50 protein-coding genes, 2 tRNA genes and 4 pseudogenes (2 of these 56 running past the window's edge) are annotated in these 57671 nt (G+C 40.9%); 28 read left to right on the top strand and 28 right to left on the bottom strand.

Annotation, left to right across the window (positions count from 1 at the left end):
- The 4 genes from B0X70_RS03020 to B0X70_RS03005 form a co-directional block, all read left to right on the top strand.
- Positions 1 to 21, top strand: the 3' end of a protein-coding gene (locus B0X70_RS03020; RefSeq protein ID WP_040150430.1) for an FAD-dependent oxidoreductase. Its footprint begins 1641 nt before the window's first position; only the last 21 of its 1662 coding nucleotides appear in the window; its start codon lies beyond the left edge, outside the window; it ends in the stop codon at positions 19 to 21.
- A gap of 57 nt (positions 22 to 78) precedes the next feature.
- Positions 79 to 1758 (top strand): FAD-dependent oxidoreductase, encoded by a 1680-nt coding sequence (locus B0X70_RS03015; RefSeq protein WP_217470852.1) that lies wholly within the window; start codon positions 79 to 81, stop codon positions 1756 to 1758.
- Between the two features lie 98 nt (positions 1759 to 1856).
- Complete coding sequence (locus B0X70_RS03010) at positions 1857 to 2327, top strand: cupin domain-containing protein (protein WP_246593421.1); 471 nt, start codon at positions 1857 to 1859, stop codon at positions 2325 to 2327.
- Between the two features lie 64 nt (positions 2328 to 2391).
- Positions 2392 to 3138, top strand: coding sequence for an SDR family oxidoreductase (locus B0X70_RS03005; protein ID WP_036811751.1), 747 nt, complete (start codon positions 2392 to 2394; stop codon positions 3136 to 3138).
- A gap of 145 nt (positions 3139 to 3283) precedes the next feature.
- On the opposite strand, the gene B0X70_RS03000 is transcribed toward B0X70_RS03005, so the two are convergent.
- The 6 genes from B0X70_RS03000 to B0X70_RS02975 form a co-directional block, all read right to left on the bottom strand.
- Complete coding sequence (locus tag B0X70_RS03000) at positions 3284 to 4057, bottom strand: TatD family hydrolase (RefSeq protein ID WP_217470851.1); 774 nt, start codon at positions 4055 to 4057, stop codon at positions 3284 to 3286.
- Positions 4058 to 4061: 4 nt separating this feature from the next.
- Entirely contained in the window at positions 4062 to 5123 is a 1062-nt protein-coding gene (locus tag B0X70_RS02995; RefSeq protein ID WP_217470850.1) for a patatin-like phospholipase family protein, read from the bottom strand.
- Positions 5124 to 5334: 211 nt separating this feature from the next.
- A complete protein-coding gene (locus B0X70_RS02990; protein ID WP_036811743.1) occupies positions 5335 to 5712 on the bottom strand; it encodes a BON domain-containing protein in 378 nt (125 codons plus the stop codon).
- 315 nt (positions 5713 to 6027) lie between these two features.
- The gene (gene prfC, locus B0X70_RS02985; protein WP_217470849.1) at positions 6028 to 7617 is read right to left on the bottom strand and encodes a peptide chain release factor 3; all 1590 of its coding nucleotides are present in this window, start codon (positions 7615 to 7617) and stop codon (positions 6028 to 6030) included.
- Positions 7618 to 7773: 156 nt separating this feature from the next.
- Positions 7774 to 8220, bottom strand: coding sequence for a ribosomal protein S18-alanine N-acetyltransferase (gene rimI / locus B0X70_RS02980; RefSeq protein ID WP_217470848.1), 447 nt, complete (start codon positions 8218 to 8220; stop codon positions 7774 to 7776).
- Positions 8189 to 8602 carry a DNA polymerase III subunit psi gene (locus tag B0X70_RS02975; RefSeq protein WP_105397577.1) on the bottom strand — a complete coding sequence of 138 codons (414 nt, stop codon included), beginning with the start codon at positions 8600 to 8602 and terminating at the stop codon, positions 8189 to 8191. The genes rimI and B0X70_RS02975 overlap by 32 nt, the downstream gene beginning before the upstream one ends.
- A gap of 128 nt (positions 8603 to 8730) precedes the next feature.
- On the opposite strand from B0X70_RS02975, the gene rsmC reads away from it, so the two are divergent.
- The 3 genes from rsmC to B0X70_RS02960 all read left to right on the top strand — a co-directional run bounded on the left by rsmC (position 8731) and on the right by B0X70_RS02960 (position 10148).
- Positions 8731 to 9747: a 16S rRNA (guanine(1207)-N(2))-methyltransferase RsmC gene (gene rsmC, locus B0X70_RS02970; RefSeq protein ID WP_036811732.1), complete on the top strand. Its 1017-nt coding sequence runs from the start codon at positions 8731 to 8733 to the stop codon at positions 9745 to 9747.
- A gap of 175 nt (positions 9748 to 9922) precedes the next feature.
- A tRNA-Leu gene (locus tag B0X70_RS02965) sits at positions 9923 to 10008 on the top strand.
- Positions 10009 to 10061: 53 nt separating this feature from the next.
- A tRNA-Leu gene (locus tag B0X70_RS02960) sits at positions 10062 to 10148 on the top strand.
- Positions 10149 to 10210: 62 nt separating this feature from the next.
- Here the strand turns inward: B0X70_RS02960 and B0X70_RS02955 are convergent.
- From B0X70_RS02955 to B0X70_RS02925, 7 genes are all read right to left on the bottom strand, one after another.
- Positions 10211 to 10477: a DUF1435 family protein gene (locus B0X70_RS02955; RefSeq protein WP_036811729.1), complete on the bottom strand. Its 267-nt coding sequence runs from the start codon at positions 10475 to 10477 to the stop codon at positions 10211 to 10213.
- 380 nt (positions 10478 to 10857) lie between these two features.
- Entirely contained in the window at positions 10858 to 11085 is a 228-nt protein-coding gene (locus B0X70_RS02950; RefSeq protein ID WP_036811723.1) for a phage major capsid protein, read from the bottom strand.
- A 124-nt stretch (positions 11086 to 11209) separates the two neighbouring features.
- The gene (locus B0X70_RS02945) at positions 11210 to 11605 is read right to left on the bottom strand and encodes a DUF1240 domain-containing protein (protein WP_036811720.1); all 396 of its coding nucleotides are present in this window, start codon (positions 11603 to 11605) and stop codon (positions 11210 to 11212) included.
- On the bottom strand, positions 11602 to 12567 hold the full coding sequence (locus tag B0X70_RS02940) for a hypothetical protein (RefSeq protein WP_110087555.1): 966 nt from the start codon (positions 12565 to 12567) through the stop codon (positions 11602 to 11604). Before B0X70_RS02940 ends, B0X70_RS02945 begins: the two co-directional genes overlap by 4 nt.
- A 1210-nt stretch (positions 12568 to 13777) precedes the next feature.
- Positions 13778 to 15220 carry an alkaline phosphatase gene (gene phoA, locus B0X70_RS02935; protein WP_036811719.1) on the bottom strand — a complete coding sequence of 481 codons (1443 nt, stop codon included), beginning with the start codon at positions 15218 to 15220 and terminating at the stop codon, positions 13778 to 13780.
- A gap of 103 nt (positions 15221 to 15323) precedes the next feature.
- The gene (locus B0X70_RS02930; protein ID WP_246593420.1) at positions 15324 to 16862 is read right to left on the bottom strand and encodes an esterase family protein; all 1539 of its coding nucleotides are present in this window, start codon (positions 16860 to 16862) and stop codon (positions 15324 to 15326) included.
- Positions 16863 to 17218: 356 nt separating this feature from the next.
- Positions 17219 to 18664, bottom strand: a complete 1446-nt coding sequence (locus B0X70_RS02925) for a 4-hydroxyphenylacetate 3-hydroxylase family protein (protein WP_036811714.1) — start codon at positions 18662 to 18664, stop codon at positions 17219 to 17221.
- A 1140-nt stretch (positions 18665 to 19804) separates the two neighbouring features.
- On the opposite strand from B0X70_RS02925, the gene B0X70_RS02920 reads away from it, so the two are divergent.
- Complete coding sequence (locus tag B0X70_RS02920) at positions 19805 to 21253, top strand: M20 family metallopeptidase (RefSeq protein ID WP_036811711.1); 1449 nt, start codon at positions 19805 to 19807, stop codon at positions 21251 to 21253.
- A 228-nt stretch (positions 21254 to 21481) separates the two neighbouring features.
- Here the strand turns inward: B0X70_RS02920 and B0X70_RS02915 are convergent, their stop codons facing one another.
- Both B0X70_RS02915 and B0X70_RS02910 read right to left on the bottom strand, forming a co-directional pair.
- Positions 21482 to 22078: a DUF3156 family protein gene (locus tag B0X70_RS02915; protein ID WP_036811708.1), complete on the bottom strand. Its 597-nt coding sequence runs from the start codon at positions 22076 to 22078 to the stop codon at positions 21482 to 21484.
- Positions 22053 to 23546 (bottom strand): APC family permease, encoded by a 1494-nt coding sequence (locus B0X70_RS02910; protein WP_036811706.1) that lies wholly within the window; start codon positions 23544 to 23546, stop codon positions 22053 to 22055. Before B0X70_RS02910 ends, B0X70_RS02915 begins: the two co-directional genes overlap by 26 nt.
- 443 nt (positions 23547 to 23989) lie before the next feature.
- Here B0X70_RS02910 and B0X70_RS02905 point away from each other — a divergent pair, with 443 nt between their 5' ends.
- Both B0X70_RS02905 and B0X70_RS02900 read left to right on the top strand, forming a co-directional pair.
- Entirely contained in the window at positions 23990 to 24655 is a 666-nt protein-coding gene (locus B0X70_RS02905) for a response regulator transcription factor (protein WP_036811705.1), read from the top strand.
- A gap of 376 nt (positions 24656 to 25031) precedes the next feature.
- Positions 25032 to 26129 carry a Fic family protein gene (locus B0X70_RS02900; RefSeq protein WP_036811704.1) on the top strand — a complete coding sequence of 366 codons (1098 nt, stop codon included), beginning with the start codon at positions 25032 to 25034 and terminating at the stop codon, positions 26127 to 26129.
- A gap of 137 nt (positions 26130 to 26266) precedes the next feature.
- On the opposite strand, the pseudogene B0X70_RS02895 reads toward B0X70_RS02900, so the two are convergent.
- Positions 26267 to 26854: pseudogene (locus tag B0X70_RS02895) on the bottom strand (aldehyde dehydrogenase family protein); the annotation flags it as partial.
- Here B0X70_RS02895 and B0X70_RS02890 point away from each other — a divergent pair.
- Positions 26846 to 26974, top strand: a pseudogene (locus B0X70_RS02890) (transposase domain-containing protein); the annotation flags it as partial. The pseudogenes B0X70_RS02895 and B0X70_RS02890 overlap by 9 nt on opposite strands.
- A 410-nt stretch (positions 26975 to 27384) precedes the next feature.
- A pseudogene (locus B0X70_RS02885) lies at positions 27385 to 28005 on the top strand (GDP-mannose 4,6-dehydratase); the annotation flags it as partial.
- Positions 28006 to 28358: 353 nt separating this feature from the next.
- Here B0X70_RS02885 and B0X70_RS02880 read toward each other — a convergent pair.
- On the bottom strand, positions 28359 to 28976 hold the full coding sequence (locus B0X70_RS02880) for an IS66 family transposase (protein WP_217470846.1): 618 nt from the start codon (positions 28974 to 28976) through the stop codon (positions 28359 to 28361).
- 207 nt (positions 28977 to 29183) lie between these two features.
- On the opposite strand from B0X70_RS02880, the gene B0X70_RS02875 reads away from it, so the two are divergent.
- The 3 genes from B0X70_RS02875 (at position 29184) to B0X70_RS02865 (ending at position 36849) form a co-directional block, all read left to right on the top strand.
- Positions 29184 to 30881: a ShlB/FhaC/HecB family hemolysin secretion/activation protein gene (locus B0X70_RS02875; protein WP_217470845.1), complete on the top strand. Its 1698-nt coding sequence runs from the start codon at positions 29184 to 29186 to the stop codon at positions 30879 to 30881.
- A 64-nt stretch (positions 30882 to 30945) separates the two neighbouring features.
- Positions 30946 to 36270, top strand: a complete 5325-nt coding sequence (locus tag B0X70_RS02870; RefSeq protein ID WP_217470844.1) for a two-partner secretion domain-containing protein — start codon at positions 30946 to 30948, stop codon at positions 36268 to 36270.
- 111 nt (positions 36271 to 36381) lie between these two features.
- On the top strand, positions 36382 to 36849 hold the full coding sequence (locus B0X70_RS02865; protein ID WP_105394600.1) for an SMI1/KNR4 family protein: 468 nt from the start codon (positions 36382 to 36384) through the stop codon (positions 36847 to 36849).
- A gap of 36 nt (positions 36850 to 36885) precedes the next feature.
- On the opposite strand, the pseudogene B0X70_RS25875 reads toward B0X70_RS02865, so the two are convergent.
- From B0X70_RS25875 to B0X70_RS02835, 6 genes and pseudogenes are all read right to left on the bottom strand, one after another.
- Positions 36886 to 36984: pseudogene (locus tag B0X70_RS25875) on the bottom strand (IS1595 family transposase); the annotation flags it as partial.
- A gap of 486 nt (positions 36985 to 37470) precedes the next feature.
- On the bottom strand, positions 37471 to 38010 hold the full coding sequence (locus B0X70_RS02855) for a hypothetical protein (protein WP_217470843.1): 540 nt from the start codon (positions 38008 to 38010) through the stop codon (positions 37471 to 37473).
- A 163-nt stretch (positions 38011 to 38173) separates the two neighbouring features.
- Entirely contained in the window at positions 38174 to 39667 is a 1494-nt protein-coding gene (locus tag B0X70_RS02850) for an aldehyde dehydrogenase family protein (protein ID WP_217470842.1), read from the bottom strand.
- 27 nt (positions 39668 to 39694) lie between these two features.
- Entirely contained in the window at positions 39695 to 40063 is a 369-nt protein-coding gene (locus tag B0X70_RS02845; protein WP_105397566.1) for a cupin domain-containing protein, read from the bottom strand.
- A gap of 63 nt (positions 40064 to 40126) precedes the next feature.
- A complete protein-coding gene (locus B0X70_RS02840; RefSeq protein ID WP_040148924.1) occupies positions 40127 to 41431 on the bottom strand; it encodes an NAD(P)/FAD-dependent oxidoreductase in 1305 nt (434 codons plus the stop codon).
- A 108-nt stretch (positions 41432 to 41539) separates the two neighbouring features.
- On the bottom strand, positions 41540 to 42295 hold the full coding sequence (locus B0X70_RS02835; RefSeq protein WP_036811698.1) for a response regulator transcription factor: 756 nt from the start codon (positions 42293 to 42295) through the stop codon (positions 41540 to 41542).
- Positions 42296 to 42560: 265 nt separating this feature from the next.
- Between B0X70_RS02835 and uriH the strand changes: the two genes are divergently transcribed.
- The gene (gene uriH, locus B0X70_RS02830) at positions 42561 to 43532 is read left to right on the top strand and encodes a uridine-preferring nucleoside hydrolase UriH (RefSeq protein ID WP_036811695.1); all 972 of its coding nucleotides are present in this window, start codon (positions 42561 to 42563) and stop codon (positions 43530 to 43532) included.
- Positions 43533 to 43692: 160 nt separating this feature from the next.
- Here uriH and B0X70_RS02825 read toward each other — a convergent pair whose 3' ends face one another.
- Positions 43693 to 44682 carry a glycosyltransferase gene (locus B0X70_RS02825; RefSeq protein ID WP_217470841.1) on the bottom strand — a complete coding sequence of 330 codons (990 nt, stop codon included), beginning with the start codon at positions 44680 to 44682 and terminating at the stop codon, positions 43693 to 43695.
- Positions 44683 to 45264: 582 nt separating this feature from the next.
- Between B0X70_RS02825 and B0X70_RS02820 the strand changes: the two genes are divergently transcribed.
- Genes B0X70_RS02820 through B0X70_RS02810 form a run of 3 tightly spaced genes read left to right on the top strand, consistent with a single transcriptional unit; the run spans position 45265 to position 47723 of the window.
- A complete protein-coding gene (locus tag B0X70_RS02820) occupies positions 45265 to 45531 on the top strand; it encodes a pepsin/retropepsin-like aspartic protease family protein (RefSeq protein ID WP_246593419.1) in 267 nt (88 codons plus the stop codon).
- A 45-nt stretch (positions 45532 to 45576) separates the two neighbouring features.
- On the top strand, positions 45577 to 46707 hold the full coding sequence (locus B0X70_RS02815) for an ISAs1 family transposase (RefSeq protein WP_046397199.1): 1131 nt from the start codon (positions 45577 to 45579) through the stop codon (positions 46705 to 46707).
- A 2-nt stretch (positions 46708 to 46709) separates the two neighbouring features.
- Complete coding sequence (locus tag B0X70_RS02810; protein WP_336246319.1) at positions 46710 to 47723, top strand: aspartyl protease family protein; 1014 nt, start codon at positions 46710 to 46712, stop codon at positions 47721 to 47723.
- Positions 47724 to 47767: 44 nt separating this feature from the next.
- Here the strand turns inward: B0X70_RS02810 and B0X70_RS02805 are convergent, their stop codons facing one another.
- On the bottom strand, positions 47768 to 48025 hold the full coding sequence (locus B0X70_RS02805; RefSeq protein WP_071647114.1) for a helix-turn-helix domain-containing protein: 258 nt from the start codon (positions 48023 to 48025) through the stop codon (positions 47768 to 47770).
- Between the two features lie 148 nt (positions 48026 to 48173).
- Between B0X70_RS02805 and xreR2 the strand changes: the two genes are divergently transcribed.
- The 3 genes from xreR2 to B0X70_RS02790 all read left to right on the top strand — a co-directional run bounded on the left by xreR2 (position 48174) and on the right by B0X70_RS02790 (position 49049).
- Entirely contained in the window at positions 48174 to 48383 is a 210-nt protein-coding gene (gene xreR2 / locus B0X70_RS02800; protein WP_036811682.1) for a cell morphology transcriptional regulator XreR2, read from the top strand.
- A gap of 222 nt (positions 48384 to 48605) precedes the next feature.
- Positions 48606 to 48824, top strand: coding sequence for a type II toxin-antitoxin system antitoxin CcdA (ccdA, locus tag B0X70_RS02795; protein WP_110085895.1), 219 nt, complete (start codon positions 48606 to 48608; stop codon positions 48822 to 48824).
- Positions 48825 to 49049 carry a CcdB family protein gene (locus B0X70_RS02790; RefSeq protein WP_217470840.1) on the top strand — a complete coding sequence of 75 codons (225 nt, stop codon included), beginning with the start codon at positions 48825 to 48827 and terminating at the stop codon, positions 49047 to 49049. It begins immediately after the preceding gene.
- On the opposite strand, the gene B0X70_RS02785 is transcribed toward B0X70_RS02790, so the two are convergent.
- Positions 48995 to 49984: a GlxA family transcriptional regulator gene (locus B0X70_RS02785; protein ID WP_105397560.1), complete on the bottom strand. Its 990-nt coding sequence runs from the start codon at positions 49982 to 49984 to the stop codon at positions 48995 to 48997. The two genes, B0X70_RS02790 and B0X70_RS02785, sit on opposite strands and share 55 nt — an antisense overlap.
- Before the next feature lie 115 nt (positions 49985 to 50099).
- On the opposite strand from B0X70_RS02785, the gene B0X70_RS02780 reads away from it, so the two are divergent.
- Positions 50100 to 50741, top strand: coding sequence for an HD domain-containing protein (locus tag B0X70_RS02780; RefSeq protein WP_036811676.1), 642 nt, complete (start codon positions 50100 to 50102; stop codon positions 50739 to 50741).
- An 87-nt stretch (positions 50742 to 50828) separates the two neighbouring features.
- On the opposite strand, the gene xreR1 is transcribed toward B0X70_RS02780, so the two are convergent.
- Together xreR1 and B0X70_RS02770 are read right to left on the bottom strand one after the other, a co-directional pair.
- On the bottom strand, positions 50829 to 51065 hold the full coding sequence (xreR1, locus tag B0X70_RS02775) for a cell morphology transcriptional regulator XreR1 (RefSeq protein WP_071647112.1): 237 nt from the start codon (positions 51063 to 51065) through the stop codon (positions 50829 to 50831).
- A 346-nt stretch (positions 51066 to 51411) separates the two neighbouring features.
- On the bottom strand, positions 51412 to 52074 hold the full coding sequence (locus tag B0X70_RS02770) for a GntR family transcriptional regulator (RefSeq protein ID WP_217470839.1): 663 nt from the start codon (positions 52072 to 52074) through the stop codon (positions 51412 to 51414).
- A gap of 436 nt (positions 52075 to 52510) precedes the next feature.
- On the opposite strand from B0X70_RS02770, the gene B0X70_RS02765 reads away from it, so the two are divergent.
- From B0X70_RS02765 to B0X70_RS02745, 5 genes are all read left to right on the top strand, one after another.
- The gene (locus B0X70_RS02765) at positions 52511 to 53239 is read left to right on the top strand and encodes a DUF969 domain-containing protein (RefSeq protein WP_036811671.1); all 729 of its coding nucleotides are present in this window, start codon (positions 52511 to 52513) and stop codon (positions 53237 to 53239) included.
- Positions 53239 to 54255, top strand: a complete 1017-nt coding sequence (locus B0X70_RS02760; protein ID WP_040148919.1) for a DUF979 domain-containing protein — start codon at positions 53239 to 53241, stop codon at positions 54253 to 54255. The genes B0X70_RS02765 and B0X70_RS02760 overlap by 1 nt, the downstream gene beginning before the upstream one ends.
- A 63-nt stretch (positions 54256 to 54318) precedes the next feature.
- Positions 54319 to 55077, top strand: coding sequence for a LamB/YcsF family protein (locus B0X70_RS02755; protein WP_217470838.1), 759 nt, complete (start codon positions 54319 to 54321; stop codon positions 55075 to 55077).
- A 17-nt stretch (positions 55078 to 55094) separates the two neighbouring features.
- Positions 55095 to 56702 carry a 5-oxoprolinase subunit B/C family protein gene (locus tag B0X70_RS02750; protein ID WP_217470837.1) on the top strand — a complete coding sequence of 536 codons (1608 nt, stop codon included), beginning with the start codon at positions 55095 to 55097 and terminating at the stop codon, positions 56700 to 56702.
- A 14-nt stretch (positions 56703 to 56716) separates the two neighbouring features.
- A protein-coding gene (locus B0X70_RS02745; RefSeq protein ID WP_418889062.1) for an acetyl/propionyl/methylcrotonyl-CoA carboxylase subunit alpha crosses the window boundary here: on the top strand, positions 56717 to 57671 show its 5' portion. Its footprint extends 818 nt past the window's final position; the window shows 955 of its 1773 coding nt (coding positions 1-955); it begins with the start codon at positions 56717 to 56719; its stop codon lies off the right edge, out of view.

The raw sequence follows: 57671 nt of genomic DNA, 5'->3' as shown, positions 1-57671 counted from the left end.
GATAAGATTATAGGTAAGTAAGAGATGATTTTCCGGGGATATGGGTATTAACATGAATTAAATACGGAACACAATATTATGATTGAGACAGATGTTCTTATCGTAGGTAGCGGTCCTTCTGGCTCCGCAGCAGCTTTATTTTTGAGTACTTATGGGATTAATACAATGGTCATCACTAAACATCGGTGGTTGGCTAATACACCTCGTGCGCATATAACAAATCAGAGAACAATAGAAATATTATCGGAGTTTGGCGTTGGTGATGAATTAATGGCGAGTTCGGTACTAAATGAGGTGATGGGCAATAGTATATTCTGCGAGACGTTAGCAGGAAACGAAATTGCCAGAATAAAATCATGGGGAGCGCATCCAGAACGTTTGAGTGACTATAAAATAGCAAGCCCATTTAGTATCTGTGATATACCGCAAACTTACCTTGAGCCGATATTGATTGGCCGTGCTATTAAAAATGGAGCACACGTTAAATTTTCATCAGAATATATACAAGCCACACAAGATAAACAGGGGATTACGGTAACGGCTTTTGATCGTTTAGAAAAGCGGGAGTATCAAATACGGGCTAAATATCTTATTGGAGCTGACGGCGCCAGAAGTAAAGTTTGTTCTGATGCACAATTACCGATGAAAGGCGAATTGAACCTCGCTGGCTGTATAAATATTTTCTTTGACGCTGATCTATCTGCTTTAGTTTCTCATCGGCCCGGAGCATTATTTCTCATTTTCAATAACGAGGCTATTTCTGGTGGCATTGGCTTGGGTGCGTTAAGGATGGTGCGTCCGTGGAAAGAGTGGTTAGGGGTATGGAATTACGACATCGCTAAACCACCGCCCATAATTACAAAGAACGATGCGGTCAATATTCTTAAAAAACTTATCGGTAATTATGATGTGGATATAGATATTAAGTCAATATCGACCTGGACGGTAAATAGTATGTATGCGGAGGAATATGCTAATCAGCGAATATTTTGTGTTGGCGATGCTGTTCACCGGCATCCACCGAATAATGGATTAGGATCGAATACCTCTATTCAAGATTCTTATAATTTATGTTGGAAACTTGCCTATGTTCTCAAACACTATGCAGGACAGGAATTGTTAGAAACTTATAGTCAAGAGAGAGTTCCAGTAGGAAAAGCGGTCGTTGCCCGAGCAATGCAGAGTATAAGTGAAAGCCAAGAACTGAGTCTTTCATTGGGGTTGGATAAACCTACCATTTCTACCGCAGAATTTCTTTCCACTGATGATGATATTGGTATAGCGAGAAGGAATAGATTTTATAAAGCATTAAGGTTAAAGAACTATGAGCTTAATGGACACGGAGCTGAGCTAAACCATTGCTATAGATCGGCAGCTATTTTGAGAGAAAAAGTTTCTAACGAAGAAGAAAAAAGTGACGATCTATTTTTCATGTATCACTCTACATTTACACCTGGGGCACGAATTCCACATGTTTGGTTAAGCCAAAAGGGAAAAATTATATCCTCAATTAATTTGGTTGGTCATGGGAAATTTTCATTGTTCACCGGAATAGCGGGGAAGAAATGGATTTCAGCAGTAGAAAAATATAACCAAGAGCATGCTTGCCAAATAAATGCATATATTATTGGCCCTGGCGAGGAAATTGACGATATTTATGGTGATTTTTATGGTCGCTGTCATTTTGATGAAAACTCCTGTGTTCTTGTCAGACCTGATGGACATATCGCATGGTATTGCCGGGATAATAGAGCATGATAAACGCTTGGCGGAAAATATGACTAAGTTACTTTTAAAATAAAGTGATTTTAACGTTATTTCAAAATAGTAAAAAAAATAAAATTTTGGGATAAGAGATGATATCAGAGGTAATTATGGTGAAAAAGAGTTATTTCTCCTCTGGAGACTTTAATAAAGTTCCCGGTGAATTAGTTGAAGATAAACCAACGCAATTAATTCATGAAAATGTATTGAATTCCGACGTTAGACAAGATTTGAATTTCTCAAATGAAAGACGTCATAAAGTGGCGATGGTTAATTTGCCCAGTAAAGTTTTGAGTATGACATTAGGAGGATTACAACCTGGAGAATCCACACGTAAACACCGACATAGCTATGAAACGATAATCTATATCGTGAATGGCGAGGGATATTCATTAATTGGCGAACAACGTATTTCATGGAAAGCCGGTGACGCAATATATGTGCCTGTGTGGGCATGGCATCAACATACAAATAGCAGTGTCACTGACGAGGCTCTCTATATTGCATGTGAAAATGCCCCCATGTTGCAAAACTTGGGTCTTGCAGTTCGTGAAGAACTTTGAATTTAGCCGGATATACATTAAGAGCCTATTACAGTAGGCGTTTTCTAAGAGGAATAAAACAATCATGTTTAGATTATCAGGGAAATATACATTAATTACCGGAGGAACAACCGGTATTGGTTTCGAAACGGCAAAAAAATTTCATGCTGAAGGAGCTTACGTTGCAATTACTGGAAACAATCCAGAGACATTAGATTTTGCCCAGAGATTCTTTGGTAAGGATGTTTGGGTTATACCCAGTGACGCCGGGTCTTTGGCATCACAAGTAATCTTAAGGGATACAATTAGAGAGCGTTGGCCGCAGATTGATGCTCTGTTCCTGAATGCCGGAATTGTGACGAGTCATAAATTAGAAGAAGAAAGTGAAGAGGGTTTTGATCGCCTGATGTCGATTAATTTAAAAGGGCCGTTTTTCCTCTTACAATCTATGCTCCCTCTTCTTGCCAGACCATCTTCTGTCATTTTGTCCGGTTCAGTCAGTGGTCATATTGGTAAAAGTGGCACAAGTGCAACTTATTCAGCAAGTAAGGGGGCTTTATTAGCTATGGGACGTGCCTTGGCTGCGGAATTTGTCGATCGTCAGATTCGGGTTAATAGTATTAGCCCCGGACCAATCATGACTCCGGCATTCGACAAACTAGGGATAAACAATACTCAACGTGTATATCAGGAAGTGAGCGCTATGATTCCAACTGGACATCTAGGAACCCCGGCTGATGTCGCAGATGTAGCCGTATTCCTCGCTTCAGATGAATCTAAGTTTTTGTTGGGAACTGACATTATCATCGATGGAGGTATGGTTAATATTTAGGTAAAAGCAGATTTTACGAATAACTGTATCGTTGATTTGTGCAATACCAAGATAAAATTTCTTAAGATGACTTAGAAAATGAACGGCGCCTCAAATGTTGGGAACTAAATCTCACGGTTGGGGCACCGTTTTTTTAATCTCTCAATCATATAACAAATCCAAATAATTCAACACTGTTATGATAAAGTTGGTTAGCAATTTCATCAGGAGATTCGCGACGAAGCTCACATAACGAAGCAAAAACTCCGGCAACTCTTTCCGGTCGGTTAGGCTCTCCCTGAAAGCCGAAAAGTGGCATATCCGGGGCATCGGTTTCCAACACAAGAGACGTTAACGGGAGTTCAGCCATCACACGACGTGTTTTCTGCGCTCTTTCATAAGTAATGGTTCCCCCTACCCCAATGTAATATCCCAAACGGATAAAAGTTTCTGCCTGCGATAAGCTACCAGCAAATCCATGTACTACACCGGTACGGGGAAGGTTGATTCTTCTTAGGATCGCTGCCATTTGATCATGGCTTTTTCGGGAATGAAGGATAACCGGTAGTTCATAATGTTTTGCTAACCGCAATTGATCGCATAACAACGCTTTCTGCTTTTCAAATTGGGATTCAGCCATATAGAGATCGAGCCCAATCTCCCCAACCGCCACCAACTTTTCGTGTTTCTGTTTCAGAAAGTGTTCCAGATCCGCAAGATGCGCTTCCTGATGTTGATCGATATAAAGAGGATGCAAACCCAATGCGGCATAAATCGCTGGATAAGAATGAGCCAGTTCAGATACCCGTTGCAAATTTGCCCTACTAATAGCAGGGACAACAATTTTATCCACACCAACCTGTGCCGCCAGTTGCAGGCTTCGCTGCTCATCACCACAAAATGGAGGGAAGTCAAAATGGCAGTGGGTATCAATAAACATCAAACTATCCGTTATCAATCTGTTCTGACAATACAGCTAAGTCAGTCGGCAACGCCAACGGGCTATTTTCTTCGTTCTGGCACAAAATATTATCGCTTAAGCGGTCGTTGTTATCCTTAGCAAGGCTAAACTTATTACCAATAAATAAGTGACCAACTGTCTCCAGGAAATAGCGCCCACAACGACGTCCAAGGTGATAATCCCTATTCAGCGCCGACAAACGGCTACCTAATGCGCTGGTCGTTAAGGATGCTGGCGGATAGATCTCAAAAATCTGTACATCATCAGGTGGATTTTCAATAAATTTCTGGGTGCGGTGGTAGCTTGTCGCATGTTGTTGTAGCATCCGTACCATCTTTTGCAGACCACTGTCTCCCAACCAACGTTCCATTCGTTGCACCCAATCAGGCGTGTAATAGAGCTGTGAAGGGACTGTGCGGATCACCACTATGGTATCAGCACCTCGCCGATACGCCTCTTCTACCGGAATCGCGTCACTGATGCCGCCATCATAATAAACAACACCATTGATCGTCACACCATTGCGATAAAACCCAGGAATGGCGCTTGATGCCTTAATCACTTCCAGCCAGTTGTGCTCATCAGGCTGGAAATAGGTAGGTTCAAAATTATCCGCACGACATGCACACGTATAAAATTCACATCCGGCCTCCAATCTGCGCAAAGCTGTCGGGATATCCAATGGCAGGTCCTGAAAAGCGGTCTGCACAAACCAATCTAAATCAACTAAATGACCACCACGTACAAAACGCAAAGGGTTAAAGAAGGCTGGATTAGTTGTATAACGACTGATGGCTCGCCGGGCATATCCACGCTGTCCGCAAATATAAGCTGAAAGGTTCTGAGCGCCTGCCGAAGTGCCAAGCAGGAGATCAAACGGGTTAAACTCAACGCGCATAAATTCATCCAGCACACCCGCAGTAAAAATGCCGCGTTGCCCTCCACCTTCACAAACCAGTGCAACCTTTCCAGTTTTAATATGCGACTTATATTTATAGGATAATAGATCGATATTCCCCAAAGTTATCGGTATACGTTTCCCCACACAGCCCCCAAGAAAATAAATGACGGATAGAGAGCATAACTTGGGAAGTTATTATCCGTCATTATATTATGGTGCTACATAGTCAATATTTTGATAAAAGTCCCCTGGTGAGGGCGCATATCCGGTTACTACAAATCCAGTTACTACAAATCTGGTTACTACAAAGCAAAATCATTTGAATGGAAAACAACCACTCAATTAATAAAATATATTATTTTTTTATGGTCAAACCGTTTTGAATAGATTTGACCCCTTCCACTTGAGAGATAATCTCTATAATTTTTCTAGATTGTTCCTCACTGTTCACGAAACCAGAAATATAAACGACCCTCTTCTCTGTTTTGATAGAGATATCACTACTGTTGATACCTTTTGCCGCCAACAGCTCACTTTTAATCTTTGCTGTGGTAGCACTATCACCCATATAACCATCAATGCTTTTCATTGAGCTATCGATTTTCTGACCAGCACTGTCGAGTGCTTGTGTCGCTTTATTTTTAAAAGACTCTTCCGCCAATACACTACTGCTAATCAAGGTGGTCCCCAAGGCAATAGCCATCAACAAGTGAGCCAATTTAACATTCTTCATCCTATACCTTCCTTAATTGCCGGTTAGATTTCTGAATCTATAAAGCCATTCAAACCGTCTTTACACTAATGCTTCTTTACACAAAGAATCGCAATCCACATTAGAATTAAAAACAGGTTATCGCTCCCAATAGCTGAAAGGCTAAATCGGGAAATAAGCACATCAACACAGTAAAGACTGAGGAAATAGTAACAGGAAAATAAAGCAAAGCGCTATAAAATAAGACCGATCTTACCCGACTAAATTATAAATTATTCTTGTGTTACATATATTTTTGTAAAGAAAAAGGCTAACTTATTGTTAGTCTTAAAAATATTAATGTTCCCGCGTCTTACGGAAATTGACGTCAGGATAACGTTCACCCGTCAGATTTAGGTTAACCATCGTTGGGGCAATATAGGTCAGGTTGTCACCACCATCGAGCGCCAGATTTTGCTCATTCTTACGCTTAAACTCTTCCAGCTTCTTAGCGTCATGACACTCAACCCAACGCGCCGTTGAGACGTTTACCGGTTCATATAAAGCTTCAACGTTGTATTCGCTTTTTAAACGGGCAACAACGACATCAAACTGGAGAATACCAACGGCTCCCACAATCAAATCGTTATTTGTCAGTGGACGGAATACCTGTACAGCGCCTTCCTCGGATAATTGAACCAATCCTTTCAAGAGCTGTTTCTGTTTCAGAGGATCACGCAAGCGAATACGACGGAACAATTCTGGAGCAAAGTTAGGAATACCGGTAAATTTCAGATCTTCCCCTTGTGTAAAGGTATCACCAATCTGAATAGTCCCGTGGTTATGTAAACCGATAATATCTCCCGGGTAGGCATGATCCACATGAGAACGATCACCCGCCATAAATGTCAGCGCATCAGAAATCACCACATCTTTCTTAATTCTTACCTGATGCAGTTTCATGCCTTTTTCATATTTACCCGACACGACACGCAAGAAAGCCACGCGGTCACGGTGTTTAGGGTCCATATTGGCCTGGATCTTAAAGATAAACCCGGTAAATTTATCTTCCTGAGCGGAGACTGCGCGGACATCTGTCTGACGCGGCATCGGCGCAGGCGCCCATTTCACCAAACCATCCAGCATGTGATTAACACCGAAGTTACCTAGCGCAGTACCAAAAAATACCGGTGTCAGTTCACCTTGCAAAAATGCCTCATGATCAAACTCATGGGAAGCCCCCTGCACCAGTTCCAGTTCCTGACGCAATTGTTCAGCCAGATCTTCACCAATAGCGGCATCCAGTTCAGGATTATTCAGCCCCTTAATTGCGCGGACTTCCTGAATCGTGTGCCCCTTTCCGGTCTGATACAGGTAAGTTTCATCAAGATAGAGGTGATAAACCCCTTTAAAAGACTTACCGCATCCAATCGGCCAGGTAATCGGAGAACAAGCGATATTCAACTCATTTTCCACTTCATCCATCAGTTCCATTGGATCACGGATATCGCGGTCAAGCTTGTTCATGAATGTTAGAATCGGGGTATCGCGCAGACGGGTCACTTCCATCAATTTACGTGTCCGATCTTCAACCCCTTTAGCGGCATCAATGACCATCAAGCAACAGTCAACCGCCGTCAATGTGCGATAAGTATCTTCGGAGAAATCTTCATGCCCTGGCGTATCCAACAGGTTAACCAGACAATCTTGATAAGGAAACTGCATCACAGAAGTGGTAATGGAAATACCACGCTGTTTCTCCATTTCCATCCAGTCAGATTTCGCATGCTGGTTTGAGCCACGACCTTTCACTGTACCGGCTTTCTGAATCGCCTGTCCAAACAGCAACACTTTTTCAGTAATCGTCGTTTTCCCTGCGTCAGGGTGAGAAATGATAGCAAAAGTTCGCCGTTTAGCGACTTCCTGCTGAAAAGGGGAATTTGACATCAATAACAATCTTCTGCTTTATATACGGGCTTGTATTCAACATCAGACGCTTCCCCGCAAGGAAAACAGTTGCCAAACCCGTGGGTGAATGAAAAATTGGCGCTCATTTTCGCTGAAATTGGTGTTATAAACAATCAATCAATTTTATAGCACTTATCAGGCAAACAGCGGCAACGCCATGATGATGGCATCTTCTTTACCTGTCGCGGTAGGATAGTAACGCTTACGCACAGAGACTTGGTTAAACCCTGATTGTTCATACAATCCAATAGCGGAATGATTCGATTGCCTGACTTCAAGCCATAAGGTATTCACCCCTTTACCCGGCAGAATTGATATTAAATACGCTAATAATCCTTTACCATAACCCTGACCTTGGTAGTCAGGATGAATAGCGATATTAAACAGGGTTGCTTCATCCAATATCACTTGGGTTATCGCAAAGCCAATAAGTTGTTCATTAATCGCTATTTTATAATTCAAATACCGCTCACCCTGATTACTGAAAAATGTTTTCTCACTCCACGGGAACGCGTGACTGGCTTTCTCAACCAGAAAAGCGGACGGGAGATCAGCGGGAGTTAATAGAGAAATGTTGTTCATGTTGAGAAATCTGTTGCCAGAGAGAACGTTTTGCCTGTCCATCACAATATAAATCATTTAATGCCGGGCTTCTCAAAGAAATTCCCGGCCATGATAGTGTAATATCCACACCTAACAACCAATATGGGCACTTAACCTGTTCCGCTAACATTGCAACATTATTTGCTGTAATGCAGTAAACAGAAGATTTATCCAACCCCATAGCGGTGAAAATATCTATTAATAATGAATTAGTTAAATCAATGTGGTCATTGGTAATAATCAGCAGACGGGTGGTATCAGGTAAGTGAACAGCTAATTCACCTTGTAAAACCGTCGGGTTACGTAAGGTCCATTGGGTAATTCCCAGTTGAGCTAATAACCTATCGCGCCGGGTTACCATATCTATCCACCTGCTGTAAAAAATAATCGGCAACATGTTATCAGAGGCCACGATCTGCGCCAATATTGGGTATTAGATTTATTATTTCCTGATATTTGGACACAGAACATAAAGGAGCTTATAGACAAATGTCTGCGTTAACCCCCGCCAGTGAAGTTATTTTGCGTCACAGTGAGCAACTTAGCTCTCATCACCTGCTCTTCGCCGGTGATATTCAGGACACACTGGCAACCCAAATTGATGCTGCCAGTGTGCGAGTGCACACTAACCAATATCATCACTGGCAATCACTGATCCGCACTCTAGGTGATCATGCCTGGTTTGGACTGGTAGCCGAAAAAGCATTTACCCAGGGTTGTGACACCCTGATCTACTACTGGCCTAAAAGTAAGCAGGAAGCTCGCTTTCAATTACGCAGCCTGTTCTCTATTTTGCCAAAAGGTATCAATATTTTTATTGTCGGAGAGAACCGTAGCGGAGTACGTAGTGTAGACAAACTGATGGAAGGCATGGCAACGTTTCGAAAAATCGACAGCGCCCGTCGTTGCAGCCTGTTCTACGGCCAGTTAGAACATGAAGTACAGTTCGAACAGGATAACTGGTGGAACAGTTATCAGGTGGAAAATGTCATAGTGAATACGTTGCCGGGTGTATTTAGCCAGGATGAGCTGGATGTCGGCAGCCGCTTATTGCTTTCTACCTTTGACAAACCTCTCTCTGGCAATTTACTGGATATCGCCTGTGGTGCGGGTGTTCTGGCAGCCGTATTGGGTAAGAAAAATCCTGAGTTAGCACTTACTCTCAGTGATGTTAATGCAGCAGCCATTGCCTCCAGTAAAGCGACCTTAAAAGCTAATAAACTGGAAGGCCACGTTGTTGTCAGTAACGTTTATTCCAATATTGAAGGTAAATTCGACTGGATTATCTCTAATCCTCCTTTCCATGATGGATTAAAAACCAGTTTACTGGCAGCCGATGATCTGATCCGCCAAGCTCCCAACCACCTCAAACCCGGAGGAAAATTGCGGATTGTCGCCAATGCCTTCCTGCCTTATCCCGATTTACTGGATAAAACTTTTGGCAGTCATGAAGTCATTGCCCAGACCGGGAAATTCAAGGTTTATCAGGCAACAAAAAAATTCTAATTGACTTAACCTGTCCTTGATTTAAGGGCAGGTTATTTTTGATAACAACATAATAGAAGGGTGACGATTTTTACGGCAACCATGCAACGCTTATAAATAATGATTGACGCCGACTACAAAACCTCTAAAATGCGCCTCCATGCTATCAATCAACAGATTGATAGTGTCTGAATTTGCGAGGGTGGCGGAATTGGTAGACGCGCTAGCTTCAGGTGTTAGTGTCCTTACGGACGTGGGGGTTCAAGTCCCCCCTTCGCACCAAATCAGACAACCGCTGATTAAATTTGGCATAAAAAAATAAAATGACAGTACCTGCGAGGGTGGCGGAATTGGTAGACGCGCTAGCTTCAGGTGTTAGTGTCCTTACGGACGTGAGGGTTCAAGTCCCTCCTTTCGCACCAATCTGTTCATTTTCTTTATTTCTATAATCGCGCTTCTCATCCATTCTTTCTTCAATAAAACGTCAAAAACAGCCAAATCGGTGCATTCCAGCCAATAAAGCACACAACACAGCAAACCCTGATGGTATCAACAAAAAATGGCGTGACTTCTGGTTTAACAACATAAATAGCGTCAGCAACATCGCTAATACCATTCCAATTTTGAACTGCTCAATTCCAGGATTGACGATGACGAATAGCATGCCAGCCAGGCTAGATAAACCGATTCCCCACAAGCTGGTGATACCCTGCCAGAAAAGCGATCTCTCTCTGTCTTTAATTCTGATCATAACTTGCACCCAGTCAAATGATAATGATTACCAATATCATATACAAAAAAGTGTGAAGTACAAGCCAGTTGCAGTTGCTAATCTGGCAGATCAAATCAATATCCTATGACACCAGTTCAAACTATTCCGATTCAACATACTACAGAGTTGAAAAATCGTGGTTCGAAAATATTACAAAGCACTAACTCAAGCACTTAATAGGAGAGCGTAAAAAAGTGTGGGGCATTTATGTAGCAAAGCAGCTAAAGAAGCCACTTTAACGTATAAGTATTCATGGGCCGATAATGGGTAATAGTCCGGTTGAGTTGCCCACTTTACCGCTAAATAACTCAAGTGCCCCAGACTTTTTATGCTCTCCTAGTTCGTCATTGCTGAGTTTTTTACTGGTCGGCTGGGTTTTTACCCGCCTGACTGCGTTCTTCATCAAATAAGGCTTCATAGCGGGCAATTTCTGTATTGAGCGTATCGGATTGGCTGCGCAATTCGTCGAACTGTTTGGCTTCCTCGGCAGTCAGTGAGCGCTTTTCGTCTTCGACTTTGGTAAGCAACGAGCGCATTTGTTGGGTTAAATCGGTTTTATGTTGGTGTAATTCGAGTAGTTTTTTCATGGTGTTTTTGGAATAGTTATTTTCTTTAAAACACTATTTAACACCGTGAAAAATAATAAAAAAGCCTCTGTGATTTAGAGGCTAAACAAGGGGAAACATGAAGACAAAATATTTACAAAATTTTTCATTTACAAAGTAATAAATTTTTTACGTAGGTTGTTGGTGACATCCACGATATTTTATCACATGTCAAATAACCATCATTTTTTAACTTATAATCAACATAAAAAGAGATAGGTAAGCTAATGACAAATGATGCAATCATCAATCTACTCAGGTACTTAACAAGTATCTTGTTGTATTTAGGTAATCTATCAAATATAAAGAAAAAAATAGAACCTGATAAAGAGTAAAATATTATAGGGAAAGATAGAATACTTATAATAACTGCGCTGGAGAATGTTATTTCATCTTTCATTAATACTAATGAAACAGCAGATTTAATAATGAAGCACATCAGAAATGTAAGGAATAATAACAATATTACTCCACCCAAGGCTTTTAAATATTTGCTATTCACCTAATTCTTCCCATCGTATTAAAAAAATATTGTAAGTCTGCTTCCGGTGTTCTTGGCTTTCTCTTCATTTCTTCTTTCAAAAGTGCTATTAATTTTTCGCTTATTCCATATTGCTTATCAACAAGATCTAAACCGATAGCCGCTAGAATTCCAACAGCTAAAACTATTCCCGCAACAACAATAATACTTCCACCTACCAAAGCAGTGGCAGTTAAAAGTGATCCTACAATCCAAGAGGAAGCAGCAATAATAGCAGTTTTAGCCATATCCATTGTTATGTTGCCGATAAAATCGGCTAAAGTATATTCATCCTTAAAAATACTTTCTATCAATCTATAGCCAATCGAAAAGACAATACAGAATCTAACACCTTTGATAATACTAGCATTAAGACCCTGCTGTCCTATCCCCATGGCTAACATTTGAGGGTGGCTAGCACCGTATCGTGTTCCCCTGACAAGACGCCTAAGACCAGCATGACCTGACAGATGAATATATTTTTTCCCATTTTCTCCCACATAGGTTTTTGCAGTAATACTTAACCTCTTAAATTCCCGGCAAACATCAGAAAACCCATGTGAATCATAAATATTTCCCGCATAGGTGGAAATAGGATCTGTGACAGAAAATACATACGCCATAGGATTTTTTTTCTTGTTATCTACTTCCGTGCCTCTTGCAAATTCGTCTCCGTAACTTAGATTTTCTGCTTCCGTACCTCTTGCAAATGCTTCTCCATGACTTGGGGTTTGTGGATGGGAGGGACTGATATCCTCAATAATGCTTTTGGCTTGCGCTAATGTAAGAACAAAGTGATATTGGGTATTATCATTCAATACTTTTTCTAACCCAATGGCATCAAAAAATTCATGCTGGGGTTTTAGCTGATTAATCCCTACATTGCCCCTTAAAAAATCGCCCATATAACCATCCCAAGTGGGATTATATTTCTTATGTGTCATTCCTCAATTCTCCGTAGCACTCAATATCAAATTAATAATTGATTGACTTGTGTCAAGATTTCCGACGTAGCATCAATTAAGCAGGATATAACAACAATGCTTACCCATTCCAGCATGGAAAAGATCCACCTTTAAATTTGTGATGAATCTCTATTCTTAAGCAAAATCAGACAATTACTTAATTTTAATTTCAGTCTTACCATAATAAAAAAATTATGCACTAAATTTATTATCCCAGACTCATCCGGCTTTTATTTGCCTGCCAGAAATACCCCCTAAAAATCTTTTTCGCCTCCTTCGCTGTGCACCCTCTGCATAATTCACTGAACGCCTTGCTACATCTGGGTTTGCCGCAATTAATATGATATTCATTGACTGTAGGAGAGCATAAAAAAGTCTGGGGCACTTGAGTTATTTAGCGGTAAAGTGGGCAACTCAACCGAACTATTACCCATTATCGGCCCATGAATACTTATACGTTAAAGTGGCTTCTTTAGCTGCTTTGCTACATAAATGCCCCACACTTTTTTACGCTCTCCCTATTATCTTTTGGATTGAAGATAAACTGGAAAAAATTACAAAAAACAATAATTATTGTAATGTTAGGATATTTAATTTCCGTTAGTATCTTAGGTTTCACATTAACATTTATTTATTCATATTTCCCTTGGATTAATGTTTTGCTAAAAATTTTATCTGCAATTTACATTGCCTTTTTATCAATAAAAATTTGGAAATCCTCATTAACCACTGATTGCTCAGATGAAATAACTCTCAAAGACATATTTATAACAACATTACTTAGCCCAAAAGCATTCGTACTGGCTTCTTATATTATTCCCTCTTATGCTTTCGAATTACCAACTATATACTTACCCTCAATGGTAATTTTACTTTTAACTCTATATCCAGTTTCCTGCTTATGGGCACTATTAGGCAAGGCTTTACATTTTGCACACATGCAAAGTAGCTATATACAACCTAATTATTTCTTTAAAATTGCATCGCTGATTTTAATGGCTTTTTCCATATCACTACTTTATTCATCAAATCTAGACTATATCTCTAAATAACGTTGTTGAGTTCGCAGTCGTATTTTTCCACTGGTAGAATGAGAGAAAAATATATATTAAAAAGAAAAAAATCAAGGCCGGATAATATCCGGCCTAACTCTTTATTCCTCAACTACTCAAAACATCATCTGACCGAATTACTTTAACTGCATCGCATCACGTATCGTGAAGAATAGATCTGTCTGGTCAGTCAGACCCACAACATTGGTTGCCTGAGGGCCATAAGCGGCCACTCGGAGTTGAGTGCCAGTATGTTCCTGTTCCTTACCCTCGGAAGTACCGTAATTTACCGCCATCACCCCACCATCTTTAGTGATTAGTGCCTGAGTCAACCCCGGAGATTTTATATGCGCTTCAATAATCTGGCTGGAGTGAGCATGATCAGCGGTGACAATCACTAATGTATCACCGTGTTTACGCGCATATTTCAAGCCAACTTGTACCGCTTCATCCAATGCGACAGTTTCACCAATCTGCCCACAAGGATTAGCTTTGTGATCCTGCTTATCAATAGAAGCGCTCTCCACTTGTAAGAAGAAACCTTTCTTATTCTCTTTTAACAGATCAATGGCTTTCTCCGTCATCTGTGCCAACGTCGGCGCATCAGGATTCCGTTTCGAGTTGACTTTACACGTCACTGGGGGATTATCAATATTACCGTGATAAACGGCTTTAGGTCCTTCCCAAGAAATGTCCATATTGTCTTCATGGAACAAGCCCAACAGCGGTTTTTTCTGATTCGCTCTAGCAACGGACGCCAATGACTTAGCATCCCTAACCAACTGATAACCCTGTTCCTGTGCCTGCTGTTCCAGCGTTTTATCCTTGCCAGCGCCGGCAACCGATTTCTGGGCGAAAAATTTGGCGCCTCCACCTAATGTGACATCAGCACGAGCCACTAATAATTGCTCTGTAATGGAACCCCGCCCGCCATTTTCTAGCGCATTCGTTGGGCATTTTTCTATTGTCTCCTGCGGGCCATAGCAATCACGGTGAGTGACATGCGCATAAAGCGCTGCCGGCGTTGCATCCTGTATCCTAGCCGTCGTTACGTTACCCGTTGCTTTACCATTCGCTTTTGCCAGCTCAAGCAGAGTTTGATGATCTTTACCAAATACATCGATACCCAACGCGCCATTATAGGTTTTTACACCAGAAGCCCAAGCTGTAGCAGAAGCGGCTGAATCAGTCGCATAGTTGGGTTTACGACTCTTTTTATCCAGAGAATAGTGAGTGTATTGGCCGGTAAATGGCAAAGCATCAATCCCTTTGAAAAATCCACCCGCGCCTTCGGCATAGTTACGGGCAATAGTGATCTCAGAATCCCCCATACCATCACCAATAAACAGAATAACGTTCTTAGCTTTATGGTTATTTATCGCTGCTTTTAATGCCTCAGTCTGGTTTTGAGTCATACGGCGAGCACCACCAAATTCCGTAATATTACCTTTTACTGCCCGACCTTCCGCCATAATTTGATCGACATTCTGATCACCAGCCGCCAACACCGGTAAGCTGACACCTGAAATTAAAGCTGAGACCATAACCGCAACCAAACTTTTCGTATACTTGTTCGACATTAAGGTTTCCTTATTAAAACGTAATCGGAATAAAAATCATCGTTATCTGATAAAGGGATACTAAATAAGCTATGTGACAATTATGTGAAGAAAATAAATTAATTCACCATTTCGCTACCAACGACCGGGTTCCGTGGTACAAGGTTTCACACCACGAAATATAGTTATGACCACTAGAAACTTCACTGGATTCAACTGGATAACCTTTCTGTAATAACGTCTCTTTCAGGCGACGGTTATTATATAAAATGCCCTCCAATTCCCCCACACGGGTTTCAAACAATCCCGCTTGTAAATAGAAACGCAGTGGTTTTCTCTCCGCTTTGGCAAATTCACGGATCAACCATTCAGGCTTTTCTCCCTGCGGCGCCCACCAATATGACCCAGACATACTGAGAACATTGCCAAACAACTCAGGATGATTAAACGCTACCCATGAAGATGCCAATCCACCATAGCTGGAACCTGAAATAATGGTACGTTCTGCCGGAGCTTTAATACCCTGACCGGCCAGCCACGGCATCAATTCACTCGCCATAAATTCAGCAAAATTAGGATTGGGCGGCAGTTCCTGACCCCGACGTACACTATCTAGGCTATCAATAAACACCACATACATAGGTGGGATCTTGCCCTGTTCAATCAGGGAATCGAAAAATCTATCAATATAGTACTGCTTACGGTAAATCTTCCCATCAAACAGCACCAACATAGCAGGCTGTTTCATCGGAGTAACCGGTTGATAAATCGCAATTTCTCGACTATTACCCAGAATCTTACTCGCAAGCTGATGAAGTTTAGTCGCTCCCTGAAAAGGCGATTGTTTGAATTGTGCGATATCACATAAGGTTGGCCTTAATGCCAGCAATGAATCATGATTAAACACATCTTCTGATAAAGTCGGCACCACATTTTTATTTAATGGATCGGCCTGCGCCGTTACCAAAATCGACCTACGCTGTTCGTCAGCCGTGCCTTCAACCCGCGGCAAATCCGGCGCCAATTTATATTGCATCAAGGTATCTGACGGAACGATATAGCTACGAAACCAAACATCAGTACCCGCCAAATGTGACATTGGATCATGATCACCACTCGGCGCACCAAAAATAAAGACATTCGCTTTTGCTCCACGCCACAGGAAAGTGACTCGCTTATGCTTATCATCATAATCTTCAATCAACGGCGCACCCTTGCGGGTTATTTCCCGCCAGAAGGCATGGGTGCCTTTTCCTTGTGCGATATCAGCCTGGAGTTGTTTCAGACGCTGGCTCTCTGGTAGCTGTCCATAATCATTATCCTTGGGAATATAAGGTGGAAATGACAACGTAAGCTGCCACGGCTCTCCCGCCTTACCCTTAGCTGCCAACCGATATTTTCCTGCCTGAGGAACAGTAAAGCCAATTGACTGACGAGCATCCACCGGACTATCAGTGAAAAGCGTGCGAATATGTTGTTGATTACCCTTCTGCACCACCAATTTTTGCATACCCAATGCCGATCCCTTTACATAATGTTCAGCCTGAATTTTAAATTCAATACACGATCTCCCCTGAGAATTAAAACTCCCGGTTATTGCTTGCTGATCTTGCTGAAATTTTATTTGGTGACACTGAGAAGCAAAGACATTAAAAGAAGCCATAAGAGCACATATCATTATGTTTATTTTCATTTTTTTCTCTTTTTAGATGGTTGATTACTGATATTCAATTTTTTTGACACGGCAAATCATGCACTAAGTTCTTATTTAAGAATAAGAACAATTACTATTATTAATAGCATAAATTGTGTGTTAACTTTCATTAAAATAATTCTTTAACAAGACGAAATAATTTATGGATGGATACATAAATAATTCAATATCTTGATATGATATTAGTCGAACCATCCTATCTTTCAAAAGATTAAGTAACAAATAATACGGGATATAATCTATCCCGCATCGTCAAATTTGATAAAAATAAAACGAGTTAGCTGCATCTGAATTAAATACAGAATTTAACTCACATCCATAGAATCTAAAATCCCTTGGCTCATACTTTTAGCAAAATCCCAATCATATTTTTCATAAACACGAGACAGAGCAATAAAAGGCGCGCCTGAATAGAACATTTCATATTGAGTATGACGTGATGCAAATTCAGAACCGATCGCATCCCACACTAACTTCAATAATTTCACTCGTTCAATGGGGGCCAGTAAAGTTGAATATTGTGTTTTTTCTATTAAATCACGAATTTCTGGATTTGCTAAATCAATATAATTTGACGGTAACATAATCACACCACCACCTGAGAGTTTTCTGATGCTTTCTATCACCTTTGGATAAGTTGACTGCAATAAAACCTGGCAAGCATACAGTTGTGATCGATTGGGAATATAATATTCATTATGCCGATCAGGATTGTGGATCAAACCACGAAACAGCCCTTCAATATTAGTAGCATAACAAGCAAGCTCGGCTAACGATTCACGAACAGCCGGAAATTCATTAACGCCGGTAGCTTCGGTAAGTTGATGAGCCAAACCCGTTAAGAAATGTAATTTAACGGCATACCGAGCCATACCCTGAACATCCATTAAAACGTCAGCGCCAGTTGCCAGAAATTGCTGGCGACACATCTCCGTATTTTTATAAACAAATACTCTTTCCCACGGAACAAAAACATCGTCGAAATAAATTACCGCATCATTTTCGTCAAATTGATGTGCTAAAGGGGAGTCAAATTTATTACTGCCTATTTCATAGGATTTTCTGGAAAGAATTTTTATTCCTTTAGTATTCAATGGTAATGCAAAAGACACCGCATATTTATCATCAACGCCCTCTTTGAGTGGATTAAACACGCCAACAACCACTTCCTCTGCAAGGACGGCCGCTGTTCCTAACATCTTTGCCCCGCGAACAATGATTCCTTGCGGTTTTTCTTCCAATACTCCAAGAGTATGAAATTCGTTTTTTATATGCTCACTAGGCGTTTTGGAACGATCACCTTGTGGATTGATTAATGTGAAAGCTAAATAAATATCTTTATCACGGGCATATGAATAGTAATTTTTCAATGCCTCAGCCCTATCCTTGGAATATTCCTCAAATACTTCCAGATGAGTCATTATTCCGGTAAAAGCGGCAGAAACATGATCTGGACTTCTACCTAGCCAACCACAACTCTGCATTGCCCAAGCATACGCAGCCTCACCTCTGGCAATTAATTTCTCTCGGGTAGTAGGAAGTTCCCAACATAAACCAACACGCTTACCACCAGGAGTTTCGAACGTCATCCGATCAGCGTGTGCTGCCTGATAATCATAAAGTGAAGCTACAGTTCTAATTGCATTCCGAAAAGCAGGGTGATCCACGTGATTAGTAATCTTTTCTCCATTCAGAAAAATGGTTCTTCCATCACGCAAGCCTTCAATATATTCCTCACCGGTCTTAGACATTAGCAACTTCCTCCGAAATAGAATTAATTTTAGGTAAATCGATCTTCAAAGGCATAGCAATTCCCTACCCTATTGTCGGGCATTGCCATTTAAATTTTTCTATCTAATTATTTTCTACGTATCCAGTATAGATTGAATCACAATGATTCGATAAAATATTTCAGTAAATTTTCTTGAGTATCTGTGATCTCTCTCTTAATTTGATACATAAATACGATTTATCTTCCTACTCTATTTATCTTAACCATCAACTCATTTAAGGACCGGTTGCCAGTTCAGGTATCATAATCCCACGCTGCACTGCGCTGAGGTACCCCCACAAATTTAGCGCTAATAAATCAAAACCCTATTTCGATAGATTTTGGCATGGTGGTTTAATACGCAGCTACTTCGTGGGCTTTCCTTGCCTGTTCGCTGTGCTTTGATGTGAGTAAGTTTAATAAATATATTTACCAAGCAATCACTAAACCAATGTTTAGTAAAGTTTAATATCTCATTGCTTTTTCGATTAATTTATTTTCAAAAAAATTTTCGGGGTGAGATTTTGGCTAGTTTGATGGGGAGCCCTCGATAGAGGGCTAAGGTTGGTTATATTGAATGCTTTGCAAACTCGATTATTGATTTCTCATCATCATGGCTTAGATGAAATATCCCACTGAAATCCAAGGTTTTTCTTATCTCATCAATAGCTTTTTGCTCTGCCAGTCCCGGCTTTCTTCTGTGATCAATGGTGAACAAAACCGTCTTCATATTTAGTATGTTTTCAGTTGAAGCAGCTTATTGAAGGAGCGGCAAAAATGCAGGGGTTGAATACGAAATACAGTTAATGGGAGCCGCTCAAAGTAACCAACCTATCCCTGTGTAGGTCGATTTCATTTATCAACAGGCTCAACAATATATCCCAAAACTTTCATCTGTTGCCAAAAGACGCCAGCAAGCGGCTAGCTCGGAGGACGCAACCTACTTTATGGAGCGCGTCAAATCGAATGGTGGTCAAGCCACCTACCTCAATTTTCGGTACAGAACTCAGTGTGGGTCATCATTATAATGAACTGTTTGACTTTTATGAAAATGTGATGACAACCGCAGTGGAAACATTCGCCACTGTCACCCTAACTTACTGATTTCGGAGTTCACACTATGAATAATTCATTGACTGAATTCATACATGAATATATTAACCAACGCCAAAGTGATTTTACTTACCTTAGCGATAAGATTTGGGAACACCCTGAGACCAATTTTAAAGAAAACTTTTCTGCTGAACTGCTCGCAAATGCGTTAGAGAATGAAGGGTTTGTAGTTCAAAGAGGGGTAGGCAATATTGAGACTGCGTTTATCGCCAGTTATGGTAGTGGACACCCTGTGATTGCTTTACTTGGTGAGTATGATGCACTGTCTGGTTTAAGCCAAAAAGCAGGCTGTTATGAACCTAGTCCTGTAATTGAAAACGGTAACGGCCACGGGTGTGGACATAATTTACTGGGGACGGCCGCCCTCGCTGCGGCATTTGCAGTGAAAGCCTGGCTGCAAAAAAATCAACTCCTTGGAACTGTGCGGTTTTACGCCTGCCCAGCCGAAGAAGGGGGTTCCGGTAAAACATTTATGGTCCGGGATGGTCTTTTTGATGATGTTGATGCAGCAATTACATGGCATCCTGAATCATTCAGTAGTGTATTTAATGTTCAGTCTCTGGCAAATATCCAAACAGCATTTCATTTCAAAGGGATTGCTTCACACGCCGCCAATTCTCCCCACCTAGGCAGAAGTGCTTTAGATGCTGTCAGTCTGATGAATGTGGGTGTTCAATTTCTTCGTGAACATATCATTCAGGAAGCACGAATTCATTATGCAGTGACTAATACGGGCGGTATGTCACCTAACGTTGTACAAGCTGATGCCGAAGTTTTATACCTTGTTCGCGCTCCGCAACGGGATCAGGCTCAAGATATTTATCAACGAGTTATTGATATCGCTAAAGGTGCCGCCTTAATGACCGGTACGCAATTGAATATTCGCTTTGACACAGCGTGTTCAAATTATGTTCCTAATCGCACGATGGAAAGAGCGATGTATCAATATGTTCAAGCTTTTGGTATTCCTGAATACACTGATGAAGAACGCCAATTTGCCGAAAAAATCCATCAAACACTGACAAAAGATGATTTACGCAATGTCAAATTCAATGCAACTCAGATAGCGGGTGAAGAGGGTAAACGCTGGAGTGAGCGACAAGGGGAAAAAGCACTGACAGATGAAGTCTTGCCTTATATAGAATCGCAAGAGTTAATATATGCCTCTACCGATGTTGGAGATGTTAGCTGGGTAACACCAACCGCCCAATGTTTAAGCCCCTGCTTTGCCTTTGGCACACCACTGCATACTTGGCAACTAGTCGCACAAGGACGTTCATCCATTGCTCACAAAGGGATGTGCCTTGCAGGGAAAATTATGGCCGCTACCGCGCTTGAATTATTAACAGACCCGGTTCTGCTATCAGAGGCTCAATCAGAGTTCAAACACCAGAGGGATAAAAATCCCTATCAGAGCCCTATTCCACCCGATGTTAAACCATCACCTTTGAAGTAACTTTGCTCCGATAAATACTGGCTTGCCTATAGCAGGCAAACCAGTATTCAGTCATTTATATAATTAAAAAATAATAACGACAGCAAACACAAAGGAAAAAACATGAGTGAAACAACTCCCCCTGTAAATAAGAACCCGGGACGCATTTTCGGTTTGGTCGAAAGAGTTGGAAATAAAATTCCAAACCCTTTTATTTTGGTAGAGTTTGCAGTATAGCAGGCGAAAATATTAGATCTTTCCCATAAATTGGCTAAACATCAGCAAAGTACTGAGCAACAAATGGCGCTGTTCAACAGTCAAACGTAAATAACGACGACTAGCCGGCAATCGACTGACAACCTCAGAAGCGGCAAAATGTTCCACCTCAAATTGCCACTTCCCCTGATGAATATTCAATATCAGATCCCGGAAATCCAACTCTGCCAGCGTTTCACCAATTAATGGATGTTGATTGAGTAAATCAATAATCGGCTGTCCATACTCCGTACCATGACAACAGTAATAAATCACACTCTTTCGCCGAAATATTCCCTTTACCTTAGCTCTAATAATGATTTTTTCCTTAAGTGAAGTATTCCCCTGCAAACGAAAACAACAACTGACAATATAGGCCAGAAACAATGCTTTCGGCTTTTCACAAACTTCAATCTGCAATCCATCAGGTAACGTCACTTGCAAACTTTCTGCTGATAAACGCTCACAACAGTAAGGCGATAAATTCTGTTCCAACCGGTTTAGCGTTATACCTGCCTGATAGCCAGTAGGATAGCGGGGTTTATTCAACCGCCGCCAAATACTGTCAATCAAGGGAACGAAGTGGCTCAAGTTGCACCTCCCGCAATTCACCCTTAGTGAAAGTATGCGAAAGTACCTGTTCAACGGGGACAGGCTTAAACGGATTCACTCGTTGCACACAGAGCGTCCAAAACAGGGCATAGCTGGCGGTCAGACCCAATATGATGGCGAATGGAATATACACATCACCAGGATTCATTCCCGGAGGCGTGATGTTAATGATCGCCAAGATAATGCCTACACTAGAGACAATTTGAGGTAATGGGAAAAAGGGTGATTTATAGGCACGATGTAAATCAGGTCTGCGGATACGCAGCAATATCACAGAACATGTCACCAGCAAATAAGCAACGCACCAGGCACATACAGCGGCTAATACCAAAGGCATAATCCGGTTCAAATCACCTTGAATAATAAAGGTATGTAAACAGGGGATCATTACCGCAACCAAAATCCCAAATATTGGCGTTTTAAAACGTGGATGTAGATAAGCAAAAATACGCGGTAATGCGCCATCCAATGCCATACCATAGAGAATACGCGGCACCGCCGCCATCAGGGTATTAATCGTTGCCGCTCCCGCCAGTAATAGCCCAATACCAATCCAATATTTACCAAAATCCCCCATCACCTGACCGGCAAAAGCAGGAATTGCCATTGGCGTTTCCAGCAAGCGAACGTTATTTTCTACATCCACCAGCACATTTTCTACCTGATGACTGATTGACGCGCCATATAACCCCATGCAAAAAGCCACCCCACACAGGCCCGTTATCATTGCTCGCGGAAGAACTCTGGCGGAATTTTTAATTTCAGGCGCCATTGGCGTCACCAGTTCACAGCCGACAAACATAAACATCGCCATTCCCACCAGACTCAGTACCGCCAAAGGATCGCTCAGATTAAGCCCTTCACCAAACCAACTCTCCAGCGGCACAGAAAACGGCATTAATAATCCACAAATACTGAAAATAACCAAAGTACTCCACATGCAGAATGTCAGCACAATTTCGACTTTACCAAACGCTTCAATACCCAACGCATTAAGTAACCCGAACGTAATCACTAACCCAACACCAACCATCCATGAAGCGTTATAACTTTCCACCATCGTATTAAGGCTGTCAAAATTCACTAATGCCATAACACCGGAGAGAATCGTTTCTGCTGTACCCGCAAAAATATGAACAATCAAATAAGCCGAAAGCGCACCGGTAATCGCCCAGAATCGCCCCATTCCACAAGAGATATAATCATAGACAGAGCCAGAAGTAGGCAAAATAGCCGCCGCCTCAGCAAACGTCGTCACTTGGGCCTGCATCATGATAAAACTGATCAACATTGCCAGTACGAAAGTATCACCACCAATCCCAAAACCACTGGTCACAGTCAGAATAACCGGGCTTGCCATAATCACGCCGACAGAACTTGCCAGTGCGGTAGGAAACCCCACCACTCCCTTTTCAATATGCGAAGTCAGTCGTGTTGACATATTCATTTATCTTCCCTCTTAACTTCTAGTCGTAAAAATAATGCTCACGGCGATTCATTTGTGAATTTTTTGTAAACTTTATTGAGGATAAATACACTATAGAAAGTGAAGAGGAATACCGACCATCGTCCTAAAGAACGATACCTAAAGAGGGATTAATAACTGAAAAGATGTAACGAAAAATACCAGAAAACAGAAAAAATCAAAAATAATTACTTAAATATCAATCAATAAAAATAAAATCGCTTAATTAATGCATTAAGAAATTATTTCAGATATATATCAAAAAACCTGTTCTTAGCTGGTGATCATCACGTTAAGAAATTTCATTTATTGCAATCCATATCACGTTATTAATATGTTTGTTTTGTGTTAATTCTGAATTTTAATTAGCATTTGATTAATTTTCAGTATCGATTTATCCAATTAGGTATTATTCTAAAGGGAGAATGTCCTTGTCTACTGTACTACCGAATAGCTGTGAAAATACTTTAATCTACAGTTGTTTAAATACCATTGCACATCTGGTTCCTATCTCGGCCGCAGCATTCTATCTGGTGAATAATGAATTACGCCCCGAAAATTACATTCTGTACGGCATTTCAGACGAAACTCACCAAAATTATCTAGCCCATTTTCAGCATTTAGATCCATTAAAACCGGCTAATTATCAACAAAATAATATTAATATGGTTGGCATGGATCAGAAAACACTTACTAAACATAATAAGTATTACCATGAATTTATGCAGCCAAATAATATACAGGACATCGCCGAAATATTTATCCGTCAACACAGCCGAATTATTGCCGGTGTCTCTTTATTACGAGATATTCCATTTACACCAAAAGACTTTAATCGCCTCAGTGCTATTCTGCCATTAATTGAATTAGCCGTCAGAGACTTGCTTCCTGAAACCCCCACTATTTTGACAGCTAAAGAGCAAGAAATTATTAATTTGATAAGGGAAGGATCAAGTAACAAACGTATTGCACAGATACTTAATATTTCCCTATCTACCGTCAAAACCCACCTGCGCAATATCTTTGCCAAAACCAAAGTGACTAACCGCACTGAATTAGTTTCTAACGGGTTTATTACTCGGCATTTGTGATTGGTAGGATTTGATAAATTATACCCGTCATCCTTCAAGTTGCCTCTTTGTTGGCTGCACTCGCTTATCCCAGTCACATAGCTTGTTCCTTGCCGTCACGATGCATCTTGAAATCCATAGGGTATAAAACAAATTAAATAGTTATATCGTCATTAACCATTAACGGTCATCTTTAATTAAGCAATTCTCACGCTTGACGCTTATTCTGATCGCTAAAGAACAAGCACACAGAGACTTAATTATTTCCCGATATTGGTGATTTCACCCCACGCTAACAAAATACAAGGCGAAAAACCCAGAATGAGTCAAATAAAATCACTATTCGCCTCATTTTGTGAGTAGAATAGAGCAGTTATTTGACTCACGGGTGACGCAAATGTGGATATGGGAACAACCGAACTGGCCTGCATTTCATTGGAACACCGATACTATTGCACCATTACTGCGAGATGTGCATTTCAATCAGGGACTGTTATTAGGCAAATCTGATTATGAAGACACCAAGCAGGCAACGCTTGATAGCCTTCTATCTAACATACTCTATTCAAGTGAAATTGAAGGAGAAAGACTGAATGCAGCTTCAATACGTTCATCATTGGCAAACAGATTAGGTATTACGGAAGAAAAACCTTATCCAATCGTAGAGAAGAGTGACGGCATTACAGAGGTCGCCCTTGATGTGATAGAAAATAGCCACTCCGATTTAACCCTTGAACGCATACTCAAGTGGCATCAGTTGATATTCCCCGAAGGCTATACCATGTTCAATCCGATACAAGGAGGAAAATTACGCGAAGGGATGATAGAAGTGGTATCCGGTCGTTTAGATAAGCCAACTGTTCACCTTGAAGCACCACCGCCAGAAAGAGTAGTCGACGAAATACCCCAATTTATAACGTGGTTCAATCAATCCCGAACAGATACTTGTCTCGATCCCATTATTAGAGCAGCAATTGTCCATTTATGGTTTGTAACAATCCATCCTTTAGAAGACGGAAACGGGCGCATTACCCGATTTTTAACAGACCTTGCACTTGCTCAAGCCGAAAACCGCTCAATTCGTTTCTATGCAATGTCGGTAAGTATTTGTCATCATCGTAAAGCGTATTACGAAATCCTTGAAAGTACTCAGCGTGGCGGCTTGGATATTACTGATTGGTTGGTTTGGTTTCTGAAAATACTGAATGAGACCTTAACAAATAAATTGAAAGAAATTAATCAGGTTGTGCAAAAAGCTAAATTTTGGCGCCGGATAGACCAGACTCAACTTACCGCAGAGCAAACCAAGGTGCTAAACCGTATGCTGGACGGCAATTTTGAGCAAGGCATTAGTAGCAGCCAATATCAAAAAGTGGCGAAGGTAAGTCGTGCCACTGCGACCAGACACCTGGCACATTTGGTTGAGCTAGGTTGTTTAGAAAGTACTGGCGCGGGTGGTCGTAGCACTCGTTACCTTATTAATCACGAATATTGAATTATAGTGGTGAACAGTACACAATCAACCTGCCGCCCTGAGAAGCCCTCTCTTGGATAAAATGCCAGTGATGACCTTAGGTTTGACAATGGCCCCTTCAACCAAGGGGCCTTGCTTATTTTGATCCGAATATCAAATCAATAGCGAACCATCACGGATTTCAATTCAGTATAGTGCTCAATAAAAGCACTACCGAATTCACGGCCAATGCCTGAGGATTTGGTACCGCCAAATGGTAATGCCGGATCAAGGAATGTATGCATATTGACCCAAACGGTCCCCGCTTCGATACGCGGGATCATACGCATGGCTTTGCTGAGATCATTGGTCCACAAACTCGCCGCTAAACCAAATGGAGTGCTGTTCATCAAGCCAATCAGCTCTTCTTCATCGTTATAGCTGAGGAACGTCCCAACAGGACCAAATGTCTCTTCCTTCATCAATGAATCTTCTGGGCTGTTAGCACGAATCACCGTCGGCGCCACAAAGAAGCCCGGCCCGGCCAGAGCATGACCACCGTAAACAATCTCACTGCCTTCTTGACGCGCTTGCTCAAACAGGGACAGGATCTTGTTATAGTGCGCTTTGTTTGCCAACGGCCCCATTTCTGTTGATTCATCCAGAGGAGAGCCAATCTTCATTGCCGCGAGTCTTTCAGACAACAATTTCAGCACGTCATCCATATGGCTTGCAGGAATATAGAAACGTTCCGCCGCCGTGCCAATGATATCAATCCGCATTATTACTTCCGGCATATCTTTACGGAATTACCCAAACGTGCTCCTGAAGAAAATGTTGATGATCTGATGCCGTGGAATGTTGTGATCTCCACTAAGGAGTTATAAGAGTTCACTACTTTATAAGCGCTTACGCTGGATCAAAGCACTAGCTTCTCACTTCTGGTTTTTGAATGAAATGTTGATCATTTTCACTTCCATAGCCCAATTCAGTATATTATCCACCCTAAATTTTAAAATGAGAATTGCTGGAAAAAGGTTAATTTACTTGACCTTAAGGAGTCGAGCGTCTAATCTCGCCGCCTCTTAACAGAAATTGGTGGAGTTTTGGTTTTTGTTATGATGATAAATTTATTATGAATCATAAAGATAGAAAAAATAATGACTAATTATGGGCACTCTGGGAGCCGCAACCTAGTGCGGTAGCTTTAATTAAATACTGCCTAAATATATTCGATAAAACTTCCTTTCTAAATTTCGGTATCAAATCAATCCAAGAACTCACTGAAAAATCAAAAATGAAAATATTAGTTACTGGTGGAACAGGTTTCACTGGCTTTACATTAATTCAGCACATTATCAAAAATACTAGCGATAGCGTCATTAACGTCGATAAATTCACTTACGTAAGCAACTTAGAATCACTTATCGAGGTTAGCAATCACACTCGTTACTCTTTTGAAAACGCAGATATCTGTCATCATGATACGATTGATAGTATCTTAGCAAAGTATCAACCTGATGCGATTATGCATTTAGCTGCTGAAAGCCATATAGATCGCTCAATCAATAGCCAAAGTGATTTCATTCAAACCAATATTATTAGTACGTATACTCTGCTAGAAGCCGCTAAAAATTATTGGCGACAACTTGTAGAAGATAAAAAAGCGGCTTTATTTTTCACCATATTTCAACTGATGAAGTATATGGTGATTTAACTCACCCAGATCAATTCCCAAAGAATTATCCCCTTCCTTTATTTACCGAAAAAACCACTTATGCTCCAAGTAGCCTATATTCGGCATCAAAAGCATCCAGCGACCATGTAGATTAGAGCATGGCATAGGACTTATAGATTACCAACGATAATCACTAATCGTTCTAACAATTATGAACCTTATCATTTTCCAGAAAAATTAGGAGATGTTGACGTTTTGTGCAGGAAATTTGAGTAGCATGATAATTTGGTATAATCACTTTCTTCAAACACTGTAGAAGCATAGTTATTTCGGACATCTCTAGTAACCATTTACCAATCATCTATTGACTAGCCAGAAGTCAGATTAAATACATCCGGGTACGATTGTTTTTGTGTCACAGCCGTGACGATATCAATAATAACATGCAGGGCAGATAATCTCCGTTTCCTACAAGTTTCCACAACCAACAGCAGCTGGGAGCAGTATCGCTCTCCACGATGAGAACTCATTCCAAAGCAAATTTTCCGCATGATCACACTGCCACATAAACAACGCTCAGCCTCATTTGTTGGTCAACGGTACATCGTGATGATTAAGAAATACCCATAAGCCGGTTTCGTGTTTGAGAAGATAGGTATACCTGCCTGAATATCGTGATGTCGGTCCATATTCACTTTTTTCAGCCACACCACCAAACTTTTCCTCAGCCTTGCCATCCGGCTGTACCAGTGGAATCCGTCGCCACTGTAATCAGCCATCTGTTGCAGATTGCGGGTGACATAGGCCCAGCAGAACTGATGCAAGGAAGGCTCCAACCAGTCATAGATAGCACACTGAGCGGTGATGATAACACACAGACTTGCTTCTCCCGGCAGGGACTTAGCGGTTTCTGCATTACAGTAGGCGCGGATTTTCTGATAAACCGTATTACTTCCATTAAGCAACCAAACCCAACAGGTCGCCGCTTCTCCGTTACGTTGGTGGAGTATTTCATCAATATGGATAACTGCGGATTGTTTTACGTGATCCCCCAATACCTGATGTAATGGCCTCAGCATCGTACTGACCCTCCCTTGTGCTTCGGAGATAGGCTCCGTTGAGAAGTATGAGCTATAACTCTCCCGGAGTAAGCGATGTATCTTACTGATGCTCAGATGATACTGCCCCGATAAGACAGCAATGTGGCTCATCAAACGTGCCTCCATTGCCCTGAAGGGGCATCGGTTGGAAGCGCTGCCAGTGTACAGTGATGACGACGCTGGCACTGGCCGTGGAACAGCTGATATTCCGTGATAACCAGCGCAATTTTAGGCAGTTCGAAAACCTGAAGCTGGTGAATTGTTACCGAAATGTCGGCTATATTATTATTTAACTTAAATTGGCTAAAAGATTATAAAATGCACACTGGAAAAATTATCAAAATATTATTATATTCAACTTTGATCTTTTCTCAGAAAACCTTGGCAATATCTGGGAATATTAGTCCCTTAGAACAAAATATTATTAATCAAAAACAAAAGGATATATTACAAGAAATACAAAAACAAGAAAATTTAGGAAATAATATAGATATTATTCATAATGATGAATTTCCATCTGAATCTAATCATAATATTGATCCATCTTGTCACTTTGTTAATAATATTCAGTTTAAAGATTCTTTCTACCTATCTAAATCAGAAAAAATTTCCTTAGTAAAATCTTACATGCCTAAATGCCTATCAATTAAAGATATTAACTTGTTAACTAAGAAGATATCTAATTATTACATAGAAAAAGGGTATATTACCTCTAGAGCATTGATAAAACCACAAGATTTATCTCAAGGCATTTTAATTATTGATATTCTTAAAGGAAAAATAAATTCAATAACAATAGAAGGTGAAGGTTACCCAAATACTCTAAAATTAGCTTTTCCTAATATGATAGGAAAATCTTTAAACCTTCGAGATATTGAGCAAGGTTTAGAGCAATTAAATCGTTTATCTTCTCAAAAGGTTACAATTGATATTAAACCTTCTGAAAAACCAGAATATTCAGATGTTATCCTGAAAAAAATCTCCAAGAATAAACTGAATATAGATGCAGAGCTTGAAATAGAGCTTGATAATAGTGGTCAGAAAAATACAGGAGAAAATCAATTTAATACTACTTTAAAGTTAGATAATCTTTTACATTTAGCTGATTTATGGACAACATCTATTAATAAAGATACTGATTTTAGTAATAATCATAAGAATTGGCATGTAAATTCTGAATTAAATATACCGTATGGATATTGGTTATTTAGTTATCAATATTCGAAAAATAAATCGTTTCAGAATATTAATTTAGGTTATTCTACTTTTCCTTATGAAGGTACGGGAGAAACTCATACTCTAAAAGTAAATAGAACTCTATATCGTGATGGAAAGCAAAAAGTATCTTTAAATACGAGTTTTACTCAACGTAAAACAGAAAATAGTATAGCAGATTTCAAATTTTCAGTTAGTAGCCCAACTTTGAGTACTCTAAATGTAGGTTTTAACTATAGCTCATTAGTAACGAGTGGATATTTTAGCTTTAGTCCTTCAATAACAAAAGGTTTATCTATTCTAGATGCTACAAAAGATAATTCAAATTTAAAAAACGAACCTAAAAGTCAATTTTATAAATTTAATGTTGGTACTAGTTATTATAAATTTTTAACTAATAACGTTTATTATTTAACATCTGCATATGGTCAGTATAGTCCAAGTAATCTTTATTCTATAGAAAGAATTTCACTAGGAGGACAGTATTCCATTAGAGGTTTCAAAGAGAAGAATATTGCTGGAAATATAGGAGGATACTGGCGTAATGAGATTAACTGGCAAGTAACTAAATTACCAGTATTAGGTGATATTTCTTTGAAAAGCTCACTAGATACTGGTTGGATTAAGAACGAAAAAAATAGAATTTCAGAAGGAGGTAATTTAACTGGAATATCTTTAGGCGTATCTTTAAATAATACAGTCGGTGATCATTCATTGATTGTAGGAAAACCGTTAAACTATCCAGAACATCTTAAACCAGATAATTTTGTTGTTTATTGGTCAACTTCTTTTAATTTCTAAGTAATTTATGTTTTATATTGTTTAATTAAAAAAACAAGATTAAATTTATGCAAGGAAAATTGAAATGAACAGGTTTGATAATTCAGATAAACCATTCACACTTAGTCCTATAACAAAAGGCATAACCTATTCTCTTATTTATCTAACAGCTATATATCCAGTACATTCGGCAATTGCAACCCCTATTACTAATATAGTTGCTCCAAATGCTTCTGGTATATCTCATAACACCTATGATAATTTTGATATATATGCTGAAGGCAGAGTATTAAACAACTCAACAAAAGATATAGTTTCTCAATTAGCTGGTCAGATAGGTAAAAATCCTAATTTAAGGGATAAGTCTGCAAAACTTATTATTAATGAAGTAACTGGTGGTAATCGATCTAACCTTTCAGGACAATTAGAAATAGCTGGCGATAAAGCGAGTGTTTTAATAGCTAACCCAAATGGTATTACCTGTGATGGTTGTGGTTTTATTAACACAGCTTCAGCTATGTTAACTACGGGTAAACCAAAATTCGATGAAAAAGGGGCACTAGAATTCTTAAGTTTAACAAAAGGTCAAATCATAATAGGAAATAATGGATTAAATGCTCAAGGAACAGACTCTATTGATATTATCAGTAGAGCTCTTGAATTAAATGGAAAGATTCAGGCTAATAACCTCAACATAACACAAGGTACTAATAGAATTAATTACAAAGAGGGTACTATAACTAGTAACATAGCAGGAGAAGGACAAGCACCCCAAGTATCTATTGACACTAAAGCTCTTGGAGGTATGTATGCTAATAAAATTCACTTAGTGTCAACAGAAAACGGTGTAGGTGTTAATTTAGCAAATCTAGAAAGTACGCAAGAAGATATTACTTTGAGTTCTAATGGAAAAATAGCACTTGCTAGTGTTAAAGCTAAAACTGATTTAAATGTAACAGCTCAAGAAATTAATATTAAACCTAATAATCAAGTTCAAGCTCAACGAGATATTCTTTTAACAGGAGATAAAATAACTAATGCCGGTGGTATAATTACTGGTCAGGATATGAGAATATATGGAAATAAGATTAGCAATATTGGTACCAAAGCTATTTTCCAAGCTAACAATAATATGTGGATTCAAAAAAATGATCAAGGAGATAAAAGTAATCTTGTTGAAAATAAATCAGGAACTATAAAAACTAATAATGGAGACTTAGTTGTTAGAACTAAGCAGTTAAATAATATACCTAATTATTATTTTACTAAGAGAAAATTAACACAGAAAGAGTTAGATAGGAAAAAGCAATTAGAGGAAGAAGAACAGCGAAAAGTAGATTACTGTAAAACAAATCCTTATGATATCAGTACTTGTATGTTTGCTGGTTCTAATGCATTTAACTCAATTTTTGATCATTGGGAAGAGCGACCAATAGAATCGGGTAGGGTACTGATAGATTTAAAACCTTCAGATATCGCGTCTGGAAATAATATCTACATTAATAGCGATAATTTAATTAATGATAGTAGTAATATATCTGCAGAAAAAGATATATTTCTAACTGGTAAAGAACTTAAAACTGTCAGATATCTTAATTCTATAGCGACTGACAATAGTGGTCTTAATGCATTAAGAACAAATCCTCCATTTTATTCCACATCGACATCAGCTACAATACCTGCATCAACCTATATATATTATACTAAAGGCATTGATTCTCATGATCAGAGAAATCATAAAACTATAGATTGGTATAACTGGAATAATAATGATATTATTTTAATAGAGGAAGCAGACGATCATAGTAATTATTTAGAAATAGTTAGAAATATTGGTAAAGAAAGTTCAGGTATACATGCAAAAGGAAATATTGTTGCTGATTTTTCCGATAAAATATATTTAAATAAAAATACAGTTGATAATTATCATAAAACATTTAACCAAGAATTTCCAGCAGTATTATCAGCTAAAAATATAGTATTAACTAGTAAGGTAAATATCAATGTTAAAGATAAAATAAAATCGATTGAAGATACCACTATTATTTCAGAAAATAATATTAACATTTTAGATACTAGTATTTATGCATTAAAAGATATTTCTATAATGGCAGTTAATAATATTAGAGGTCTATCAAGTAAGTTAATAGGAAAGAATATTAATTTGAACTCTTATAAAGGTGATATCACCTTTATAAATTCTCCAAACACTACTGACAAGTCAGTGGACTATGAAATTGATAGTTCAATGTGGGGAGATTCTTATTATTCTCCTTATGGTCAATCAGCTGAATTAAGTTCTTCAGATAACCTTAATATTAACAGTGGGTATAATTTAAAATTAAAAGATGTCATTTTTTCTAAAAATAAACATATAAATTTAACTGCGAATAATGACATTAGCATATCAGATAATATATTAAATTCAACTTGCACTGAAGAATGCAACCATTTTTCGATCAATGGTAAAATCAAATATTTCCTTTCTCCAGAAAGATCTATGAAGTCTACTGACTCTATTAATATTGCTTCCGGGGGAAATATTACATTAAAAGGGTTAACTTTATCAACCGATGGAGATATTTTCTTAAACTCTATTAAGGATATTAGTTTAATTCCTAAAAATAAGATAGGAAATAGTTATACTTACAATACTAGACTTATAAATCATGAAGGACGTCCATCAGATGTCGAATATAGCCCAACTGGATTTGCAGCAGAAGATTTTGGAACAAGAATATTTACAAAAAACGGTATAATATCTAGCGGAGGAAATATTTTCGGAAATACTGTTCAGATCAATACTAAAAATAATTTACTAATTCGATCAGGAAATAATATTAAATTAGCAGCATCTGATTATGAAAATAGAACCGGTTCAAATGCTACTAATAAATTCGAAACTACCGAAAATATTTCAATTTCTAATATTCATACAAGTGGAAATTTAACATTATTAGCTAATAATGTTATTTCTATGGTTGCTTCTAAATTATCTACTGGTGGGGATATGAATCTATCTGCTGGTGGGAGTATAGGTTTTGAAGCGACTAATGCACACACTAAGAATTTTCATATAAGTGAAAGTGGTGGTTTTTATGAAACAATTAGTGATCTTAGTAAAATAACACCAAGAACTGTTGAATTAAGTAGCAGTAAGAATTTATCTATTTTAACCGAAGGTAATATTTTATTTCAAGCTACTAAACTAATGGCTAAGGGAGCTATGAACATAGCTGCTAAAGGCGGATATTTATATGCTCAAGCTCAAGAAGATATCAGCCATTACACAACGAAAAGTAGTAGCCGTAATTGGTATGGCAAGAAAAAAACATCTACTCATGTTCATCACGAAGTACATAATAGAGTTACTGAATTTATCGCAGAGGGAGATATTAATTTATTAAGTCATGATGATAGTACTTATGAAGCTAGTAAAATTGAAACAAGTAAAAATGCCACTCTTACTAGTACTCATGGTAAGATAAATTTTAAAGCTGTTAAAGATACAATATTTGACCAAGTTATTAGCCAATCTAAAGGTTTTTTCATTAAGAATCAAGATAAAGGATATTCAAAAGAAACTTGGGTATTACCATCTGTTCATATCAGAGGTAAGTTAACTATTGAGGCAGCAGAGGGAATTACTGCAGATGTTAAAGTAAAAAATAAAGAAATCTTGCAAAACACTCTAGATATTATCGGTAATACTCCGGAAACAGCTTGGTTAAAAGAATTAAGTAAACGTCAAGATGTACATTGGAATGAAGTTCAAGACGCTTATAGTAGTTGGAATTATGAAAACAAAAGTTTGAATCCTGTAGTAAGTGCAGCTATAGCAATAGCGGTTGCGGCAGTTACTGCTGGAGCCGGTTTAACTCTTACAGCAGCAGGAAGTGCAGCTACTACAGCGGGAAATGTAGCTACTGCTGCAGGAGCCAGTGCAACTACTGCTGCAACAGTGAGCTCTGCTGCATACGGGGCAGTTCAAACTGGAATGGCAGCTTTAGCCTCAAAAGCAGCGGTATCTCTTATTAACAACGAGGGGGACTTATCTAAAACCCTTAAAGATATGGGTAACAGTAAAACTGTTAAATCAATTGCCACTTCAATGGTAATCGGAGGGGCATTATCTGGATTTGATCAAGCTATGGGTTGGACCCAAGCAAAAAATGGAGCAGCTGGGGCAGCTGGGACAAATGAAGCAAGATTACCTTTATTAAGTAACAAAGATTGGATTCAAACAGCTCAACGAGTGGCTGGTCAATCTATCATTAGCTCTAGTTTAAACACTGCTATCAATAGAGGTAGCTTCAAAGATAATTTCACTACAGCGCTGTTATCTACCACCGCTAATCAAATCCACGCAGAAGGCGCTCATCAAATAGGAAATTACTTCGATAGCAAACAATTAAATGCATTGGAGGAAGCTGGGAGAGCAATTAGTCACGCAGGCTTATCTGCTTTAGCGGCAGAGATCAGCGGCGGTGACGCCAAAGGGGCAGCAGCAGGTGCTTTAGCTACTTCTTTAGCATATGCAGCTCTAGGAAATACTTTTGAAGATCCTCTTGATGTTCAAGCTAGTGGTAAAATCATTGGTGGCGTTGCAGGAGCCTTTATTTCAAATAGCGCAGCAGGAGCTTACAGTGGAGCCGATGCTGGTGAAATAACCATAATTTACAATGGATTAGCTCATAGTCTAGCTGCTATGAAAGCACAAGATCCAGAAGCTATAAAAAACTGGGAAAAAGGTGTAAGCGAAACTTGTTCTCCAAACCCACAATTATGTCAAGAAGCGGCAAAGATTGTAGCTAAAGAAGCATCCGAATTCATTCCTGGATATAGAGATATTAAAGCATTTCACGATGCAGAAACTACAAATGATTATCTAGTAGCAACATTAGGAATTCTTCCTGCCGCAAAAGTCGTTAAGGTACTCAACAAATTATCAAAGGCAGTTGATGCCGGAGATGTTAAAACGGCTAAAAAAATTATAACTGAAGCTAAAACTGAAGCAGTTTCAGTAAAATATTTTGGTCAAGATAGAAAATATTGGAAAGATGAACCAATAAGTTTTGAGCATGGTAATGTTAAAAATAAAGTTTATCAACGGAATGATTTATTTGATCCTCATGCAAAAGACCCAAAAGGAAGAACCAATATTGAAAGAATGAAAACAGTGGGGTTAGCTCCTGTAGGTGCCGATGGCAAATCTATAACACTTCATCATATGACTCAAAAACACACTGGTCCTATAGCAGAAATCAATCAAGAATTTCATTCAAAAAATACTAAAGTTATACATGTAAATACCAATAAAATTCCATCGGGTATTGATCGTAATAAGTTTAATAAATGGAAACGTGAATATTGGAAAGAAAGAGCTAAAGAGTTTGAAGATAAAAAATAATCAGTTACCATATTGACTTTATAACTGATTTAGTTTAGAAAATATGGCTGTTAGAACAGCCATATTTTTAATCATATATTTATCAAAATCATTATAATTTAGAGGTAGGCTATGAGTATCGAGTTTGTAAAAAAAGCAATTTCATTGATTAATGAAAATCAAGATATAGCTGATTTTGAAGGTATTGAAGATAATTCATTAATTGATCTAGCAGAAGAAACTCTCAGTTTAAAATTTCCTGATAGTTATAGATTCTTTCTTAAAAATTTAGGGTGTGGAGATATAGCAGGAGAAGAATTTTATGGTATAATTAACGGAAATTTTAATGTTTTAAGTGTTCCAAATGCTATTTGGTTAACCTTATCAGAGCGAAAAGAGTCTAATTTACCAGATAATTACGTGGTTATATATTCGACAGGAGATGGAGATTATATGGTTTTAGATTGCAATAAGAATAAAAAAGGGTTAAATGAAGTTAAATTATGGTCTCCTGGGGTTGAAGAAGAATTCACATTCATTCCTTGTTTTAACGATTTTGGTGATTTTTTCTATGAAACAATTTCTAATGCATTAGATTAAATTCTACCTGATTACCATCGTAACCTTAGCTAGTTTTAGTAAGCGCTCAAACATTTTTCTAAGATTAAAGTGCCAATTAAATCTAAAACAGAATTCTCCAAGATAACGAGGTAAATGCTTTTTGCTGATTACATGAACCGAAGCTGAACTCAACTAAAAAGTGCAACACGTCTCCCCTTATGGACTTCCAATGGCGTTAGTCCATATTAGTACCTTTCTAGGTTTCAAATTAAGCTGAAATTCCAGGTCACAGATCTCCTCATGAGTTAAGTCACCAAAGTCAATTCCTCCAGCCAATGACGACGTATTAATCCATTAGTGTTTTCGTTGGCTCCTCTCTGACAGCTGGCATATTGACACGAAAAATATATTTTCGCGTCAATATGTTGACTAACTTCTTCGTGCTCAAAAAATTCGCCATCGTAATAAAGCAATCAACAATCATTTCCATCAAACTATTAAGTAATATTACTTCACATTGAGAAAAAATAAATGTTCAGACACAACCTGATTTAGATACCGGATTTATTTCACTGGATACTGCGAAAAAATCACATGATACCTTAATACGTTTTGAGAATGGGCGAAAATTTATAGCAAGATAACAAATGACCTTAATAGCTACCCCCTTATGTCAGAATAGTTATCACTACTAAAAAACTGAGAGATCTCTGACTTCGACTGACGAATCATCCTTAACCTCCTTATTTTATTTAGTGACGAAGATATAGTTTTTCTTTTACGAAGCATTTTAGTGCAATAGGGAAAAGCTAATCGCAATGATTTCCACAACAATACTTCATATTTGATATTAAATAATATTGTCCAAAAACCAAAGGTGAGTTCTGCTATTATTTTATTGACATCATCAGATCTGATTCTGTTCTTTACATTAATGATTTCAGCATAAAGATATTTGAAGATGGGATCGCCTTTCCAACTTTCATACCAATCACAGCGTTGATAAAACTTCTGTAAACTATAATTCAAACTATTTCTTAAACTTATTTCTATAACAGAAAAGACTGGGATAAAATATTCAGATAATTTTATATTTAAAATATAACACTGGGTTGCTTGATATTTATCACCTTGCGATTCTTGTAAATAACGAGCTAACCTTGCTGTAGAGAAATATAATTGTAGCTTTTCCCACTCCATAATTCATCCGGCCTTTTCCTTATTGAGTTCTGGTAGTGGGTAGTCTATAATTAATTCGCTGCCCTGAGAAGCCCTCTCTTGGATAAAATGCCAGTGATGACCTTAGGTTTGACAATGGCCCCTTCAATCAAGGGGCCTTGCTTATTTTAATCCGAATATAAAATCAATAACGCACCATCACGGATTTCAATTCAGTATAGTGCTCAATAAAGGCGCTACCGAATTCACGGCCAATACCTGAGGATTTGGTGCCGCCAAATGGTAATGCCGGATCGAGGAATGTATGCATATTGACCCAAACGGTCCCCGCTTCGATACGCGGGATCATGCGCATGGCTTTGCTGAGATCATTGGTCCACAAACTCGCCGCTAAACCAAATGGAGTGCTGTTCATCAAGCCAATCAGCTCTTCTTCATCGTTATAGCTGAGGAACGTTCCAACAGGGCCAAATGTCTCTTCCTTCATCAATGAATCTTCCGGGCTGTTAGCACGAATCACCGTCGGCGCCACAAAGAAGCCCGGCCCGGCCAGAGCATGACCACCGTAAACAATCTCACTGCCTTCTTGACGCGCTTGCTCAAACAGGGACAGGATCTTGTTATAGTGCGCTTTGTTTGCCAACGGCCCCATTTCTGTTGATTCATCCAGAGGAGAGCCAATCTTCATTGCCGCGAGTCTTTCAGACAACAATTTCAGCACGTCATCCATATGGCTTGCAGGAATATAGAAACGTTCCGCCGCCGCACAAATCTGCCCTTGATTGAGATAACCGGCCTCTAAAACACCATCGACAATTTTTTCAACCGACATATCCGCTAAAAACGCCGCGCCGTTCTTGCCGCCCAATTCCAGCGTGGCACGAGTCAATCTCTGTTCCATTGCTGATTTACCAACAGCAATACCCGTTGGCACTGAACCTGTGAAAGTCACCTTGGCACATAACGGATGACCTATCAGCGCAGGACCAAGCACCGAACCTGAACCATTAATCACATTAATGACACCATCAGGAATACCCGCTTCCTTGGCTAATTCAGCCACTCTGAGCATGGTCAACGGGGTGTATTCACTGGGTTTCAATACAATGGTACAGCCACACGTCAGTGCAGCCGCTATTTTCCAGATGGCAACCATGATGGAAAAATTCCACGGAATAATCCCCACCACAACACCGACCGGCTCACGACGGGTAAACGCCGTGTATTGCTCACCTTTAAAAGAGGGCAAAGAGACATTCAGGGTTTCACCGCTGATCTTACTTGACCATCCGGCAAAATAACGCAGGAATTGAGCAGAGGAATCAATTTCCAGCATGCGGGACAACTGGATAGTTTTACCGGAGCAGAGAGTTTCTAACTGCGCCAACTCTTCCCGATGCGCCAGTAATAGATCTGCCAGACGATTCAGGCAGTGACCGCGCTCCATCGGCGAAGTCTGTGCCCACACCCCATGAAATGCCGCCTGCGCCGCTTGCATAGCGGCATTGACTTCCGCTTCACTACCTTGATTAACCGTTGCAATAACTTCATCAGTCGCAGGGTTTATGACAGAAAGTGTTTCACTCCCCTGACCACTGACTGGCTGACCATTAATATAATGTCCATGATTATGCTGCAAAAAGGCCGTAACTGACTGTAATAAGTTAATATCACTCATTTTTTACCTCTAACAAACAAGTGTTTTTTAACCTTTAATACAAGACAGATAATGCTTCACAAAACGGTCAGCGGTGATTTCCCACAGTACTTCCGTTCCTTTCGGCGCAAACCAGGAATCCCCAGGGTGATATTCAATAGTTTCACCGCTCTTCACATCGGTCAATTTTACCGAACCTTCTGTCACGGTTGCGTGCTCATCAAACGGGTACACCATACTGAACTTGCCACGAGTACAAGCGAAAATACCACATGTCAGGTTATCCGTTGGTTCACCAAATATCATTGCCATACTGGCCTGCGGATCGCCTTCCAACACAGTCGCTCCCAGATTGCTTACGCTACCAATGTCCAATAATTCAGGCAGGGATTTGTTCAGTAAAAATGATTTAATCATAATGTCCTCGTTCCAAATAAAATAATTTATGAATTTTCGATGAATACTAATGATATCAATAAATTAACGACGTCCTTTCCAATATCCAGACGCTTGATGCCAAATCTTGCCCGCAGACACCATTAAATGTCGTAACTTATCTTTACCAATAATATTTACATGAGGAATTGAACTCATCAGGTCATAACGCTCAGATCCTTCGCTCATCCCTTCGGCCAATACTTTACAAACGATATGGCTTGGCGTGACCCCGAAACCGGAATAGCCCTGCACATAGAACACATTATTGTGCTGCGGCAAAGAGCCAATCTGTGGGAACAAGTTCGCACTGCAACACAACGGCCCTCCCCATGCCAGTTCAACTTTCACATCTTTCAGATAAGGGAAAACTTTCAGCATCAAGTGGCGATTCCAGGCTTTCAAATCAGATGGGATATGTTCAATGAAAGGGGTTGCACTACCGAACAAGAGACGGTTTTCTTTCGTCACACGGAAGTAATCAATAACTGGACGAATATCACTGTATGCACCGCGAATCGGGCTGATTTTCTCAATCAAATCATCGGGTAATGCCTCCGTCATTAACTGGAAGGCATAAGTGTTGACCACCTTTTTATAAATATATGGCTCAAGGCCACTATTAAGAAAGGCGTTACAGGCCCACAGCATCTTATTCGCGCGAACCGATCCCATCGCGGTACGAACCGTTACTCTGGAACCATATTCAATGTCCAGTACCTCGCTGTTCTCAAAGATTTTTACGCCCAAATCTGTCGCGGCTTTCGCCTCACCTAGCAATAGGTTTAGGGAGTGAACATGACCGCCTCCCATATGCTTCAACGCACAAGTATAAACATCAGAACCGATCACTTTTTTCACATCAGGACCGGTGTAAAGCTCAATATCTTCATCAGGAGAGACTGCCCGAAAATCTTTCAGCCAGCTATGTAATGTCTTTTCCTGTCTCTTATTCATGCCAAGATAGCTATAACCACGGCAGAGATCAGCATCAATATTATATTTTGCAATACGATCACGAATGATGCCTGCACCCAAGTTGCTGATCTGAAAGATCGTTTCGAGCCCTCTCTCGCCAATATGGCGTTTGATCACTGCCAGATCATGACCGATACCTGCCATAACCTGACCACCATTACGACCTGTACTGCCATAGCCAAGATAACGACTTTCCAAAATTGCAATCTTGGTGATACCCTTCTCAGCCAATTCAAGGGCAGTATTGATACCGGAAAATCCACCACCGATAATGACGACATCCACATCCAGATCTTCTTGTAATGTGGGAAAACGAAGATCATATTTCTTAGTCGCAGCGTAATAAGTTAATGAATCAAGATGATTGTTCATGCGATAGCCCGATTAGCATCCAACATAATCATCGGATTATCTGTAGCACAGAGTCACATCACCATGTCCCTTTAGGGATATTTGCAACACAGTTTTAACATTTGTGACTCAGGCAAAATAACGGACGGGAGGCGTCATAAACAGGCTAAAAAGCTCTGCTTGTGATCTGATTTGTAATTTTTGATAAATATTTTTCCGATGGTTTTTCACCGTCCCCGTACTGATAAAAAGTTTCTCGGCAATCTGTGGTGAGCCTTTACCTTGCAATATTAACTCCACAATCTCACATTCTCTCGGAGTCAAAGCATAACGAGTCTGAGTATCCAGATAAACCATTTCAGCAGCAGGCGCTTGCTGCGTCATTTCATCATGTAATCGCGCCACACTACGGATAATTTCCAATGCAACTTTCAGGTTTTTCCGATGCTGTTTCTGGATGAAAAATGGCTGATTTTCCTTACCGAAAAACAGGCCAAGTTGCTTTTGAGGAGAGAGTTTCAATAAAACCCCCGTTTCATCCCGCCAACCGGTCTTACGATAAAAATTCAGATAATAATCAGTATGATAAAATCCGGAAGGAACAAGTTCCCGTAAGGTAAATAGATCCGTGTCAGCCCCACTTATCAGGGCTTGATAGAAAGGGTCTTGCAGATAAGCGCCTTGTTGATAAATCTGGTTTATTACATCACTGTTTTTCTTCTCGGTTTTACTCAAACAACACGGAGCAGAACCTTGTTCAAAGGCATAAACAATAGCGTTATCAAAAGTAATAAATTGTTCCAGCCAAGTCAGTAAATTAGGATAAAATTCACGGGTTGCCACCGATTCAATCACTGCTGATAATCTATCTACATGAATATCCATTCAAGCCCTCGCAATTATTCATAAATTAATAATAAATCCGAAGCAGATATAGCCCGCCAATTCCATAGCGAAACTATATAAGAATCACACTCAAACTGGATGTACAACTTAATTATCGTTTATGTGTTAATCAAATCACAATTATGAAACATTTTACTAATTATTTATGAGAACACTCCCCCAGATCTAAGATTTTGTCACGGAATAGACGTTTTAACTGGATTATCCTCATTTCTTATATCACTTTCTCTGGCAAGGAGTAAAAATGAGCACCAAAAAAATTATTCTTGATTGCGATCCGGGACATGATGACGCCATTGCGATGTTATTAGCGCATGGCAACCCTAATATTGAGCTATTAGCCGTCACGACAGTTGTCGGTAATCAGACGCTAGATAAAGTCACTCACAATGCACTGGCGATAGCGCATATTGCCGGTATTACCGGCGTACCCTTTGCCGCAGGCTGTCATCGCCCATTAGTTCGCGATATCGAAACGGCATCGGATATTCACGGCGAATCGGGTCTGGGGGGCGTGAAGTTGCCTAAACACTCTCGAACGTTAGATCCCCGTCACGCGACTGATCTGATCATTGATACCATCATGTCTCATCCGCCAAAAACGGTGACTTTAGTCCCCGTTGGCAGCTTAACCAATATTGCTCTTGCCGTCCGTAAAGCACCAAAGATCGTTGAACGGGTAAAAGAAGTGGTATTAATGGGCGGTGGATATCACACTGCCAATAGAAGCGCAGTAGCGGAATTCAATATCAAAATCGATCCGGAAGCCGCGCATATCGTTTTCAATGAAAAATGGCCGCTGACGATGGTCGGCCTGGATCTGACGCATCAAGCACGCGCCACGCCAGAAATCATCAAAGCAATTTCACGTATTAATACCAACGTGTCTCAATTTGTCGTAGAGCTACTGGAGTACTATGGTGAAAGTTATCAGAAGAAACATGGTTTCAACAGCCCGCCAATACATGATCCTTGCGCCGTCGCCTATGTGATCGACCCTACCGTAATGACAACGCAAAAGGTACCCGTCAATATTGAACTGAATGGCGCCTTAACTGTGGGCATGACCGTAGCGGATTTCCGTCATCCAATACCAGAAGATGGCCACACCCAAGTCGCAGTCAAACTCGATCAACAGCGATTCTGGCAATTGATTATTGATGCGTTGAAAAACATCGGCGATACCTGCGATTCAGAGAGAAATAGCGACAGGTAGGAAGCAATATACCCTATAGATTTCAAGATGCATCGCGACGGCAAGGGAACGAATCCCCGGGAGCATAGATAACTATGTGACCGGGGTGAGTGAGTGCAGCCAACAAAGAGGCAACTTGAAAGATGACGGGTATAAATAATTAAAACCGTTGCTTTCAATATTAAACGGCTTTTAGCACCGCTCTCAGTCGCGGATATCGACGAGCCAGACGCCAACGCAATCTAAACCCACGGGCATTTTTCCAGATCATTGACCAAATACCGCGATCAAACAATTCATGAACGATCTGTTGTTTTATCTCAGAGGATTCTATCCCATTAATGGTATGCAAAATCCCTAGCCCCTCTTTCGCAATCTGCCAATGACATGCCGGTGCCTGCTTGACTTGCTGCGGATAACGCTGATTAATCTTATTCAGCATCTCCAAAATTTTCATATAGTGATGTGCTGTCCTCACCTTAATATGATCATCAGCAGGGGCATGGGACACCGAGGAAGCATGGATCAGATAATCATAAAAAGATTCATCAATATATTGCACCCGATTTGCCGTTAACAAGAGTTCTGTCGTCCACGGAATATCCTGATGATGCAACCCCGGTTCAAACTGATAATGATGTTTTGTCAGAAAAGCTCGTTTATAGATATTTAGCCAAGTTACATGCAGGAATTTGCGTGAGCTCAGTGCTTGTTGCAACCATTCCGGCCCACTCAGAACCGCGGTAGAAGAGAGGCGATCGGAAGGAAAAATCTTTCGGGCTGGCCGACCATCATTGTAAACATAATGACCATTGCAAGTAGCAATATCCAGATCATTATTCTGAGCAATCTCTAACAACCGGTTATACATACCCGGATAAATGACATCATCAATATCAGGGAAAGCCACATAATCACCTCTGGCCTTCGCTAACCCCGTATTACGGGCAACAGAGACCCCTTGATTCTCCTGAGTGATAATTTCTGTCTTCGGGAATTTATCGGCATATTGCTCAATAATCTGGCGACTATTATCCGTTGAACCATCATCAACCAAAATTAATTCAAAATCAGTTAGCTTTTGCCGAGATAGATTGACAAAAAATTGCGGTAAAAACCGCGCCCCATTATAAATAGGTACGACAATGCTGAGTTTTAGTGATATAGACATAAAATCAATATATTCCTTTAGTACAAAAGTGTTATTTTTATATTGACATTAGCTGGATATTTATCAGAAAAATAATTTCCACAGATAAAGATAAATCTAATAAATATTTATTGCCTTTACATTACACTTAAAAATAAAATAATAATGATTTATAGTAATTTTTATCTTAAATCATTATCATTGATATACACTATATAATCAACCACATCCAGATAATTTATCTTTTAATGCCACATCTATTGCCAATTAATTATTATATAAACATCTCCATTAATAATTTTTACCATCCAAAGTCATCAACAGCCGACATTTTCACCAATATTACTACTGAAACTAATAATAGTTCAACCGCAGTTAAACAATTACTCACTATATTTCACATCAACTAATATAATGATGGTATTGTTTATCTTTGGTTTTAGTAAAAAGCAGATAATAGTATTTGCAATGAAGCTGAGCTGTACTGGTAACGCACACTATCCTACGTCATACGCAGTATTTTATTGCTTCCAGTGAATTATGTTGGGTTTTACCGGACCCCAGATTTTCATCTTCCACTCCCTAGAAAAGGAATCTAATATTATGAAAAAACAGGAAAAAATAGCCTCGCGGGCAATTATTGCCGCCAGCCTGCTGACACTGATAACGGGCTGTAGCCATATGGAAAAAATCCATATGCCAGAAGAAAATAAACCCGTCCTTTCTACTAAGCTAGACATCCATCAGCCAACATCGATCATTGTTCCTGTCACTATCTCCGGTAAAAAATATCAATTCTTGCTGGATACTGGCGCAGGGCAAGATCACGAATGTTTTTTAGCCAAAAATAAAATAGGTTGCTTCAAATAAAGCACTGTGATCTTATACTCTCTTTTGAGAGTGAAAACCTATATCATGTGCCTTGAGAACTTTACCCTTCATTTTTCGGCAATCCAAGACCCTCGCCAGAGTGCGAAAGTCACCTATCCTTTATTTGACATCCTGTTTTCGTCACTGTGTGCCGTGATTGCGGGCGCAGAAGGCTGGAGTGATATTCAGGAGTATACCGAAGGGCACCATGATTGGTTCCTGAAACAAGGCATGTTCAAAGAAGGTGTCCCTGTTGATGATACGTTTGCCCGCCTTATTTCGCGCATTAACCCGGAACAATTTAACCTCTGTTTTATCAACTGGATGAAGGCTGTTCATGAACTCACCCAGGGCGAATTAGTGGCCATTGACGGTAAAGTATTGCGGGGCGCTTATTCACCGGAAGAGCGCCTTTCCACGCTGCATTTGGTGAGCGCTTATGCCACCACGAATAAACTGGTGATGGGTCAGGTTAGGACAGAAAAGAAGTCCAATGAAATCACGGCTATTCCTGAGCTGATTAAATTGTTAGACCTAAAAGGCGCGTTGGTTTCCCTTGATGCGATGGGATGTCAGACCCGGATAGCTCAGGCACTCCTTGATGCGGGTGCGGATTATTTGTTCAGTGTTAAAGATAACCAAAAACATCTCCACAGGGCGATTCAAAAGGCGTTAAAAGCCCAGCGTATCGCGCCTTCGGTAAGAGAAAAAGTCATGCTGGAACAGTCGCATGGACGCCTTGAAATCCGGGAAAGTCATGTCATCAGTGCCGAGACACTCAAAGCAGAATTCCCCGCCTGGCCGGAATTAAAAACCCTTGGTGTTGTCATGGGTTACCGGCAAGAAAAAGGCCAATCACCCAGTCTGGAGTATCGTTATTACATCAGCTCAGCCCCCCTGACAGAAGAAAGCTTAGCTCAGGCAGTGCGCAGCCATTGGCGTATTGAGAACAATCTCCATTGGGTATTGGATGCGACGTTTCATGAGGATGATTGTCAGATTTATCGAGAAAATGCGGCGGAAAATATCGCGATATTGAGGCGAATTGCCTTGAATATGCTGAAAACAGAAGGCAGCAAATTAAGTATAAGAAAGAAACGAATGCGAGCCTGGATGAAAACGCAATTTCTGGAACAAGTCGTACAAGCAGGATTTTCTAATCTGAATAATATTTAAGCATTCATGCGGTTGCCCTGGATACTGGCGCCAGTTATACCTTCATCGATCATAAGCTGGCAAAAACGCTGACACAAACCACACCAGAATCAAAAATACCAGTTACATTCCACCGTATGCTGTCCGATGGGCTGGTTACAACCAGTGAAAAACGCTTACACAAAGCTGACTTAACATTATGGCAACCCCTGGCGATTACCCTCGGTAATCATACGGTGCCAGGCTCTGATCCCTGGATTGGTATTGACATGAGTCTCTTTAATCAGTCCATTGGTCAGGAACTGGATGGTATTCTCGGAATTGATACTTTTCGTCAGTTAAACTGGGAAATAAATAACCTGAACCACACATTAACAATATGGCGCCATGCGCCTTCAATCTTAAATTATCAACAATGTGAACCTTACAGTGATAGCTATGGCAAATCTCCCGCAATCCAAGTTTCTAATGTCGTTTTTAATATAGATACCGGGGCCGATTACAGCTATGTTTCTCAGGAATTTATTGAATATCTGAAAAAAGAGCACAAAGATAAAATTTCTGAAGGAACCCGTGTCAAATATGCGTCCGCTAGTGGGCTTGATAGTAGTAAAGAGTATCTAATTGATGGCTTTTATTTACAGCAATTGCCAGTAGGTCGTCTGAGAATTGGCGAAAATAAAAATGATCTCTACAATCTTGGTATGAGTTTCTTCTCGCGTTTTGATGATTATCTGTTTATTCCAAATAAAATGCTGCTCTGTTTTAACGCTAAAAATTTCACCCGTTATGACAATCCATTACTTCGCACGATTGCAATCCGTTATTTTAATAACAAAGTAGAGATATTTTACAACGATCCCAAAGATATTGAAAAATTTGGATTAAAGAACGGTGATATTGTATTGGAAGTTAATGGTCAACAAGCCCTTCCTAAGGATATCACCTATCTTCGCAATCAGTTGTCAGAGACACCATCAGGTAAATTGACAATAAAAATTGAACGAAATAACACCCAGAAAATTATTACCATTTAATAAAATCATTTATTGAGGGAGATATAGGTTCTTCCTCAATAAACTTATTCAAACGGGCAGAAGGGATTTGTGGAATCCTCCCTGCTGAAATCAAACAGATCTGTCAGCTCAATCTGTAAACCATTCGCAATAATATTGATGATTTCAAGCGTAGGATTTCTAACCCCACGCTCAATACCACTGATATACGTCCGATCAATTCCACATTTATCGGCAAAAGCTTCCTGAGACATGCCAGACGATTGCCTGAGATACCTAACTCTTTGTCCAAAAAGGGATTTTACAGCATTTGGCTTTTTCATCCGATAAGTATCGAATTATGTTACTTATCAGACCACGGACTATGAGTCACTTTTTATGGTAAGTTATGTTATCATATGTGACTTATAGTCTACTATGTAACGATTTACCTTTTCATATCAAAGTTATCCGTAACACGGAGGATTAATAATGAAAAATCAGGACTGGCACCCAGCAGACATTATCGCCGAACTGAAAAAACGGGGAACATCATTAGCAGCCGTTTCAAGGGAAGCAGGGTTAGCATCATCCACCCTTGCTAATACCCTGCAACGTCGCTGGCCCAAAGGTCAACGACTTATTGCCGAGGCTTTAGATTGCGATCCCGCTGAAATATGGCCTTCGAGGTACACAAAGTAAGTGGCTGTAGATCAAAAATGGAGTAGTTTATCAATGAGATAAACTGCTCCAACCTACTTTATATCATTCGGTAAGAATAATGATTACTTGTAGCTGCTTGTATTTATCTTTTCCTATTCGCAACCCATTTTCTTATGCGAATGTAAAAAAATCAGGTTGCCTTTTGTTTTCACGAAAAACACACTTTTGATGTGTACTTAAAGTGTGTTTTTGAGGTTTGCCATGAAGCATAGAATTAACATAACAGTTGATAAAGAAAATTACCTGATCCTGAGTTCAGCCGGTGTAAATATTTCAGGTTTTATTAATGAAATCATTACCAGAGAAGCTCAACGAATCAAAGCTGAAAGTTGGAAAGAAGATAATCGCAAAGGAATGGAGGAAGTTGCTCAATTTATTGAACAATATGGCTCATTTGCTGATGAAAACAGGAACTGGTAAATGCAATTTGTTGTTTATCAATACAAACGAAGCAAAAGCAAATACAGTATATTTGTTGATGTACAACGCGACATCATTGAAGCACTAGGAAGGCGTATGGTTATTCCTTTGGTTGAAGCGGATCATTTTTCAAACAAGGTGAATCGTCATCTATTTCCCATATCTGGTTTTCAGTTTTTTCCATTTGTGCCAATCTGCTGCGTCTGTATGAATATTTTTCTGTAAACAGAAGGGGTCATGCCCGTATTTTTAACAAAGGCCCTGCGCATCACATCGCTGCTTCTGTATCCACAAGCTCCCGGTATTGCCTTGAGCGGGAGCCTGCCTTCCTCAAGCAAAATCCGCGCTTTCTCAATACGTGCATTCTCCAGCCATACTCCTGCTTTCATGTTGAGCTCCTGGCGGAACAGGCGTCCCAAATGCCTGATGCTCAGGTTCATATGTGTAGCCATGTCCTGCAAACCACTTATGTCCTGTAGGTTTGCCTGCGCCCAGCGTTGCAAATCCTGAAAAGCGGCTCTCCCGGATAAGGACAACTGACTCCTGCGGATAAAGTGCCCCTGACAGACCGGTCGCCTGAAAAACATGACGAGACTTGCTGCCACCTCCATCGCGATCTCGCGGCCCAGATCCTCTTCAACCAACCGGAGCGCCAGATCCAGCCCGGATGTCACCCCCGCAGCCGTTCTCAGGGAACCATCAGCCACATAGAGCATGTCCGGTTCAACCATGATTTCGGGAAAACGCATCGCGAGCAGTTCGGCACACTCCCAGTGGGTTGTCACCCGACGCTGCTTCAACAGTCCAGTCTGCGCCAGCAACAGGGCGCCAGTACAGACGGAGCCGTAACGCTGACTACGATGGCACATTTCGATGATTGCAGCACGCTCCTGTTCTGAAAGGGTATGGTTATGCGCATTCGGCGCGCCAGCCACAAGAAACGTGTCTGCCGAGTGGCTGGTTGTATGGCTCAAAATCACATCAGCCACCAGCTTAACGCCTGACGAGGAAGTGATGATGTCTGAATCGGTCGACATCACGCTCAGGGAATAGACCTGCCGGTGCAATATGCGGTTCGCTTCAGCGAACACGTCCAAGGGGCCTGAAACATCGAGCAACTGAACGTCAGGTACGGCCAATATGGTGATGTTGTGAATCATTGCCTTACAGAAGTCTTATTTAATCTTAGTGTCCTGAATCATCGTTATAAGTTAATTCAGGACAGGTGTCATGTGTTTTATGCTTACCTTCACTTAATCAACCGGAGACAGCATTATGAGTTTTTCAGTTAACGGAGTGAGTATTCCTGATACCCAAATAACCCGTGACGCAACCACGTTCATCCGCGATACGGAATCTGATCTGCTTTTTCATCATTCGAGTCGGGTTTACTATTGGGGGGCGCTCGCCGGCCAGCGTCTTGGGCTTAGTGTGGACCATGAATTGCTCTATGTCGGATGTATGTTCCATGACATTGGCCTGACACATGAGCATTGCAGTTGTGACAAACGATTCGAGGTTGACGGCGCGAATGCGGCGAAACATTTTCTGCAAGGATACGGCATCGCTCAGGCCGATATTGATAAAGTCTGGACGGCGATTGCCTTGCATACCACACCGGGCATTCCAGAGTTTATGGCGCCCGAAATTGCGCTTGTCACCGCTGGCGTAGAAATGGACGTGTTGGGCATCAATTACGAAGCGTTCAGCGACAGTGAGCGCACTGCTGTTGTACAGCAACATCCACGCACTGATGGCTTCAAGGAAGAGATCATTCAAGCTTTTTATGACGGCATCAAGGATAGGTCCCAGACAATGTTTGGTAGCTTTAATGTGGATATCATACAGGATAAAAAGCCCGGACTTGTTCCCCTCAATTATTGCAACGTGATCCGCAATTCCCGCTGGAAAGGCTGAGTGTCCTGCTGTGGCAGCCGAAGGATAACCTGCCAAAGTGCAGGTTATCCATTTTGAGTCTAAGCAGCAGGCACAGAGAAGAGCTGTCTAACCCTTTTTCTCCGCGTCAAAATCAAACAGATCTTTCAATTCGATCTGTAAACCACTTGCTATAACATTGATAACTTCAAGCGTGGGATTCCTGACGCCACGTTCGATGCCACTGATATAAGTGCGATCAAGTCCACATTTATCGGCAAAAGCTTCCTGAGACATACCAGATGCCATTCTGATATATCTAACTCTTTGTCCAAAAATGGATTTTATCGTGTCAGGTTTTTTCATTCGATAAGTATCGAACGATGTTACTTATCAAACCACGGACTATAAGTCACGTTTTCCTGTAACTCATGTTACTAATATGACTTACAGCAAAAATACGATGAATTATGTTTTAATAACCAAGTGATCTGTCATTGGGAGGATTAAAAAGTTCAACATCATGGCACAAAAGGCATATATAGCTTCTCTTATCATTCACTTCCTTGATCCCTATAGACACTACCGCCTTTGTCTGGCTGGAGAGGAGCCAAACAAACATAACGTTACAAACCAAAAACATGAAAAAAACTTTAGATATATTAATCTATCAATAAATTTTAGTCACAGATATTATCTTAATTTTTATTTATTAAGCACGATTTTTGCGCGTATAAGCCGCTAATACCGTACGTTCTGACTGCTCCAAATAGCTTTTTAACTCGGAGGCCGCACTTTCTGGTTCACCTTCCTCAAGTAACGCCAGAATATGGGCATTCTGATCAATATAGGGAACATAAAAAAGTTCGGGATCGTTCAGATAACCAAAAGCCAGACGCAATTCCGCAGAAATATGCCCATAGAATGTTATCAACCGTTCACTGTCAGTCAGTTCAACAATAGCTGAATGAAATGCCATATTTGCGGTTCCAACACCGATCCAGTCCTGAGTATCACGACACCGTTTAGCCATTTCGACTGCACCGCGCATGTGTTCAACCGCAGGATGCATAGGATAAGATTGCGCCAATGCCTGACATTCAATAAGCCGCCGAACGCGATAAATATCGATAATAGAAGCGATACTCGGTGTGGCGACGAAAACACCACGGTTAGGTTCATATCGCAGTAGCCCTTCCTGAGTCAGCACACGAAAAACCTCACGTAATGTATTACGCGATATTTCAAGTTGTTCGCTCAAAGCCGCTTCTGATAGTCGTTGACCGGGTGATAACTCTCCAATAATCAGTTTTTGCCGGATAGTATCTGTAACTTTTTCACTTAACGTCTTAGGAGAGGAATTATCTTTTTTCATAATAATTAATTGAAAGAGCGGACCAAATGTAGCAAACCTGACCACAAGTTCCCGGTTGCAAAGATAAGAATGGCAGGCATCTTCACACATTCACCTACTGCCAGCAAGCATAGAGATTCCTCCCCACAGACTGTTTTCTACGCCAGAATGATTATTGCCTCACAATAGTGCATTAAACGCACCATCATAGAGCATCACTAGGGTAAAAAGTGATCTGCATTCCATTTTTATAATTAAAAAATAATTTTATTTGCCTATTCTTTCGCCTCATTCTATTTATTGTTCAACAATACAAAAACAATTATTTAACAATAAGTGCAAATTATCCAACGATGGTACGCATATTGCTTGGATATCAATTTATCTACCGCACAGGAATTCAACCTATGACGACACAGCAAGCAACCGCGATCTTTTTCCACCGAGGTGACACAACATGCAACAGATTGTGAATCTATGGCCGTTGATTGGCATCGCGGTCATTGTCGTGGGTTTTTTACTTAGGTTTAACCCAGTATTGGTGGTGATTGTCGCAGGGATAATTACCGGGCTGGCAGCACATATGCCGATCACAACGATTCTGGAAAAGCTAGGCTCCGGCTTCCTTAATACCCGAAATTTGCCACTAATTTTGCTGTTGCCGCTGGCAACTATCGGCCTTTTAGAGCGACACGGCTTAAAAGAACAAGCTCAAACCTGGATTAGCAATATTAAAACTGCAACCGCCGGACGGTTGCTGATCATCTATCTGTTCATTCGTGAAATAACCGCTGCGCTAGGGCTGACCAGTTTAGGAGGACACCCACAAATGGTGCGTCCCTTGCTGGCGCCAATGGTAGAAGGGGCTACGGAAAACCGTCATCATGACCTGCCTGACGATGTACGTTATCGCCTGCGGGCCATGTCAGCAGCAACCGACAATGTTGGACTGTTCTTCGGTGAGGATATCTTCGTCGCCTTTGGTGCAATCATCTTTATGCATAACTTTATGCTGGAGTCTGGGGGCATCCAAACAGAACCGCTACATATCGCTATGTGGGGAATCCCTACCGCCATCTGCGCCTTCCTGATCCACGCGTTCCGCTTGTCCCGTCTTGACCGCCAGATCGCTACCAGACTGGCAGCACTGAATAGCATGGACAAAAATCGAAGTAAGGTGGAGTAATGTTTCAGCAACAATATCTTTATTGGCTGGCAGGCGTGATCCTGTTGGCTGTAGCAATAATGTCCTGGCGTGATCACACCAACCCTCGCCGCCTGACCACCAGCCTGTTCTGGGCGTTATATGGCATCGTATTTTTGGTAGGCGACTGGACTTACCGCTTAATAGCACTATGGGCAGATAACGAAGCCGAGGCCCAAAAGATGCTACATATCGGTGTCGGGCTGATCGTTGTATTGATGGCGCTGACGGCTGGTTTTGGCGGTGTGCGATTGGGTAGCTACCATCAACGCACACCTCAACAACGGCAGGAAAGTGCCGCCCGTTTGGGGAATCGTCTATTTCTTCCCGCACTGGCAATCCCTATCGTCACAGTGATCGGCGTATTACTGTTTAACCACGTCCCTGGGTTACAACTGGTACTGTTCGGTACCGGCAATCATGCCACGCTGGTGACGCTGTTTTCCATGACAATGGGCTGCTTAGTTGGATATGGCGTTGCACTGAAAATGACGCGTGAAAATGTAACTCAATCAACCCAAGAGGCGCGTCGCTTACTGGATTCCATCGGTTGGGCGTTTATCCTGCCACAGATATTGGCTACGCTAGGACTATTATTCACCGTCGCAGGTGTCGGTACCGCAATTTCTCACCTGACAGAACACTATTTAGCAGTGGATAACCGATTTATCGCGGTGGCGACATACATACTCGGCATGGCGCTATTGACGATGATAATGGGCAACGCCTTCGCCGCGTTCCCGATTGTCACCGCCGGGATCGGCATTCCCATTCTGGTACTGCAACATGGCGGTAATCCGGCGGTCATGGCCGCCATCGGCATGTTCTCGGGATATTGCGGTACACTGATGACCCCAATGGCTGCAAACTTCAATATCGTTCCTGCCGCACTACTGGAATTACCAAATCGCAATGCGGTCATTAAAGCACAAATCCCCACTGGAATAGCGTTGTTAATTGCCAATGTTTTTCTGCTCTATTTTTTGATGTTTTTGTAAGGAGAGATCCCATGAAAACCGTTCTAATTACCGCTTTTGAACCTTCTTATTGAGGTTATCACGATGAAATTTATTGATTTAAACAGCGATCTTGGCGAAAGCTTTGGTCAATGGAAAATGGGCGACGATAACGCCATGCTGAGTATTGTCACCAGCGCCAATGTAGCGTGTGGATTTCATGCTGGTGATCCTGCCGGGATACTTCAAACCTTAAAATCTGCCCACAAAAATCAGGTAGTGATCGGCGCTCATGTATCTTATCCCGATCTGGTCGGATTTGGTCGCCGTAATATGGATATCTCTAGTGATGAACTGATCGCGGATGTTATTTACCAGATTGGCGCGTTGAAAGGTCTGGCGGCGGCGGCGGGAACCACCGTAAGTTATGTTAAACCGCACGGCGCACTGTATAACACCATTGCCCATGATGAATACCAAGCCCTTGCTGTTATTACGGCGATTCGTGAAGTAGATGACAATTTAGCGCTGGTTGGATTAGCCGGCTCAAAAATATTGGATTTAGCGAGGGAAAACGGTTTGCGTACCGTCGCGGAAGCCTTTGCTGACAGAGCTTACACCCCACAAGGCACGCTAGTTTCCCGCCGAGAAAAAGGGTCTGTGCTTCATGACGCTAATGTCGTTGCCCGACGTATGTTGCAATTAGTGACCGAAGGGGGAGTTGAAGCCATTAATGGCAGTTTTACCCGTATTCAAGCGGACTCCATCTGTGTTCATGGTGACAGCCCAGACGCGGTAGAAATGGCACGTCAGGTGAAACTCACCCTGCAACAAGCCGGGATCACCGTACGCTCCTTTATTTAAATACCCAGGAGTACTTAGTGCGTTTTTTACCTGTTAATTTAGATGCCATTATTGTCGAGCTTCACGATCTGAATGAAACGCTGGCGTTATTTGATTCACTTAACGCCCACCCTATTGCAGGCGTAGAAGAAATTATTCCAGCGGCCAGAACACTGTTGATTCGATTCCGCCCCAATGTGGTTTCCACGGTCAAACTTGCCAGAGAAATCAATGGCCGCAACCTGAATACACTGAATAGGACAACCGGGAAACTCGTTGAAATCCCGGTGTATTACAATGGTGATGATCTGGTTGAAGTGGCAGAAATTCTCGGCATCACCACACAGGAAGTTATCAAGCGACATACAGAAAGTGAATACACCGTTGCTTTTACCGGATTTGCCCCCGGATTTGCCTATTTAGCCGCAGATTCAGACTGTTTACATGTCCCTCGCCGAATGACGCCAAGAGCCAGCATCCCCGCGGGATCAGTTGGTCTGGCTGGAGAATTCAGTGGGATATACCCTCAAGCCAGTCCGGGAGGATGGCAAATCATCGGTACCACGCCAGAGCGCATGTGGGATCTCTCACGTTCTCCCTCTTCCCTGTTGCAACCCGGTTTCCGGGTACGTTTCAGAGATCAAGGCAAAGGGACAACAATCACTAACCCCGTCCCCCCTATTACGCCTATAGAGGACGTTTTATCTTCGCAGGTTGATAAACACGCCTCACTGAAAATCCTAACCACTGGAATACAAACACTTTTTCAGGATTTAGGGCGTTCAGGACAGGCTAGTTTAGGGATTTCTGCCGCCGGTGCGCTGGATAAAACAGCGCTGAAAAGCGCCAACCGAATCGTCGGTAATCCTTCGGACAATGCATGTCTGGAAATTGTGCAAGGAGGATTAAGCTTTATCTCTCATGGCAATGTCATTATTGCTGTCACAGGCGCTGACTGCCCAATCACTGTTCAAACAGGATCTGGCCGAAAGTTTCAGGTTGATGGCTATCAGCCTGTTGATCTGAGTGACGGTGATAAAGTGACGCTAGGAACGCCCAAAGCGGGAGTGCGTTCTTATTTAGCGGTGCGTGGCGGCTTTGCCAAACAACCTATTCTCTCCAGCCTCTCTTACGATACGCTGGCACACATTGGCCCCAGTCCAATCGCTATAGGCGATACTTTGGATATTCTGACTCTCACACAGGGTTCCGCTGTATCAATGGATGAAAGCCCGGCTTTCAATATGCCCGCCACTGACGATATCGTTACACTGGACATTATTCTAGGGCCGCGCACTGACTGGTTCACCGCAGAAGCGCTATCCCTGCTAAAAAGCCAGCTTTGGCAAGTTACACTACAATCTAACCGAGTCGGTATTCGTCTGTATGGCGACACACCATTATCGCGTCTTAACCATAAAGAGTTACCGAGTGAGGGAACGACCACCGGCGCAATTCAGGTTCCTGCCAGTGGCCAACCGGTTCTGTTTTTAGCAGATCACCCTTTGACCGGCGGCTACCCAGTCATTGGTTCCGTTGCCAGCTATCATCTCGATCTTGCGGGACAAATTCCTGTCAATGCCCGTATCCGTTTCAACCCAATCACTGAATTTCACGAAATAAAAGAGAGCGATTGCCGCTCATGAGTACCGCAATGACTATGAATATTAAAAACCATCCCATGAAAAAAGTTTTGATTGCTAACCGCGGTGAAATCGCCGTCCGTATCATCCGTGCCTGCCGGGATTATGGTTTACAATCTATCTCTGTCTACGCTGATTCGGACATCAATGCACAACATGTACAACTGGCTGATGAGGCTTATAGTTTAGGTGGAAACAGCCCCGCTGATACCTACCTTAATATTCCCCTATTATTAGATATTGCGAAACGTTCAGGTGCCGACATGGTACATCCCGGATACGGATTTCTGGCTGAACGGGCAGAATTTGCCCGTGCCGTTATTAATGCAGGCTTGATCTGGATTGGCCCTGAACCAGAAACCATTGATATTCTGGGTGACAAAGTTAAAGCACGCAAAATTGCCCAACAGGTAGGCGCGCCACAGGTTTCAGGCACAGAAGAACCGGTGAAAAACGCGGAGGAAGCTCTGGCGTTCGCGGAACAATATGGCCTGCCAATTGCAATTAAAGCAGCATATGGCGGTGGTGGACGTGGCATGAAAGTGGCGTGGCGGCTTGATGAAGTCACCGAACTCTACAATTCGGCTGTTCGTGAAGCAACAGCGGCCTTTGGGCGTGGAGAATGTTTCATTGAACAGTTTCTGGACAAACCTCGCCATATTGAAGCGCAAATTCTGGCTGATAAACATGGCAATGTGGTGGTACTTGGTACACGCGATTGTTCACTGCAACGACGTAACCAAAAATTGGTAGAAGAAGCGCCGGCCCCATTTTTGACCGAACATCAGCGCCAGCGTATTCATCAAGCAGCACAGGATATTTGCACCGCAGCCCGTTACATCGGAGCTGGTACCGTGGAGTTTCTCCTCAGTGTCGACGGCACGATCTCCTTTCTGGAAGTCAATACTCGCTTGCAGGTCGAACATCCGGTCACTGAAGAAACCACAGGGATCGACATTGTGGTAGAACAAT

The sequence above is a fragment of the Photorhabdus akhurstii genome, from assembly GCF_019090985.1.
In the GTDB taxonomy this organism is placed as follows: Bacteria; Pseudomonadota; Gammaproteobacteria; order Enterobacterales; family Enterobacteriaceae; genus Photorhabdus; species Photorhabdus akhurstii.
Note: the sequence above shows the minus strand (reverse complement) of the source record. Positions and strands in the feature narration are given on the sequence as shown.

Excerpts from the sequence above, each read along its gene's own strand:
- B0X70_RS03015 (WP_217470852.1), top strand. The coding sequence starts at position 79 with ATGATTGAGACAGATGTTCTTATCGTAGGTAGCGGTCCTTCTGGCTCC.
- B0X70_RS03010 (WP_246593421.1), top strand. The coding sequence starts at position 1,857 with ATGATATCAGAGGTAATTATGGTGAAAAAGAGTTATTTCTCCTCTGGA.
- B0X70_RS03005 (WP_036811751.1), top strand. The coding sequence starts at position 2,392 with ATGTTTAGATTATCAGGGAAATATACATTAATTACCGGAGGAACAACC.
- B0X70_RS03000 (WP_217470851.1), bottom strand. The coding sequence starts at position 4,057 with ATGTTTATTGATACCCACTGCCATTTTGACTTCCCTCCATTTTGTGGT.
- B0X70_RS02990 (WP_036811743.1), bottom strand. The coding sequence starts at position 5,712 with ATGAAGAATGTTAAATTGGCTCACTTGTTGATGGCTATTGCCTTGGGG.
- prfC (WP_217470849.1), bottom strand. The coding sequence starts at position 7,617 with ATGTCAAATTCCCCTTTTCAGCAGGAAGTCGCTAAACGGCGAACTTTT.
- rimI (WP_217470848.1), bottom strand. The coding sequence starts at position 8,220 with ATGAACAACATTTCTCTATTAACTCCCGCTGATCTCCCGTCCGCTTTT.
- B0X70_RS02975 (WP_105397577.1), bottom strand. The coding sequence starts at position 8,602 with ATGGTAACCCGGCGCGATAGGTTATTAGCTCAACTGGGAATTACCCAA.
- rsmC (WP_036811732.1), top strand. The coding sequence starts at position 8,731 with ATGTCTGCGTTAACCCCCGCCAGTGAAGTTATTTTGCGTCACAGTGAG.
- B0X70_RS02955 (WP_036811729.1), bottom strand. The coding sequence starts at position 10,477 with ATGATCAGAATTAAAGACAGAGAGAGATCGCTTTTCTGGCAGGGTATC.
- B0X70_RS02950 (WP_036811723.1), bottom strand. The coding sequence starts at position 11,085 with ATGAAAAAACTACTCGAATTACACCAACATAAAACCGATTTAACCCAA.
- B0X70_RS02940 (WP_110087555.1), bottom strand. The coding sequence starts at position 12,567 with ATGACACATAAGAAATATAATCCCACTTGGGATGGTTATATGGGCGAT.
- phoA (WP_036811719.1), bottom strand. The coding sequence starts at position 15,220 with ATGTCGAACAAGTATACGAAAAGTTTGGTTGCGGTTATGGTCTCAGCT.
- B0X70_RS02930 (WP_246593420.1), bottom strand. The coding sequence starts at position 16,862 with ATGGCTTCTTTTAATGTCTTTGCTTCTCAGTGTCACCAAATAAAATTT.
- B0X70_RS02925 (WP_036811714.1), bottom strand. The coding sequence starts at position 18,664 with ATGTCTAAGACCGGTGAGGAATATATTGAAGGCTTGCGTGATGGAAGA.
- B0X70_RS02920 (WP_036811711.1), top strand. The coding sequence starts at position 19,805 with ATGAATAATTCATTGACTGAATTCATACATGAATATATTAACCAACGC.
- B0X70_RS02910 (WP_036811706.1), bottom strand. The coding sequence starts at position 23,546 with ATGAATATGTCAACACGACTGACTTCGCATATTGAAAAGGGAGTGGTG.
- B0X70_RS02905 (WP_036811705.1), top strand. The coding sequence starts at position 23,990 with ATGTCCTTGTCTACTGTACTACCGAATAGCTGTGAAAATACTTTAATC.
- B0X70_RS02900 (WP_036811704.1), top strand. The coding sequence starts at position 25,032 with ATGTGGATATGGGAACAACCGAACTGGCCTGCATTTCATTGGAACACC.
- B0X70_RS02880 (WP_217470846.1), bottom strand. The coding sequence starts at position 28,976 with ATGAGCCACATTGCTGTCTTATCGGGGCAGTATCATCTGAGCATCAGT.
- B0X70_RS02875 (WP_217470845.1), top strand. The coding sequence starts at position 29,184 with ATGCACACTGGAAAAATTATCAAAATATTATTATATTCAACTTTGATC.
- B0X70_RS02870 (WP_217470844.1), top strand. The coding sequence starts at position 30,946 with ATGAACAGGTTTGATAATTCAGATAAACCATTCACACTTAGTCCTATA.
- B0X70_RS02865 (WP_105394600.1), top strand. The coding sequence starts at position 36,382 with ATGAGTATCGAGTTTGTAAAAAAAGCAATTTCATTGATTAATGAAAAT.
- B0X70_RS02855 (WP_217470843.1), bottom strand. The coding sequence starts at position 38,010 with ATGGAGTGGGAAAAGCTACAATTATATTTCTCTACAGCAAGGTTAGCT.
- B0X70_RS02850 (WP_217470842.1), bottom strand. The coding sequence starts at position 39,667 with ATGAGTGATATTAACTTATTACAGTCAGTTACGGCCTTTTTGCAGCAT.
- B0X70_RS02845 (WP_105397566.1), bottom strand. The coding sequence starts at position 40,063 with ATGATTAAATCATTTTTACTGAACAAATCCCTGCCTGAATTATTGGAC.
- B0X70_RS02840 (WP_040148924.1), bottom strand. The coding sequence starts at position 41,431 with ATGAACAATCATCTTGATTCATTAACTTATTACGCTGCGACTAAGAAA.
- B0X70_RS02835 (WP_036811698.1), bottom strand. The coding sequence starts at position 42,295 with ATGGATATTCATGTAGATAGATTATCAGCAGTGATTGAATCGGTGGCA.
- uriH (WP_036811695.1), top strand. The coding sequence starts at position 42,561 with ATGAGCACCAAAAAAATTATTCTTGATTGCGATCCGGGACATGATGAC.
- B0X70_RS02825 (WP_217470841.1), bottom strand. The coding sequence starts at position 44,682 with ATGTCTATATCACTAAAACTCAGCATTGTCGTACCTATTTATAATGGG.
- B0X70_RS02820 (WP_246593419.1), top strand. The coding sequence starts at position 45,265 with ATGAAAAAACAGGAAAAAATAGCCTCGCGGGCAATTATTGCCGCCAGC.
- B0X70_RS02815 (WP_046397199.1), top strand. The coding sequence starts at position 45,577 with ATGTGCCTTGAGAACTTTACCCTTCATTTTTCGGCAATCCAAGACCCT.
- B0X70_RS02805 (WP_071647114.1), bottom strand. The coding sequence starts at position 48,025 with ATGAAAAAGCCAAATGCTGTAAAATCCCTTTTTGGACAAAGAGTTAGG.
- xreR2 (WP_036811682.1), top strand. The coding sequence starts at position 48,174 with ATGAAAAATCAGGACTGGCACCCAGCAGACATTATCGCCGAACTGAAA.
- ccdA (WP_110085895.1), top strand. The coding sequence starts at position 48,606 with ATGAAGCATAGAATTAACATAACAGTTGATAAAGAAAATTACCTGATC.
- B0X70_RS02790 (WP_217470840.1), top strand. The coding sequence starts at position 48,825 with ATGCAATTTGTTGTTTATCAATACAAACGAAGCAAAAGCAAATACAGT.
- B0X70_RS02785 (WP_105397560.1), bottom strand. The coding sequence starts at position 49,984 with ATGATTCACAACATCACCATATTGGCCGTACCTGACGTTCAGTTGCTC.
- B0X70_RS02780 (WP_036811676.1), top strand. The coding sequence starts at position 50,100 with ATGAGTTTTTCAGTTAACGGAGTGAGTATTCCTGATACCCAAATAACC.
- xreR1 (WP_071647112.1), bottom strand. The coding sequence starts at position 51,065 with ATGAAAAAACCTGACACGATAAAATCCATTTTTGGACAAAGAGTTAGA.
- B0X70_RS02770 (WP_217470839.1), bottom strand. The coding sequence starts at position 52,074 with ATGAAAAAAGATAATTCCTCTCCTAAGACGTTAAGTGAAAAAGTTACA.
- B0X70_RS02765 (WP_036811671.1), top strand. The coding sequence starts at position 52,511 with ATGCAACAGATTGTGAATCTATGGCCGTTGATTGGCATCGCGGTCATT.
- B0X70_RS02760 (WP_040148919.1), top strand. The coding sequence starts at position 53,239 with ATGTTTCAGCAACAATATCTTTATTGGCTGGCAGGCGTGATCCTGTTG.
- B0X70_RS02755 (WP_217470838.1), top strand. The coding sequence starts at position 54,319 with ATGAAATTTATTGATTTAAACAGCGATCTTGGCGAAAGCTTTGGTCAA.